Origin of the sequence: Microvirga aerophila (assembly GCF_003332305.1) — a bacterium.
GTDB classification, from domain to species: Bacteria; Pseudomonadota; Alphaproteobacteria; order Rhizobiales; family Beijerinckiaceae; genus Microvirga; species Microvirga aerophila.
Genome location: NZ_QOIO01000030.1, coordinates 1 through 57,671 on the forward strand (window position 1 = coordinate 1; position 57,671 = coordinate 57,671).

General features: G+C 60.1%; 48 protein-coding genes and 10 pseudogenes (1 of these 58 running past the window's edge). 43 read left to right on the forward strand and 15 right to left on the reverse strand.

The genetic code is table 11. The features are described from left to right. Positions 1 to 1,459: 1,459 nt before the first annotated feature. Both DRB19_RS16900 and DRB19_RS16905 read left to right on the forward strand, forming a co-directional pair. Positions 1,460 to 1,888 carry a DUF2267 domain-containing protein gene (locus DRB19_RS16900; RefSeq protein ID WP_245439588.1) on the forward strand — a complete coding sequence of 143 codons (429 nt, stop codon included), beginning with the start codon at positions 1,460 to 1,462 and terminating at the stop codon, positions 1,886 to 1,888. A 74-nt stretch (positions 1,889 to 1,962) separates the two neighbouring features. Next, on the forward strand, positions 1,963 to 2,850 hold the full coding sequence (locus DRB19_RS16905) for a recombinase family protein (protein WP_245439589.1): 888 nt from the start codon (positions 1,963 to 1,965) through the stop codon (positions 2,848 to 2,850). A gap of 518 nt (positions 2,851 to 3,368) precedes the next feature. Here the strand turns inward: DRB19_RS16905 and DRB19_RS16915 are convergent. Next, a pseudogene (locus tag DRB19_RS16915) lies at positions 3,369 to 4,182 on the reverse strand (aminoglycoside phosphotransferase family protein). A 204-nt stretch (positions 4,183 to 4,386) separates the two neighbouring features. Next, complete coding sequence (locus DRB19_RS16920; RefSeq protein WP_245439592.1) at positions 4,387 to 4,884, reverse strand: DUF1993 domain-containing protein; 498 nt, start codon at positions 4,882 to 4,884, stop codon at positions 4,387 to 4,389. Between the two features lie 177 nt (positions 4,885 to 5,061). Between DRB19_RS16920 and DRB19_RS16925 the strand changes: the two are divergent. The 5 genes and pseudogenes from DRB19_RS16925 to DRB19_RS16950 all read left to right on the forward strand — a co-directional run. Next, positions 5,062 to 5,253, forward strand: a pseudogene (locus tag DRB19_RS16925) (hypothetical protein); the annotation flags it as partial. A 225-nt stretch (positions 5,254 to 5,478) separates the two neighbouring features. Next, entirely contained in the window at positions 5,479 to 5,679 is a 201-nt protein-coding gene (locus DRB19_RS16930; protein ID WP_114187211.1) for a uracil-DNA glycosylase family protein, read from the forward strand. Between the two features lie 790 nt (positions 5,680 to 6,469). Next, a complete protein-coding gene (gene repA, locus DRB19_RS16940) occupies positions 6,470 to 7,678 on the forward strand; it encodes a plasmid partitioning protein RepA (protein ID WP_114187213.1) in 1,209 nt (402 codons plus the stop codon). Then, entirely contained in the window at positions 7,678 to 8,811 is a 1,134-nt protein-coding gene (gene repB / locus DRB19_RS16945; protein ID WP_114187214.1) for a plasmid partitioning protein RepB, read from the forward strand. Before repA ends, repB begins: the two co-directional genes overlap by 1 nt. A 783-nt stretch (positions 8,812 to 9,594) precedes the next feature. Then, positions 9,595 to 10,575 carry an aldo/keto reductase gene (locus tag DRB19_RS16950; protein ID WP_114187215.1) on the forward strand — a complete coding sequence of 327 codons (981 nt, stop codon included), beginning with the start codon at positions 9,595 to 9,597 and terminating at the stop codon, positions 10,573 to 10,575. Between the two features lie 97 nt (positions 10,576 to 10,672). Here DRB19_RS16950 and DRB19_RS16955 read toward each other — a convergent pair whose 3' ends face one another. After that, positions 10,673 to 11,431, reverse strand: coding sequence for a gamma-glutamylcyclotransferase (locus DRB19_RS16955; protein ID WP_162815724.1), 759 nt, complete (start codon positions 11,429 to 11,431; stop codon positions 10,673 to 10,675). Between the two features lie 698 nt (positions 11,432 to 12,129). Here DRB19_RS16955 and treF point away from each other — a divergent pair. Both treF and amrB read left to right on the forward strand, forming a co-directional pair. Beyond that, positions 12,130 to 13,794, forward strand: a complete 1,665-nt coding sequence (gene treF / locus DRB19_RS16960) for an alpha,alpha-trehalase TreF (RefSeq protein WP_114187217.1) — start codon at positions 12,130 to 12,132, stop codon at positions 13,792 to 13,794. Between the two features lie 345 nt (positions 13,795 to 14,139). Then, positions 14,140 to 14,654, forward strand: a pseudogene (gene amrB / locus DRB19_RS16965) (AmmeMemoRadiSam system protein B). On the opposite strand, the gene DRB19_RS16970 reads toward amrB, so the two are convergent. Beyond that, the gene (locus DRB19_RS16970) at positions 14,612 to 15,430 is read right to left on the reverse strand and encodes an IclR family transcriptional regulator (RefSeq protein ID WP_114187218.1); all 819 of its coding nucleotides are present in this window, start codon (positions 15,428 to 15,430) and stop codon (positions 14,612 to 14,614) included. The pseudogene amrB and the gene DRB19_RS16970 overlap by 43 nt on opposite strands. A 252-nt stretch (positions 15,431 to 15,682) precedes the next feature. Here DRB19_RS16970 and DRB19_RS16975 point away from each other — a divergent pair, with 252 nt between their 5' ends. The 8 genes from DRB19_RS16975 (at position 15,683) to DRB19_RS17010 (ending at position 23,559) form a co-directional block, all read left to right on the forward strand. Continuing rightward, positions 15,683 to 16,510 carry a sugar phosphate isomerase/epimerase family protein gene (locus DRB19_RS16975; RefSeq protein ID WP_114187219.1) on the forward strand — a complete coding sequence of 276 codons (828 nt, stop codon included), beginning with the start codon at positions 15,683 to 15,685 and terminating at the stop codon, positions 16,508 to 16,510. Positions 16,511 to 16,512: 2 nt separating this feature from the next. Next, positions 16,513 to 17,187: a hypothetical protein gene (locus DRB19_RS16980; RefSeq protein ID WP_114187220.1), complete on the forward strand. Its 675-nt coding sequence runs from the start codon at positions 16,513 to 16,515 to the stop codon at positions 17,185 to 17,187. Between the two features lie 36 nt (positions 17,188 to 17,223). Next, positions 17,224 to 18,129: an NAD-dependent epimerase/dehydratase family protein gene (locus DRB19_RS16985; protein ID WP_114187221.1), complete on the forward strand. Its 906-nt coding sequence runs from the start codon at positions 17,224 to 17,226 to the stop codon at positions 18,127 to 18,129. 37 nt (positions 18,130 to 18,166) lie between these two features. Then, entirely contained in the window at positions 18,167 to 19,180 is a 1,014-nt protein-coding gene (locus DRB19_RS16990) for a TRAP transporter substrate-binding protein (protein ID WP_114187222.1), read from the forward strand. Between the two features lie 289 nt (positions 19,181 to 19,469). Then, the gene (locus DRB19_RS16995) at positions 19,470 to 20,072 is read left to right on the forward strand and encodes a TRAP transporter small permease (protein WP_114187223.1); all 603 of its coding nucleotides are present in this window, start codon (positions 19,470 to 19,472) and stop codon (positions 20,070 to 20,072) included. Next, on the forward strand, positions 20,069 to 21,349 hold the full coding sequence (locus DRB19_RS17000; RefSeq protein ID WP_114187224.1) for a TRAP transporter large permease: 1,281 nt from the start codon (positions 20,069 to 20,071) through the stop codon (positions 21,347 to 21,349). The genes DRB19_RS16995 and DRB19_RS17000 overlap by 4 nt, the downstream gene beginning before the upstream one ends. Before the next feature lie 184 nt (positions 21,350 to 21,533). After that, a complete protein-coding gene (locus DRB19_RS17005) occupies positions 21,534 to 21,872 on the forward strand; it encodes a DUF3024 domain-containing protein (RefSeq protein ID WP_245439594.1) in 339 nt (112 codons plus the stop codon). A 781-nt stretch (positions 21,873 to 22,653) separates the two neighbouring features. Further along, the gene (locus tag DRB19_RS17010; RefSeq protein ID WP_114187226.1) at positions 22,654 to 23,559 is read left to right on the forward strand and encodes an NAD-dependent epimerase/dehydratase family protein; all 906 of its coding nucleotides are present in this window, start codon (positions 22,654 to 22,656) and stop codon (positions 23,557 to 23,559) included. A 301-nt stretch (positions 23,560 to 23,860) separates the two neighbouring features. Here the strand turns inward: DRB19_RS17010 and DRB19_RS17015 are convergent, their stop codons facing one another. Continuing rightward, positions 23,861 to 24,922 carry a LacI family DNA-binding transcriptional regulator gene (locus tag DRB19_RS17015; protein WP_114187227.1) on the reverse strand — a complete coding sequence of 354 codons (1,062 nt, stop codon included), beginning with the start codon at positions 24,920 to 24,922 and terminating at the stop codon, positions 23,861 to 23,863. A 461-nt stretch (positions 24,923 to 25,383) separates the two neighbouring features. Between DRB19_RS17015 and DRB19_RS17020 the strand changes: the two genes are divergently transcribed. The 5 genes from DRB19_RS17020 (at position 25,384) to DRB19_RS31880 (ending at position 28,672) form a co-directional block, all read left to right on the forward strand. Beyond that, on the forward strand, positions 25,384 to 26,412 hold the full coding sequence (locus DRB19_RS17020; protein ID WP_114187228.1) for a TRAP transporter substrate-binding protein: 1,029 nt from the start codon (positions 25,384 to 25,386) through the stop codon (positions 26,410 to 26,412). 173 nt (positions 26,413 to 26,585) lie between these two features. Further along, positions 26,586 to 27,401, forward strand: coding sequence for a sugar phosphate isomerase/epimerase family protein (locus DRB19_RS17025; protein ID WP_114187229.1), 816 nt, complete (start codon positions 26,586 to 26,588; stop codon positions 27,399 to 27,401). A 59-nt stretch (positions 27,402 to 27,460) separates the two neighbouring features. Further along, positions 27,461 to 28,114, forward strand: coding sequence for a DUF4286 family protein (locus DRB19_RS17030; protein WP_114187230.1), 654 nt, complete (start codon positions 27,461 to 27,463; stop codon positions 28,112 to 28,114). Between the two features lie 16 nt (positions 28,115 to 28,130). Further along, positions 28,131 to 28,262: a hypothetical protein gene (locus tag DRB19_RS31515; protein WP_276330616.1), complete on the forward strand. Its 132-nt coding sequence runs from the start codon at positions 28,131 to 28,133 to the stop codon at positions 28,260 to 28,262. Then, positions 28,208 to 28,672: a DNA-binding domain-containing protein gene (locus DRB19_RS31880; protein WP_114187231.1), complete on the forward strand. Its 465-nt coding sequence runs from the start codon at positions 28,208 to 28,210 to the stop codon at positions 28,670 to 28,672. Before DRB19_RS31515 ends, DRB19_RS31880 begins: the two co-directional genes overlap by 55 nt. Here the strand turns inward: DRB19_RS31880 and DRB19_RS31885 are convergent. Beyond that, positions 28,666 to 28,932, reverse strand: a pseudogene (locus tag DRB19_RS31885) (hypothetical protein); the annotation flags it as partial. The gene DRB19_RS31880 and the pseudogene DRB19_RS31885 sit on opposite strands and share 7 nt — an antisense overlap. 100 nt (positions 28,933 to 29,032) lie before the next feature. On the opposite strand from DRB19_RS31885, the pseudogene DRB19_RS17045 reads away from it, so the two are divergent. After that, positions 29,033 to 30,056 (forward strand): annotated as a pseudogene (locus tag DRB19_RS17045) (IS110 family RNA-guided transposase). Between the two features lie 213 nt (positions 30,057 to 30,269). Next, a pseudogene (locus DRB19_RS17050) lies at positions 30,270 to 30,686 on the forward strand (transposase); the annotation flags it as partial. Positions 30,687 to 30,702: 16 nt separating this feature from the next. Here DRB19_RS17050 and DRB19_RS17055 read toward each other — a convergent pair. Further along, positions 30,703 to 31,677, reverse strand: a complete 975-nt coding sequence (locus DRB19_RS17055) for an SMP-30/gluconolactonase/LRE family protein (protein WP_114187233.1) — start codon at positions 31,675 to 31,677, stop codon at positions 30,703 to 30,705. 16 nt (positions 31,678 to 31,693) lie between these two features. Beyond that, positions 31,694 to 33,379 carry a GMC family oxidoreductase gene (locus tag DRB19_RS17060; RefSeq protein WP_114187234.1) on the reverse strand — a complete coding sequence of 562 codons (1,686 nt, stop codon included), beginning with the start codon at positions 33,377 to 33,379 and terminating at the stop codon, positions 31,694 to 31,696. Positions 33,380 to 33,534: 155 nt separating this feature from the next. Between DRB19_RS17060 and DRB19_RS17065 the strand changes: the two genes are divergently transcribed. Beyond that, positions 33,535 to 34,491 carry a LysR family transcriptional regulator gene (locus tag DRB19_RS17065; protein WP_114187235.1) on the forward strand — a complete coding sequence of 319 codons (957 nt, stop codon included), beginning with the start codon at positions 33,535 to 33,537 and terminating at the stop codon, positions 34,489 to 34,491. Between the two features lie 185 nt (positions 34,492 to 34,676). Here the strand turns inward: DRB19_RS17065 and DRB19_RS17070 are convergent, their stop codons facing one another. From DRB19_RS17070 to DRB19_RS17090, 5 genes are all read right to left on the reverse strand, one after another. After that, positions 34,677 to 36,293 carry a GMC family oxidoreductase gene (locus DRB19_RS17070; RefSeq protein ID WP_245439595.1) on the reverse strand — a complete coding sequence of 539 codons (1,617 nt, stop codon included), beginning with the start codon at positions 36,291 to 36,293 and terminating at the stop codon, positions 34,677 to 34,679. A 151-nt stretch (positions 36,294 to 36,444) separates the two neighbouring features. Beyond that, positions 36,445 to 37,278: a carbohydrate ABC transporter permease gene (locus DRB19_RS17075; RefSeq protein WP_114187237.1), complete on the reverse strand. Its 834-nt coding sequence runs from the start codon at positions 37,276 to 37,278 to the stop codon at positions 36,445 to 36,447. Further along, entirely contained in the window at positions 37,278 to 38,162 is an 885-nt protein-coding gene (locus DRB19_RS17080) for a carbohydrate ABC transporter permease (protein WP_114187238.1), read from the reverse strand. The genes DRB19_RS17075 and DRB19_RS17080 overlap by 1 nt, the downstream gene beginning before the upstream one ends. Before the next feature lie 9 nt (positions 38,163 to 38,171). Beyond that, on the reverse strand, positions 38,172 to 39,542 hold the full coding sequence (locus tag DRB19_RS17085; protein WP_114187239.1) for an ABC transporter substrate-binding protein: 1,371 nt from the start codon (positions 39,540 to 39,542) through the stop codon (positions 38,172 to 38,174). A 410-nt stretch (positions 39,543 to 39,952) separates the two neighbouring features. Then, positions 39,953 to 40,651: an RraA family protein gene (locus DRB19_RS17090; RefSeq protein ID WP_114187240.1), complete on the reverse strand. Its 699-nt coding sequence runs from the start codon at positions 40,649 to 40,651 to the stop codon at positions 39,953 to 39,955. A gap of 470 nt (positions 40,652 to 41,121) precedes the next feature. Here DRB19_RS17090 and DRB19_RS17095 point away from each other — a divergent pair, with 470 nt between their 5' ends. From DRB19_RS17095 to DRB19_RS17150, 11 genes and pseudogenes are all read left to right on the forward strand, one after another. Then, a complete protein-coding gene (locus DRB19_RS17095; protein WP_162815727.1) occupies positions 41,122 to 42,036 on the forward strand; it encodes a cyclase family protein in 915 nt (304 codons plus the stop codon). Positions 42,037 to 42,061: 25 nt separating this feature from the next. Further along, positions 42,062 to 43,108 (forward strand): Gfo/Idh/MocA family protein, encoded by a 1,047-nt coding sequence (locus DRB19_RS17100; protein ID WP_114187242.1) that lies wholly within the window; start codon positions 42,062 to 42,064, stop codon positions 43,106 to 43,108. Between the two features lie 57 nt (positions 43,109 to 43,165). Next, a complete protein-coding gene (locus DRB19_RS17105; RefSeq protein WP_114187243.1) occupies positions 43,166 to 44,047 on the forward strand; it encodes an NAD(P)-dependent oxidoreductase in 882 nt (293 codons plus the stop codon). Beyond that, complete coding sequence (locus tag DRB19_RS17110) at positions 44,044 to 45,453, forward strand: flavin-containing monooxygenase (RefSeq protein ID WP_147021882.1); 1,410 nt, start codon at positions 44,044 to 44,046, stop codon at positions 45,451 to 45,453. The genes DRB19_RS17105 and DRB19_RS17110 overlap by 4 nt, the downstream gene beginning before the upstream one ends. 67 nt (positions 45,454 to 45,520) lie before the next feature. Further along, complete coding sequence (locus tag DRB19_RS17115) at positions 45,521 to 46,582, forward strand: ABC transporter ATP-binding protein (RefSeq protein WP_114187245.1); 1,062 nt, start codon at positions 45,521 to 45,523, stop codon at positions 46,580 to 46,582. A 272-nt stretch (positions 46,583 to 46,854) separates the two neighbouring features. After that, positions 46,855 to 47,385: pseudogene (locus DRB19_RS17125) on the forward strand (IS1595 family transposase); the annotation flags it as partial. Positions 47,386 to 47,488: 103 nt separating this feature from the next. After that, a pseudogene (locus DRB19_RS31165) lies at positions 47,489 to 47,893 on the forward strand (winged helix-turn-helix domain-containing protein); the annotation flags it as partial. A gap of 17 nt (positions 47,894 to 47,910) precedes the next feature. Continuing rightward, on the forward strand, positions 47,911 to 48,477 hold the full coding sequence (locus DRB19_RS30600) for an IS630 family transposase (RefSeq protein ID WP_245439603.1): 567 nt from the start codon (positions 47,911 to 47,913) through the stop codon (positions 48,475 to 48,477). Positions 48,478 to 48,979: 502 nt separating this feature from the next. Further along, positions 48,980 to 49,177, forward strand: a complete 198-nt coding sequence (locus DRB19_RS17140; RefSeq protein WP_147021883.1) for a hypothetical protein — start codon at positions 48,980 to 48,982, stop codon at positions 49,175 to 49,177. 30 nt (positions 49,178 to 49,207) lie between these two features. After that, positions 49,208 to 49,906: an IS6 family transposase gene (locus DRB19_RS17145; RefSeq protein ID WP_114187250.1), complete on the forward strand. Its 699-nt coding sequence runs from the start codon at positions 49,208 to 49,210 to the stop codon at positions 49,904 to 49,906. A gap of 53 nt (positions 49,907 to 49,959) precedes the next feature. After that, positions 49,960 to 50,145: pseudogene (locus DRB19_RS17150) on the forward strand (polyhydroxyalkanoate depolymerase); the annotation flags it as partial. Positions 50,146 to 50,412: 267 nt separating this feature from the next. Here DRB19_RS17150 and DRB19_RS31890 read toward each other — a convergent pair. Together DRB19_RS31890 and DRB19_RS17160 are read right to left on the reverse strand one after the other, a co-directional pair. Further along, a complete protein-coding gene (locus DRB19_RS31890; protein ID WP_114187251.1) occupies positions 50,413 to 50,775 on the reverse strand; it encodes an amidase family protein in 363 nt (120 codons plus the stop codon). Positions 50,776 to 50,864: 89 nt separating this feature from the next. Next, entirely contained in the window at positions 50,865 to 51,818 is a 954-nt protein-coding gene (locus DRB19_RS17160; protein WP_114187269.1) for a tyrosine recombinase, read from the reverse strand. A gap of 274 nt (positions 51,819 to 52,092) precedes the next feature. On the opposite strand from DRB19_RS17160, the pseudogene DRB19_RS31170 reads away from it, so the two are divergent. The 7 genes and pseudogenes from DRB19_RS31170 to DRB19_RS17195 form a co-directional block, all read left to right on the forward strand. Then, positions 52,093 to 52,283, forward strand: a pseudogene (locus tag DRB19_RS31170) (DUF763 domain-containing protein); the annotation flags it as partial. Positions 52,284 to 52,419: 136 nt separating this feature from the next. Beyond that, a complete protein-coding gene (locus DRB19_RS31520) occupies positions 52,420 to 52,917 on the forward strand; it encodes a LacI family DNA-binding transcriptional regulator (protein WP_276330617.1) in 498 nt (165 codons plus the stop codon). Continuing rightward, the gene (locus DRB19_RS31525) at positions 52,905 to 53,396 is read left to right on the forward strand and encodes a substrate-binding domain-containing protein (RefSeq protein WP_114187254.1); all 492 of its coding nucleotides are present in this window, start codon (positions 52,905 to 52,907) and stop codon (positions 53,394 to 53,396) included. Before DRB19_RS31520 ends, DRB19_RS31525 begins: the two co-directional genes overlap by 13 nt. A gap of 143 nt (positions 53,397 to 53,539) precedes the next feature. Further along, positions 53,540 to 54,214, forward strand: a complete 675-nt coding sequence (locus DRB19_RS17180; RefSeq protein WP_162815729.1) for a DUF1028 domain-containing protein — start codon at positions 53,540 to 53,542, stop codon at positions 54,212 to 54,214. Between the two features lie 157 nt (positions 54,215 to 54,371). Further along, positions 54,372 to 55,472, forward strand: a complete 1,101-nt coding sequence (locus tag DRB19_RS17185) for an ABC transporter ATP-binding protein (RefSeq protein ID WP_245439597.1) — start codon at positions 54,372 to 54,374, stop codon at positions 55,470 to 55,472. Continuing rightward, the gene (locus DRB19_RS17190; RefSeq protein ID WP_245439599.1) at positions 55,469 to 57,535 is read left to right on the forward strand and encodes a hydantoinase/oxoprolinase family protein; all 2,067 of its coding nucleotides are present in this window, start codon (positions 55,469 to 55,471) and stop codon (positions 57,533 to 57,535) included. Before DRB19_RS17185 ends, DRB19_RS17190 begins: the two co-directional genes overlap by 4 nt. Then, positions 57,532 to 57,671 carry the start of a hydantoinase B/oxoprolinase family protein gene (locus DRB19_RS17195; RefSeq protein ID WP_114187256.1) on the forward strand. The gene runs 1,864 nt beyond the window's last position, so the window shows 140 of its 2,004 coding nt (coding positions 1–140); the start codon lies at positions 57,532 to 57,534; its stop codon lies off the right edge, out of view. Before DRB19_RS17190 ends, DRB19_RS17195 begins: the two co-directional genes overlap by 4 nt.

Here is a 57,671-nt window from a genome sequence, read left to right on the forward strand (position 1 = left end):
ACTTGTTCGAGCCTCAGGAGTGCTGGAACTACCTCAAGGCAGCCGGATATGCGTCTGTTTAACCGTCCGATGCTTTAGACAGAATTTGATTCCAGCCGTGCTCGATCTGCCCCAATGAATGACCGCTCAGGGTCGATGCTGTTGAAAAACTCGCTCACGAGACTCGCGGCATCTATAGGTCGTATAGGGTTGTTTGAGCGACTACAGCATCGGGTATGCTATCGCTGGCGAAAATGAGGCTTTGAGAGTTTTTCAACAGCATCGGGTCAACCTCGGTCGTTAAGCGCGGCCGTGACAAGGTCCGCTCCTAACCTCCGACCTGCCCTACCCTCTCCGGCTGCAGCAATGCCCGTCAGGCAGCCAACAGTCTTTTGCCCAGGCTCTCTCCTTGAGGGGGTATGGATCATCGACCGCAGTTGGCTGGGAGATTCCAGGACCAAACCTTGCCTTTCCCGGATCGCTATTCATTTTGCACCGCACAAATTCGTCGCGGCCTTCCTGGGGCGAACGCGGCACCAGATGCGTTAACTTTGCGTCAACAGCCACAGTCGCTGGAGGAAGGAAGAGCTAAATGGGCCAGAGCTTCTGTCCGCAGTGCTCCTGCGATGCAGCATCTGTCCTAAGCTTTGCCACGAATGAGGGGATGCTTCGCCGCCGCTGTCCAGTGCCACGTCTGCGGATTTGAGAAGCCCACCGATCAAGGTTTCGAGGACGAGCAGACTGCCCGCGAAGCCGCAACCCAGGCTTGGTTGGATGGGATGGAGCCCCTCCCCTCAACCCCTCATGTCTTGCGGTCGTGACGAGGTCCGTTCCTCACCTCGTGCCCTCTCCGCCCCTGCTCCAGTTATGACAACAGAGGCAGCATGGGGATCTCTGTGGGCGAGACTCCTATCCGTCGAGGTTTTTGATCCTCACATCCTCAAAGGCTACGCTTCGGGCTAAATGCTAAGTTATTGCTTCGAAATAGGATTACGTCGGTAAAGGAAGCCAAACAGCAACTGGCTATGGTTTGACAGACGGGTGCGTCCTATCCTGCCAAGCTGCATCTTAAGCCACTTTATCTGAGGTCCACTCACGGATGCTCATGTGGAGCCTTATAGTGTTGAAAGGGCCCCAGAAGTCCTTGTTTTAAGCCATTTTAGTGGGCCCGAGGGAAGCCCTGCCCTCTTTGAGTGGTAAACGAAATCCCTCACCGATCGTCTTCAAACGATCGGTTGCTCATAACTACAGGAATGGCTCAATTAAGCCGTTTTCAGACTGTTGAGCACGTGCCTTCAACCGGCTGCGAGGAGGCGTTCCCGAGTACTTTAGCGCTGCTGTTTTCCAGCAAATATCTGCTGCCCGAACCATAGGATCGTTTCCGCAATGTTATAGCTCAGAGGAGCTGTAACCACGACCCCAACTGGCCAGTTGCGGCTATCTACAGACATTGTACAAAGGGTTAGCTTTAGGGGGCAAGATGGCCGTGGCGATACCGATGGAGTTCCAGCACGCGTCGGAGGACTTCGAAGCCTTCTTACGAGATGCTCGTGACATCTCCGGCCTGTCCACGCGCAACCAGACCTACACGATGGCGCAGGCGGTCCTCGTCACTTTCCGGCGCCGGCTCTCCGTTATCGATGACATCCGCTTCGCTAACGCCTTGCCACCGGTCCTGAGGGTGCTTTTCGTTACCGACTGGGACCCAGAGGAGCCGCAAAGGGAATTCAGGGATCCAGCAGATTTGGTCCATGAGGTTCTGAGCCTCCGCTGTTATCCCAACTTCTCGCCCCAGACTGCCATACGGGATGTCGCAACCGCTCTACGCCGCCACGTCGAAGAGACGGCTCTGGATGATCTCCTGGGGCGCATTCCTCCAGGTGCGGCTCAATTCTGGGCAGTGACTTAACATTTCCGGTCTTTCCATCGCCACCCTGTCAGAGGCCAATTGCAGCCGTGCCCCCCTCCCCTCTCAAAAGCAACTTGATCGGATACGCCCGCGTCTCAACCGAGGACCAAGCCACCGATCCTCAGACTGACGAGCTTCGCGCTGCCGGCTGTCTTGTGATCCATCAGGAGTTCGCCTCCGGCGCCTCGCGGAGCCGCCCGGTCCTGGCAAGCCTTTTGCGCAGCATCCAGCCCGGAGAGACACTTGTCGTCGTCCGTCTTGATCGACTAGCGCGATCGGTGAAGCACCTCCTTGAGGTCATCGAGCAGCTGGAGGCCCGCGGCGCGCATTTCCGTTCCCTGCGCGACCCGATCGACACCACAACCCCACAGGGCATGTTCTCCCTACAGGTTCTGGGGGCTGTTGCCCAATTGGAGCGGTCCTTGATCGCCGAGCGCACCAAGGCAGGTATCAAGGCTGCGGCCCGACGCGGCAAGCTGCCGGGCAACCCCGGCTTGAGAGCCCGCGATCCGATTGCAATTCGCAAGGCGGCGGCCGGCTGGTCTCGCGCTCATCTCGAAGAGGTTCTAGAAACGCTCGACACTTGGCTGCCCACTGTCCGTCGACTGCGCCCTCAACACACCTGGGATGACGTAGCACGTATCCTCAATGCCTCAGGCCAATCATGGACAGCGGAGCGACTACGCCGGACCACCAAACGTCTAGTGAAGGAGGGCCTGGCCGAAAAGGCGCTCTTATCGAAGTCCCCTCCCCGGCTCCCGAGCGAACGCCTTCTGACCCTCGTCGCTGGCATTGCTATAGCAGCGCCTGAGCTCACCCTACGTGACATCGCAGCCCAGTTGGAAAGGATGCGAGAGCGGGCTCCTCGTGGAGGCAGCAGATGGTCTGCTTCATCTGTGAAATCGCTCCTCGACCGGGCCAACAGGCTCGGGTTAATTGCCAAGGGCGAAGCCGCAAGCTAGGCTTATATTCAAATCCTCACCAATCCGCATCTGACTCGTCGAAACCTGACAGTTCGGCCGCGATCTCCTGCAGCGCCCGATCCAATGCGCTTCGCCGCCCGCCGGTTCTAGTGGAGCGACCAGCCCCCTGCCCTACCCGTACCAATCGTCGCTTGACGGTCCTAACCCCTCTCACGATCAGGTGGGCAAGCTCATTGTCGCCCAGCTCGTTAACCATATCTTCGATCTCGTGCCTGCTAGCCCGCTTCGCCAAAGAACTGAGCGACACGGCCTCTATAGGTTGCTCCTCCTGAGTTTTCCTCTGGATGGCAGGGGTTGGACGCTTAGCTCCAGTCGGCTTGGGTGGGGATACTCCGAATAGGTCCCCTTGCATCTCGTCCCATAACTGTCGCCGCCTCGTCGGGCTTCGTCCCAAAGGTTGGCCTCCCCTGCCGTGCTGGATGGTAAGACGGTCAACCCACTCCCGAATCCGTGATCACCCCGCCCTCCTGGTCTATATTGTCACCGCACGGGGCAGATCATCGGTCCAGCTCCGCAGCGGCTAACGCCGCGACCTGTAGGTCAATGGCGGCCAACGGATCACCGTCGCCCAAGAACCACGCAGCCGATAGCCCAGTCCAGGCTAGGATCCAGCGTAGTAGCCGTCGCCGCTCCAGCCCCGCGGCGGCAGTCACGATATCCAGACGCCGCGCAAAGCGGCCGGGCATAGTTGCACCCGGGTTTGTGGGATTGGCCAGATCGGGGTTCGTAAAGATGTTGGCGAAGTCGAAGCCGCGCTCCCCAACCAAGCGCTTTGGATCGATGGCGAGCCAGCCGCGTGACCCGAAGTCGAGAATGTTTCCGTGGTGCAAGTCACCGTGCAGAACCCCAACCTCTCGAGGCTCAGCCAGCAGCGTACGGGCCGCCTCAGCGCATTGGACCAGGATGCCCCCATGCGCGGCGGCTGCTGGCTCCAGGTCACGAAACCAGTGCATCAGTGGGATCAGGTCAGGATACGGTTTCGGCCTGGGGGGCATGCAGCCGGGCTGCAGTAGCACTCAGAATGCGGCAGGCTTCGTCATCGCGCCCTGATCGGGCCATTTCGGCGAGAGAGGCAGAGCCCGTAGCACGCTCCAACAATAGGGCTTCATTATCTCGAGCCAGAACTCGCGCCGCGCCTTCTCCGTCCCACCATTCCATTAGCACGGCGCCGAAGCGCTCATCCTCCTCATGGGATATCTTGAGCATGGCCGGCTCGCCACCCTGTGTTACCGGCAACAACCGAGCGGCTGGGGTGGTGATAGGATCACCATCGGGAAGCAAGTTCCAAAGGATCAGGTAGCGCTCAAACATCGTTCAGACATAGCACAGCGTATAACCGCTTTGGAGACGCAGGTCACAATGAATGATGGGTACCGGGCGCCATGTCTTATGCACGAGGAATGGAGGTGGGTCATTGATCAGTTGTCCGCGGACAACTAGGTCTTGAACTCCTAAAAGGCGGGTGGTCGCGGTGTTCGAGTGGCAACGGTCCTTTTTCTGAGACCAAATTTCGGCTCAGAATGAACTGGTGCGCAGCCGACCCTCGTAGTCACGTTTACCGAGCGGCACGCCTCGCGAGCGCAGGATGTTGTATGCGGTGACGGCGTGGAAATGGAAGTTTGGCAGAGAGAAAGAGAGAATGAAGGTCTCCGGCGTGAAAGCCAGCCGTCTCGGGCCGATCTGGAGGTCCAGGTGCTTGCCCGCGCAGTCATTGATCTCTTCGGGGACGAACGCCTCCAGCGCCGCTTCTGCCTTGGTGATCATCGCCTGTAGGTCAGTGAAGGGAACAGCTCCGACCAAGGCGGGAGGGGTGAACGCGCCGGTCTTGAGAGCCTCGACCCCCCACACGGAATGATGCCATGCCGCTTCGATCTGAAAATGAAATGGTGCCATGTCGTCGAAGAGGCGGGTGTTGACGAAGCTATCGGGATCGACATCGGTGTTTGAAAAGTGGGTGGCCGCACGGTCGAGAAAGCCTCCGACGGATCTTACGGTTTGCAGGAAGGTCGGCACGCTCAGGTCCTAGAGTGATGTCCGCATTGCCTTCCTCTCTCGAGCAATTTGAACCATAGTGAGTATGTGGCGTGATGGCCACAACGGCAAGGCAAACGCGGTCATAGGCTGGCGGTCATGCCCATTGGGTGGAACCCTGATTCAGCATTGGCATGAGCCGATACGATCTGATCGACTTTGATCGAGCGCTTTTTCTCGAAGCTGAAGCACTTCCGCCGCGTCGCTACCCGCTACGACAAGCTCACCGCCAACTTCCTCGCCATGGTCCAACTCGCCTCGATGCGGATGTGGCTCCGAGCTTATGAGTCTAAGGCCCAGGCGCTGGACGTCAGGTTCGTCCCGCTGCAACCAGTGCGCACGAGATTTTAAATTCGAGAGTTGTCCGCGGACAACCCATGCCTCCGACCCGTTCCACACTGGGTCCGCCCTTTGAGAAACGGCGGCCTCCACACGGCTCCTTTCAGTCGGTTGTCCGCGGACAACCGATCTCTGGGACGAAGGTGGCCAAGTTACAGCACGACCGATCCTACAAAGGGCAAGATCATTCCGTTAGCTTAACTCCCGTTTTGGGACAGCGATAGAAAAGGGTAGGGGATGTCCCACGGCACCTTGATTAATGAGTTGTCCGCGGACAACTACACTATCCCGCAGATCTCACTCCAGGCCGGACGGATGACCGAAAAGCTCCCAGAGGTTCTCCTTCCGAACCTCAAGATCGTATTCTGCGGGACGGCTGCCGGTAACCGCTCTGCCGCGTCCGGTGCCTACTACGCGCAACCCGGCAATCGCTTTTGATCGACCCTCGCTCGGGTAGGGCTGACATCTAGAGTGCTCCAGCCCCTCGAATTATTGGGATTGCCCAAGTTCGGCATTGGCCTCACTGATCTCGTAAAGAAGGCGTTCGGAACCGTCATCAGTCTCGCGGATAGCGACTACGACATTGGGTCTTTCGCAGAGCCTATGGTCCAGTTCGCACCCAAGATCATTGCGTTTGACGGGAAGGGGCCGCGGCCAGGTCCCTCGAGCGCCGAACTGGGAAGATCCCTACTTGATTCAGATCAATGGCTGGGGGGCGCGGACCTTCGTCCTTCCGTCCACGTCAGGGCTGGCATCCCGTAACTGGCAGATTGAGCCATGGCGTGAGCTGGCACAGGCGGCCTCCATGCTATGCTACCTGAAGGAAACGGCCCCGTTAACCATATATGTGCACTCTCCCTAAGCCACTCCGCTATGGCGCAAACACACAGTTGCTCGCACCGAGAGTAGAGCTGCACTGGGCGGCCCAGGATGGGTGGTCCGCGGACAACCGGCGGCTGGTGCCCAACCGGCGTCTCCGATGAGAATGGCTCCAGCGGCTTGGCCGTCGCCTTTCTGAGAGGGGCCCGTGTCCGACAAGTAGGGGAGGGGGCGGTCGCCGCTGCCTCCAATTCTTCGGTTCAGTCGAAAGTATTTCGCCCTATTCGGCTCACTTGAGCAAATTTCGGGCGTGCTATTAACCGGTTCTTAACATCCAAAGGGCGTACTGAGGTCAGCGCAGATTTACCGATCTAGGGCCAATTCCGCGCGGAAACGCAAGGAACCGTACATGACAGCAGTTCAGCAGCCTTCATCCATTCCTGTAATCCCACCGGCTCTCGACACCGCTTCCAATAAGCAGCAGATCGTCCTAGACGCCGACATCCTCGCAAAAAAGCTACAGGAACACACCCAGAGGATCTTTCCCCCGGTTGCGAAGAAGGCCATTCGCCGCTTTACCTCAAGCGAAGCCTCGAAATTCCTAGGCATTCATGAGGGCTATCTCCGGCAACTTGCGGCTGAGGGCAAAGCTCCCCTCCCAGAGATGCAGCCAAATGGCCGGCGGACTTTCTCGATTGAGGAAGTGAACGCAGTCCGAGAGTTCCTCGAAGGGACCAAGTCCAACCGCCGTTATATCCCTCATCGAGTTGAGGGCGAGAAGCTCCAAGTCATTTCGGTCATCAATTTCAAGGGCGGAAGTGCGAAGACGACAACGACGGCCCACTTAGCTCAGTATCTTGCTCTTCGCGGTTATCGCGTGCTCTCTATCGACCTAGACCCGCAAGCCAGCCTTTCGACACTCTTCGGAAACCAGCCGGAACTCGACGTGCGGGACAACGAAACGCTGTATGGGGCAATCCGGTTCGACGAGCATCGTACCCGGATTGAGAACATCATCCGGTCGACTTACCTCCCGGGCCTCCATTTCATCCCGGGCAATCTCGAGCTCATGGAATTTGAGACAACTGCGCCTGCGGGAAGGAACTCCAAGATCTTCTTCATGCAGATTCTGGAGGCCCTGGAGTCGGTGGACCAGCACTACGACGTTGTCGTCATGGATTGCCCACCGAACCTCGGTTACCTGACCATGGCGGCTCTATGTGCTGCAACATCGCTTCTTGTGACAGTTCATCCGCAGATGCTTGATGTGCTGTCCATGGCTCAATTCCTCAGGATGGTTGGCGAAGTCACGACTACTCTTGGAAGGCACCGCGACGACTACGACTGGCTGCGCTACCTTGTCACTCGATACGAGCCAAGTGATGGCCCTCAGAACCAGATGGTTGGATTCATGCGGTCACTGTTCGGACATCGCGTGCTGCAGAACAGCATGCTGAAGAGCACCGCGGTTGCGGATTCCGGGATCACAAAGCAAACCTTGTACGAAGTCGATCGGACGAAATTCAACAAGGGTACTTACGACAGAGCTTTAGAGGCCTTGGACCTCGTTAACGGCGAAATCGAAGATCAAATCCGTAACGCGTGGGGGAGGCAGTAATGGCGCGCAAGAATCTTATTTCCTTTGGGAACAATGATGCTGATGGCTCCCCCAGCGAGAACCTTGGGACTGCTGGAGCACCCGCTCCCAACCCTGTAGGGGAACTCCAGGCCGAGGCCGCTGCTGCAATCACCAGTGATCGTCCTCTCGCCGACCGGCCACTAGCCCCTCGTCCTCTTGCAGATCGTCCACTCGCAAGCAACGTTGCTAGCGAGCGGATCGCCATGCTCCCAACCCAGCTTCCATCTCTCAAGACCTCGCCTCTTCGGGCAATGAAGGAAGCTGTCGATTCTGTTGGTCGCGTTGAGGAACTCGAGGAACAGCTTAGAGCTGGTCACACGATTGTCGATCTCGATCCTTCAGAGATTGATGCGTCGTTTGTTCCTGATCGAATGGCCTACTCAGACGAAGCGCATAAAGAGCTCGTCGCAGCCATCAAGTCTGAAGGGCAGCAAGTTCCGATCCTGGTACGGCCACACCCGGAGCTCTCTGGGCGGTACCAGGTAGCCTACGGCCACCGTCGACTTCGAGCGATCAAGGAACTCGGCATAAAGATCAGAGCCGTCGTTCGAGAACTCACCGATGAGCAACTCGTCGTTGCTCAAGGCCAAGAGAACAATGCCCGCACAAACCTGAGCTTCATTGAGAAGGCTCGTTTCGCATCACGCCTGGAAGAGCGCGGCTTCCGGCGGGAAGTGATAATGCAGGCACTTTGCGTCGACAAATCTATGCTTTCAAAGATGCTCTCAGTCGCAAACGCAGTTCCCGGTCACATCATTGATGCAATCGGCCCTGCACCGAAGATTGGCAGAAGGAAATGGGAGGACCTTTCCGGATTGATCAAGCCACGCACCATTGACAATGTTCGCAGTGCGATCGAGCGGGCCGAGAAGGCGGGCCGCGACAGCGATGCCATTTTCGAAGCTGCGTATAGGGCACTTATTACGAGGGAACCTGGCTCAAAACCTGAAGCCTGGAATGCTCCCGATGGGCTCCGTCTCGCGAAGATTTTAGTTACGGAAGACAGGTTCTCTCTTGTCATTGATCGGAAGGTGTCCCCAGAATTTGGGGACTTTCTCAAATCGCGACTAGAAGATCTCTACAACGAGTTCCAAGGCGCCAAGCAAGATTGATCTGTGCGTTCTGGAGGGCAGTTGCGTTCAATTGCCCTCGCTCATGAACGGGCAATTATTGACCGCACTCCTAGACAGATTGGAGCAATCAGAAAGTGGGCTCGTGGTATAACGACCAAGGCGGTAGCAGGGGAGGGTGCCGAACTTGGAGGGCTTGCTATCCACAAACGAGCCTTTGTATACACTCCAAAGTTGGGTGCAATGGACCGTTTGAAGACGTCTTTTAAGCCAGTCTGTTAACCAGCCGGGGAGGGCAGGGCTTTCCCGCATCCAGCAAAAATGCTTTGAAAACAACGGCCTTAGTGGCCTGGCTGGCAACGACTGGCCTACATAGGTGCCCCTGTTTCGATCTCAGATGAAGCAGTTCACGATGCAGCCAAACAAGATGCCATTCTCTCGGTCATCAGACCGTAACCATCTCAAAAATAGCTTCGCCTGACGCGCCTATTCCCTCGTGCTTCAATGACTTAGCACCAAGCCGAAGCGTGACTTTGAGGGGCTGGTGACCTTAAGTGAGTGAGCCCTTTCCGGAAGCCATGCTGCTTCCATTGAGATGATCAGGGGAGGGTACGAGGCGATGCACCGCCCAAAGAGCATTCACCACAGCAAGAGAGGAGAGGGGAGGGGAGCTGACAGCCGATCACCTGCTGGTCAATCGACGAATGAGCCATATAATCCTTCCCTCGGCTCAAAACTTCGCCCGTGGCCTCACCTTTATCTTCAGTTCGCACATGGCGAGGACGGGGCTGGCGCAAACAGAACGGATGCGGGGAGAAAACGGTCATGGATTACGTGAGGCTTGGCCGCTCCGGCCTTGAGGTGTCCCGCCTCTGTCTCGGCTGCATGACGTACGGGGTTCCTGATCGCGGGAACCATCCCTGGACGCTCGACGAGGACCAGAGCCGCCCCTTCATCAAGCGGGCCCTGGAGCTCGGCATCACGTTCTTCGATACGGCCAACGTCTATTCCGACGGCACGAGCGAAGAGATCGTTGGTCGCGCACTCAAGGATTTCGCACGGCGCGACGAGGTGGTGATCGCCACGAAGGTGCATGGGCGCATGCGCCCGGGACCCAATGGCGCCGGCCTGTCACGCCTTGCGATCATGACCGAGATCGACAACAGCCTGCGCCGGCTCGGCACCGACTATATCGATCTCTACCAGATCCATCGCTGGGACTACGCGACACCCATCGAGGAAACGCTCGAAGCCCTGCATGACGTCGTCAAAGCCGGCAAGGCGCGGTATATCGGGGCATCGTCCATGTATGCCTGGCAATTCGCCAAGGCTCTCTACACGGCCGACCTGAATGGCTGGACGCGCTTCGTGTCGATGCAGAACTACTACAATCTCCTTTACCGCGAGGAAGAGCGGGAGATGCTGCGGCTGTGCCAGGCAGAAGGGATCGGGGTCATTCCCTGGAGCCCGCTCGCCCGCGGCCGCCTGACCCGTGACTGGGATGAGACCAGCGCCCGCTCGGAAACGGACGAGTTCGGCAAGTCGCTGTACGCCAGGACAGCGGAGGCCGATCGCCGGGTGGTGGAACGGGTGGCTGAGATCGCAGCCCGCCGCGGCGTTCCCCGGGCGCAGGTTGCGCTGGCGTGGCTGCTGCACAAGCCGGTCGTGACCGCACCCATCGTCGGCGCCTCGAAACCGCAGCACCTGGAGGATGCGGTGGCTGCCATGTCCCTCACGCTGTCACCGGAGGAGATAGCGGCACTGGAAGAGCCCTATGTGCCGCACGCACTAGCTGGTTTTGTTTAAGTGGGAGGTGGTCAAGCACGGCCGCGAAGCTGATCTCCCTCGGAGTTGTCTCAACTGTACCTGTGTGCGCTCTGCCTTGAGTTGGGCTGCCGATTGCTCAGTCCCGGTACTCTCGTACCAAGCGCGCGATCCGGTTGAGGTGGTGGTCGTGGATCTCGAATCCTTTTAGACCGTGGATCGTGTCGAAGAGATAATCCCGGCAGGAGCCGAGTACCCCACAGGCCGTCGCAATTGTCTGGGCCGTTGCGGCCTCCGAGACAGGACGCACATAGTTCGGCGCTGCGCGGTTGATGGTGAAGGCGATGCCAGACATACCGTGAGGGAGATCGGGGCCGTGCAGCCGGACCCAACGCGGTACATAGGCTCCTGTGACCATCTCGCGCCGCCAGACCAACTCGAGCTCAGCCTCTGCCTCGGAACGAGCGATGCGAAGGGCTACGCCCCGGCAGGAGCCGCCGCGATCCAGCCCAAGAACCAGACCGGGGTGTTGCGGCGTTCCGCGTCCAATCGGGGTGGCTAAGCAGAACTGCCGGTGCCAGCCTCGGATCAACACGGGTTGCCGTTCGACATAGTGGAAGGCCGGGTTCCAGATCAGCGAGCCATAGGCAAACAGCCAGACATCGCCCGGAACAGGTTGAGCCGCGAGCGTTGCTTCCAAGGATTGGTGCCGATCCTCGTCACTCAGCACCCGAAGGTTGGTGCCCGAGCGAGCGATCATCTCGTTGACAAAGCCGTTCTGCAGAGCCTCCCGGGTCATCGGGTGGAGTTGCTTGTTCCCGAACGATCCTTCCATTCCATCCTCCGCCTGATACTCAGCAAGACGCTGGGTGATATATAGCCCCTGAAGCAGCGGCATGTTCATGCCCCTGACGCATGGCAGTGCCACGCAGCGCGTCAGAAGTTTGCTTGCAGCAGGCACACCGGACACTCCGACAGGGCCGTGGATCTCGGACGCTGCCCCGACCCGGACCTTACATATTGGCAAGGCACCGCCATATCGGGCGGTCGCTCATGTGCTGGGGCAGGGATCCTCCTGCGCTCTACCTCTATCCTGCTGGAACAATCCGAGGAACAGCGGGCTCTGTTCAGGCGTTGGCGCGACTCCAGCGGAGCCTAGGTTCGGAAACCTTAAGTGGGTGAAGCCTTGCTGGAATCCATGCTGCTTCTGCTGCGATGATTAGGGGAGGGCGGGAGGCAGTGAGCTGCCCGCTAGGCATTCACGGTAACCTGAGAGGGAAGGGCAGGTCAGGAGCGAAAGCGAACGCTCCCAGGGTCAAGCTGAGGGGCCGCCCGCGATCTGACGCGGATACGGTCCTGGCGGTGGGCGCCAATCTCACCGGGGCTGGATGGCGACCGTTGCGGCGCACGGAGTCCCTGTCCGGCAAACATTGCAAGGGCTCGGGCCGACCGTGTAACGTCAGATATCGTATAGCTTGCTGAAGTCTCTCGAGGTTGAAGTCAGGGCGAGGAGCGCGCCGCAACCTACTTCGTCACCCTGCAGGGAATGTGAGATCGTGGCCTGCGCTGTACCCTAGGCTTCAAGGAGTGGCGCTCATGAAAGTTAAGGTCATCGGCTTGATGATCGCCTTCTGCATCGCCACACCGGCGGTCGCCGAGGTCGATACCCCATCGCACCTGTTCGGTCAGTTGTTCGTGGATGTGCAGATGCAGGGAGTCTTCCCTGACGGCAAGACCTTCGTCGACGCGCTGCCGAACGATACACCGGCCGCTATCGTGCAACGCTATGAGGAGGAGCGGGGCAAGCCTGGCTTCGACCTCTCCGCTTTCGTTCACCGAAACTTCACTGTCCCGTCTACAAAGCGCAGCGCCTATCGCAGCGATCCCAGCGAGGACGTGTGCCGCCACATCGACGATCTGTGGCAGGTTCTCGAACGCAGGCCCGACAGCGTGCCGCTCGGTCCTTACTCGTCGCTCCTGCCGCTGCCACGGCCGTATGTCGTGCCGGGTGGACGCTTCGACGAGGTCTATTATTGGGATTCCTATTTCACCATGCTGGGGCTTGAGGAAAGCGGTCGCCACGATCTCGCGGTCAGCATGGTCGAGAACTTCGTCAGCCTCGTCGACCGGTACGGGCATATTCCCAATGGCAACCGGAGCTACTTCCTGAGCCGCTCGCAGCCTCCCTTCTTCGCATCCATGGTGGAACTCATCGCCGCCAGAAGTCGCAATCCTGCCACGATATATGCAGCTTTCCTACCGGCTTTGAGCAAAGAATATGACTTCTGGATGGAAGGCGCCGACACGCTCGAGCCCGGCAACGCGCATCGTCGTGTCGTGCGCCTCGACGATGGCACGCTCCTGAACCGCTATTGGGATGACCGCGACAGCCCACGCGAGGAGTCCTATCGGGAGGATGTCGAGACGGCTCGCGCGTCGAACCGGCCGGCGGCGGACGTATACCGCGATCTCCGGGCTGCCGCTGAGAGCGGATGGGACTTCAGCTCGCGCTGGCTCGGCGATGGCAAGTCGCTCGCAACCATCAACACCACCGCTCTGGTACCGGTCGATCTCAACAGCCTATTGTTCCACCTTGAGACTGTCCTCGCCAAATCCTATGCAGCATCCCGCAAGCCGGAAAAGGCCGTTGAGTTCAGGGCACGCGCACAGCTGCGCAAAGCGGCGGTTCGGCGTTATCTCTGGGACGACCGCGAAGGCGTTTTCACGGATTATCTCTGGCGCGAGGGCAAGCTGACCGGGAAGGTGACTGCTGCCGGCTTGTCCCCGCTGTTCTTCGGACTTGCCACTCAGGCTCAGGCGGATCGTATGGCTAAGGTGGTGCAATCCTATCTCCTGAAGCCCGGCGGCCTTGTGACCACCACGGTTCAGTCGGGTCAGCAATGGGATGCGCCGAATGGCTGGGCGCCCCTGCAGTGGATCGCGATCGGGGGTCTGAGTGCCTACGGCAAGCGAGCCCTTGCCCAAACGATCGCGCGGCGCTGGATCGGCAGGGTCGTCACCGCCTATCGCAACACCGGCAAGCTCATGGAAAAATACAATGTGGTGAACCCTTCGCTCGCGGCCGGTGGCGGGGAATATCCGGGCCAGGACGGTTTTGGCTGGACGAATGGCGTGGCGCGAAAATTACTTGTGATCGAAGATGGTTTAGCGGCGGGCACTCGCTGCGTGAGCCGGGCCGCAAACGACGATCTGCCCTCGGGCCTGCCCCGACCCGGCAGAAGCCTGAAGGCCGCCCCCTAACTTTGCTACCAGTACAGCTTCCTGACGAGCCGCGTCGTTGCATACTGGACGATCACAGCGCAGGCGAGCGGCTGGGCCGCTAGCCCTCGAAAAGAAAGAGCCGCGGGCGCGGATGCACCAGGATATGGCGGCGTGCGAGATCTGGTTTGATTGGGGCATCTGAAAATATGGGGTGGCTTGTGCCGTTGCCCGATGGAACAAGGTTCGTGTTAGAACGGACGGCAATGAGCGGTCGTAGCCTGCTTCCTGCAGAGCGCAGCCGGCGGAGCGGCCGCCCCTTGAAATCTCATGCTCTCCTATCTCTGGTGATGGAGAGTTTGGTCCTTGCCTGTGGAGCTGCCTCTCATGGCATCCGGACGAGATCACGGTCAGGTCAGGCCAGCAGCGGTGGCGGGCCAGTTCTACCCTCGCAGCCCGCACCAGCTTCGCACGACTGTCGAGGCGCTTTTGACTGGAGCAAGGATTGCCCCCGTGGCGGCTCCGAAAGCCATCATAGTCCCTCATGCCGGATACTCTATTCCGGCGCGGTTGCTGCCACCGCCTTCACCGCGCTGCAGCCCCATGCTGGTACGCTCACGCGGGTGGTGCTGATCGGGCCAGCGCATTACGTGCCGTTCCGCGGCCTTGCTGTGCCGACAGTGGATGCCTTCGAGACGCCGCTCGGGATTGTGCCCCTCGTACGGGAAGGCTCTGTTGCATTAACCGCGGAAGGCACAATTAGCAGCGTGCTTTCCCGGTGCAACTATCACCATATGCTGTGGCTTGACAGGTTAATGCAACAGAGCCAACCATACTCCTCATTAATTGTGCACAAGCGTCACCCGGCCTGCGCGACGCGTTCATGGCGGCGGGCGGGATGAGCCGCGCTGAACAAGGGCGATCCGCTTGAGGTAAACGAAAGCTCCGTTGCACTAGCCCGAAGCAAGGGAGCGATCTCGTCCATGCGAGCCTCGGTCATTCGTACGCTCGGTCCGGCAATGCTGATCGTTCCGATCGGTTCGTTGGTGCGAGGAGAGCATATTGCGGCGGCAACCGCCGATGTCCCGGCCTCGTACGCATCGACCACCGTCGCGTAGCCGCGCTCCCGGGTACGATGCACCCGCTGCAGCAGATCCTGAACCGTCCTCGGCGCATTCGGCCCGAAGCCGTCCCGGCCAAAGCCCTGCTTGGCAACTAATTCAAGGGCTTTCTCGTCGCTGAGGCAGGACATCCAGGCGTGGCCATTGGCGGCGGCAGCGAGATAGACCTCCGCCCCGTCATCCGGATCGTACCGCAGACCCCTCTGGGCGCCTTGGGCCTTGGCGACCCAGGTTAGCCGATCACCATCGATGATGGCGAGGCGGACCAGCTCCCCGGTTCGATGAGCGAGATTGTCGAGGATTGGCTGCGCGACATCGGTCACTCCGTTCTTCGATAGGAAAGCAAAGCCGAGCGCCACGATCTTGGCCGTCAGCCGATAAGGCCCTCCCTCCCGATCCTGGCGGACATATCCGCCCCCCTTCAGGTCGGCAAGAACGCGGTGGGTCGCCCCGCGAGGTATATCGAGCCGGTCGGAGATCTCGATCAACAGGAGATCCGAAGAGGACTGCGCTAGCAGCTCAAGGATGGCGAGAGCGCGATCGCGGATGCCGGTCATACGTGTCCCCTTTGATGCCAGCTATCCTAGCCTTTGTGAAATCGAATTCCAATATCTACTAAGACCAAAGTAGAATAATTTATATATTGGAAAAAGTTTCCAAATACCGTAATCGGGTGTTGGAAATATGAAGGACTCGATCTCCAGCTACTGGGCAGAACGTCTTTGCAGACTCCGGTCCAGCTAAGCCAGATCGTCATCCAACAATTATGACCCGGCACGAGCATTCCCGCCTTCGGCCGGACGGGAGCGATGAAGATGGGACTCCGGAAGCTAGGCGCGCATACATTCGGATTTGTCTGGGAACAGACCGCCGAGGCGACCATCCAGGCTCTGGCGGCAGAGGGCTTTCGCTCGTTCCAACTGCTCGCAAGCCCACCCCACATCGATCCCTTCAACGCTTCCAACGACGAGTTGAACGCCATCCGGTCAGCGGTCGCGGCCTGCGGGGGCAGGATCGTCTCGGTTGACCTGCCGGCCAGCGAGTTCAATCTGGCCAGCCCGATCAAGGATGCTGCCCGCTTCTCCGTTGAAATGTATAAGCGGACCGTCGAATTCGCCGCCGCCATCGGCAGCGAATACATCACCGTCACCTCTGGTCGGAGGCACGCCCTCCTTCCAGCTCCGCAGGGGCACCTGGAAGCGATCTTCACGGATTCGTTCGACCAGATCGTCGAAGCCGCTGAGCGGGCCGGGATCCGCGTCCTTCTTGAGAACCATCCCCACGGTGTCCTGCCGGATGCGGAGTCCATGGTCCGATTCCTTAGCGACGCGAGGTACGACTCTGTCGACGTGCTGTATGACGCCGCCAACGCCGCTGCCATCAATGAGGACCCCGTTGAAGGGCTCCGGAAGGTCCTGCCCAAGACAGGCGTCGTCCATTTGTCCGATGCCCCCAACGGCAGCTGGCGGCACGATCCGATCGGAGCCGGAGACATCGAGTTCGGTCCGATCATGGAACTCCTCAAATCGGCCGGCTATGCCCGGCACGTCGTGGCGGAGATCATATCCGACGCTCCCCTGCGAGACCTTATCGAGGCGAGGGAGTACTTCTCGCCGATCCTGAACGTGAGGAATTGATCATGTCGCTTTCCGGCCGGGCATTCCTGGGCATCTGGCATGACCTAAACGACGGCTACGAACACGAGTTCGACCGCTGGCACACCAACGAGCACATGCCCGAGCGGCTTGGCATTCCAGGGTTTCGCCGCGGCCGGCGGTACATGAACCGGAACATCACGAACCACCTGTGCTTCACCCTCTACGAGGGTGCCCATTTGGAGACGTTCCGGTCCCCAGGTTACCTTGCGCGTCTGAACGCGCCAACCACTTGGTCGACGCGCGTCCAGCCCGGGATCACGAACTTCCTGCGCGGAGCATTTGAGGTCGCGGCGTCGCTGGGCGAGGGGGTCGGCGGAGGACTTTCAACCTTCCGCATCGAACTTGAACCCGAAATGAGGCTTGCGACCCTGCGCACGCTCCGGCACCTCTGCCTCGACATCAAGGAACTCGACACGGTCGTGGGATCACATCTGGGATCCGCAAGACCAGAAGTCACCGGCATCCGCACGCAGGAGATGGAGCTGCGGCAGTCCACGAGCGCCGAGAACTCGCTCGACGCGGTTCTTCTCGTCGAAACCATTGGGCTTGCCGAAGCGCAATCGATTGTGCCGAAGGTCACGGCCCTTCTCCAGGTCGACGGGGTCCGCAACGTAGCGTCTGCCTCGTATTACCTCGCATACCTGCTGGACCACTAACGACCTGCGTAACGTTCACTGTGACGGGAATTGGACATGAGGACTCTATTAACGGGAGGCGGTGGCTTTCTCGGCGCTTGGATCATCAGGCGGCTTTTGGGATCCGGAACCGATGTCTGCGTCTTCGATGCGAGTGACAACCGGCAACACGCGGCCGCTCTCATCGGTGATCTTGTCCACGGTCTCGACTGGCGCGTGGGCGACATTGCCGATACCGCGCAAGTCGTGGCCGCTGCCGAAGGCTGCGACGCCGTCATCCACCTGGCCGGCGTCTTGACGCCTTTTTGCAGACGCGATCCGCTGGCCGGGGCCCGCATCAACGTTTTCGGCACGTTGAACGTCTTCGAGGCTGCCAAACATCATGGCATTCACCAAGTTATCTATACCAGCAGCGGCGGCGTCTTTGGGCTCGATGATGATGTCGTCCCGTTTCCGATCACGCATTACGGTGCCTTCAAGTTGGCGAACGAGGGCAGCGCACGGGCTTATTGGCACGATGACGGTATCGCGAGTATCGGCTTCCGACCCTTCGTTGTCTACGGCCCCGGACGCGAAAGCGGGCTCAGCGCCGGCCCTACGCTCGCATGCCGTGCTGCGGCGTTGGGTCAACCATACGTGATTCCACTCACCGGAGCCGCGGCGCTCGTCTATGTCGACGATGTGGCGGCGGCCTATGAGGCTGCCGTGAAATCCCGTCTTTCCGGTGCCCACACCATCAATCTTCCCGGCACCGTCGCGACGATGGAGCAGGTTGTCGGGATGATCCGAAAATTCGTGCCCGATGCGGCTCTGAGCTGCGAAGGCGCCCCTCTTCCCAGCATCGCTACAGCCCTGAACGAGTACTCCTCGGATCTGCTCGGGCTGCCATCCGAAACGACGCTGGAAGAAGGTTTGCGTCGGACGGTCGAGTACTACCAGTCCGCGCACAACCTCCAAGGCTAGATCCGTGGCAAAGCCATTATCAGGGAAGGAACCAGACATGAAATACGCCTCAGTGCTTGTCGCGGCCGTCGCGGCCGTTACGTCGCTAGTCTCCACAGCGTTGGCAAACGCCCAGGACATCCAGGAGCGGACGATCCGCTGGGGACACCTCAACGACCCCGGCAACCCCATCAGCCAAGGCGTCGCCAAGTTTGCCGAGATCGTGGCGGCAAAGAGCGGCGACAAGCTCAAGATCCGCGAGTTCCCGTCATCGCAGCTCGGCAACGAAATGCAGCAGCAGGCAGCCCTTCGAGGCGGCACGCAGGAGATGTTCACCGGAGCGCCGACATCCCTCGTCGGTACGGTCAAAGACTTCGGGTTGCTGGACCTGCCGTTCACCTTCAGCTCCGGAGAGCAAGCGAGAGCACTTGTCGACGGCCCCTTCGGAAAACTGCTGTTTTCGAAGCTTCCCGAGAAGGGTCTGGTCGGTCTTGCATACTGGGATCTCGGGTTCCGCAACGTGACGAACAGCAAGCACCCCATCGCGAAGGTTGATGACTTTGGCGGCCTGAAGCTGCGCGTCATCGCGAATCCAGTTTACATCGATACCTTCAAGGCACTTGGCGCAAACCCGGTTCCGATGAACTTCGCTGAGGTCTACACGGCCCTTGAGCAAAAAGCCGTCGATGGACAGGAAAATCCCTTTGCCATCGTTCTGTCAGCCAAGCTCTTTGAAGTCCAGAAGTACCTCAGCATCACGAACCATACCTATACGACCAACATCGTCCTGATGAGCAAGAAGTTCTGGGACAAGCTGTCTCCGACCGAGCAAAAGATCCTCCAGCAAGCGGCTGCGGAATCGCTGGAGTATCAGAGGCAGTTCAGCCGCTCGTACTCCGAGAAGGCACTCGAGCAGCTCAAGACGAATGGCATGCAGGTCAACGAGGTGTCGCAACCTGAGCGGGAGCGCATGCAGAAAGAAACCAGGTCGGTGACGGAGAAGATTCTCGCTCAGTACGATCCAGAGTTGGTCAAGAGTTTCCAAAACGAACTTGAGCAGTTCGGGAAGTAAGCGGGCCGTACCTTTCTACCCTGCATAGATCGTCATGCCGACGTCCCCGACACCCGGATGTGTGCTTGGGGACGTCCCGATTGTGGTTTCATGAGCCGCAAGCGTTCGGCCAGCCATCCGGAACAACTTGCTGCTAGTTGCTGCCGACGTGACCTTTTGGTTCGATGTGCAGCCTCCCTTGGATGTGAGGCACGTCCCACATCCTTCGCTGCCAAGACAGTTCCAGGTGACGATGCTTTCCGCAGGGAGAGCATCGCCCTCCGAAGGTAGCACCCGAGAGGAAACGCCAATGCACACGATAGTAGAAGGCTACTTTAAGCTGCTGAAGGTCCTGATTGCCCTCTTCCTGGCCATCATGGTCGTTCTCGTCTTCGGCAATGTTGTCCTGCGTTACGGCTTCAATTCCGGCATCACCGTGTCCGAGGAAGTCTCACGCTGGCTCTTCGTCTGGCTCACCTTCCTCGGCGCCATCATCGCCCTGCGCGAGCACGGGCATCTGGGCGTCGACATGCTCGTGAGGCGCCTGCCGAATGTCGGCAAGCGCGCCTGCCTGATCGTCAGCCAGCTTCTCATGCTCTACGCCACCTGGCTTCTCCTGCAGGGCAGCTGGCAGCAGACCCTGATCAACTGGGACGTGGCCGCCCCTGCGTCCGGATTGTCCACCGGCTGGTTCTACGGCGTCGGAATCGTGTTCGGGATCTCCTCCGGCCTGATCCTGCTGGCCGATCTTTACCGCGCCGTCACCGGCAAGCTCTCCGACGAGGAACTCGTCATGGTCAAGGAGTCGGAGGAGCAGGAGGAGCTTGAGGCACTGCAGCATGAGCTCGCCGAGCGCGACCGCCGCGAAGCGCGCCTCGCCTCTTCGGCAACGCATGGGGAGACCCGTCCATGACCATCATCATTTTCGTCGGCTCTCTTCTCTGCACCATGGCGATCGGCATGCCGATCGCCTACGCGCTACTGATCAGCGGCATTGCCCTGATGGTGTACATGGATATGTTCGACGCTCAGATCGTGGCCCAGAACATCATCAACGGCGCCGACAGCTTTCCTCTGCTGGCCGTGCCGTTCTTCATGCTGGCCGGCGAGATCATGAACACCGGCGGCCTGTCCAAGCGCATCGTGGACGTCGCGCTCGCGCTCGTTGGGCACGTCAAAGGCGGTCTCGGCTACGTGGCGATCTTGGCCGCGTGCATCCTGTCGGCCCTGTCGGGCTCGGCGGTGGCCGATGCGGCGGCCTTGTCTGCCCTTCTCGTCCCGATGATGGTCCAGGCCGGGCACAGCAAGCCGCTCTCCGGCGGGTTGATCGCGGCTTCCGGGGTGATTGGGCCGGTGATTCCGCCCAGCATCGGCTTCGTGATCTTCGGCGTCGTGGGCGGGGTGTCGATCACCAAGCTGTTCCTGGCGGGACTGGTACCCGGCATCTTGATCGGGCTAGGCCTGGCGTTTGCCTGGTGGTGGGAGGTGCGTAAGGAGACCATCGTCAGCCCACCCAAGAAGTCTGGCCGGGAGGTTCTCCGCGCGCTGCGCGAGGGCGTCTGGGCCTTGGTCCTGCCCTTCATCATCATCTTCGGCCTGAAGTTCGGCGTGTTCACCCCGACTGAGGCAGCCGTGGTGGCGGCAGTGTACTCGCTTTTCGTCGCTCTGTTTGTCTATCGCGAGCTCAAGCTCTCGGAGCTGTTCGCGGTCTTCGTGACCTCGGCCAAGACCACCGCGGTGGTCATGCTGCTGGTGGCGGCGGCGCTGGTGTCGGCTTGGCTCATCACAGTGTCGGAGATCGCCACCGCGGTGGTCGACCTGCTGGAGCCGCTCCACGACAGCCCGACGATGCTGCTGATCGCCATCATGGTGCTGGTGGTGATCGTCGGCACGGCGATGGACATGACGCCGACGATCCTGATCCTGACGCCGATCCTGATGCCGGTGGTCAAGGCCGCCGGCATCGACCCTGTGTATTTCGGCGTGCTGTTCATCGTGAACAACTCGATCGGATTGATCACGCCGCCGGTGGGCACGGTGCTGAACGTGGTGGCCGGGGTGTCGAAGATCAGCATGGAAGACCTGATGAAGGGCGTTTGGCCCTTCCTGCTGGCCCAGCTCGTGGTGCTGTTCCTGATGGTCATGTTCCCGCAACTCGTTATGTGGCCAGCTAAATGGCTGGGCGGTTAGCTGTAAAAAAGGAGTTAGTACATCGAGTCCGAACTGCTGATCAGGCTTTTGCCGGATTACTTGGTGCTTGGGCGACCCCGAGGTAACTTTGAGCCAGGATCATAGTCGCGGAGCCGTTATGGGTGGGAGATAATGGGTCCGGGTTCGTTCCCAGGTGGGGCAGAAGCCACCGGAGCCGGAGAAGGTGGCAATTACGACCGCCTGCGAACGTCTTCTGGCCGAGGTTCTGCGTCCGCGATTCCTGCCCGCAATCCGGCCCACCTCTTTCAGCTACCCGGTCGCCATCACGGGCAAATGGCATAGCAACAAATACCGCTTCCTGCAGCGCTTCCGCTCTGACGATCCGGACGCGCTCGAGCCCAAGTTCGATGCACCCTTCGCAAGTCTGGGGTATGTCGACCGCGACTGCTTTGATGTGTCATGGCATCGGCATACGGAGGAATGGTTTTGCCTCTACCGCTCTGTTTCTCTCACAGAGGCCTTGCGCCTGATCGAGAGCGACCGCTATCCGCATCCGGTGTGACGAGCCGTTGACGCCCGATTGGCTTGGATCAAGGAAGCTTGAAGGCTCATGCGACTTTGTCAGTTCTGCCTCTCACAGAAGCAGACCGCTCTCGACTGAGCGCGCTCGCCCACACGCGCACCGCTCCCCGCCTAGCTCGTATTTACTCGGTTCTACCAGCCTCTTAGGTCTTTAAAACGCAATAGGTTATGGAAGCGCTTCCAAAAAGGACTTGACGGGCCGAAACCAAGCGTTCTACCTATGGAAGCGCTTCCAAATAGCATCGATGTTGCCGATGAAGGCCCCCGAGTGCGTGCAGTCGAGAGGAAACCATGCATTATGACCCATACAGCGCGGCGTCACCGCATCCTGCGTCAGCCATCCCGCTCCGAGCCCAACTGGGCCTGAGCACCGGCGCGTTCGTCGACAACGACGCCGACCTGCTAAAGCCTGGGAATACCAAACGACGTGTCGCTGGGATCGGCTGCGGCTCGGGGTCCGGCTTTGAATCCACCACATATCGATACGCCAAAACATGATGTCGCCCTACGGCAATGTTCGCGGTGCTTGCATTTCTCAGATCGTCCGGCATGGCGGAAGAAACTTTGGATGACTTGGAGATCACGCTGGCTTAACTCGGTCGGAAGCCAGTCTCAAACTGCCGCTGTGCAGTCCTGATCAGCCGGTGGAAAGTCACCGGGCTCGGCCTCCACCCGAACGAACCCTGAAGCTACCTACGGACGGATGGGTTCTTGCAGCTCGGCCCCAAGTTAGAAAGTTGGTTCACACAGGAGTTATATTCGTGAAAATCCTGATTACCGGTGGCGCCGGATTCCTCGGCGCATGGATTGCCAAACGGCTTTTGGCAGGAGGGCATGATGTATGCATTTTCGACCGTAACGATGATCGAAGACTGCTCCGTCTGATCGTCGGGCCTGAGGCCGAAGCGGTGGAATGGCGCATAGGCGACGTGACCCGAGCTGAGGAGGTGGTAGCAGCAAGTGACGGTTGCGATCGGATCGCCCACCTTGCAGGCCTCCTGACGCCAGCGTGCCGCGCCGATCCGATCCGCGGTGCAAACGTCAATCTCATCGGAACGATCAACGTCTTCGAGGCTGCCCGGCAGCACGGCATTCAGAGTATTGCATATGCTAGCAGCGCTGGGGTGTTCGGCCCATCCGACGGCGTCGTACCATTTCCGATGACATTGTACGGGACCTTCAAGCTCGCCTGTGAGGGTGTTGCCCGGGCTTATGCTGCCGATTACGAAATTGCGAGCGTGGGGTTTCGTCCGCTCACGGTCTATGGACCTGGACGTGAGCTGGGATCGTCGGCCGGACCTTCGATCGCCTGCCGCAAAGTCGCCGAAGGTGAAGCTTACGTCATTCCCTTCACGGGTGACACCGACATAATCTTCGTCGATGATGTAGCAGCCGCCTTTGAAGCCGCCTTGCTGCGGCCTGTTTCTGGCGCGCATGTCTTCAATCTCCGAGGCGACCTGGTGAGCATTGACGCGATCGTCGCCGAGATCCGACGGGTCGTGCCAAATGCCAAGCTGTCCGCAGAAGGCGATCAGCCGCCAATCGCGGCAGACCTCGAGGCCCATGACGTCGAGGCAACCTTGGGCACATTACAGAGGACATCGCTCGCCGACGGCCTCAAGCGAACCATTGCGTTCTATGAGAACCAAGTCGCTGCAGTCGCTTAGGGGAGCGTTGAAGGAACGGGGAGGCGGTCGAGCGGCCTGCTGGGATTCCCAGGCTCTTCCGTCTTCCCATCACGATACCCTGGCAACTTCGAAACAGCTACGAGAGCTTCTCCGGCGAAGAAAGGTATCGGTGCTCTTTACCAGTGTTTCGAACGCCACACCATCAAGGAGACCGCGGCGGCCGGCAAACAGGTAGCGGAATGCCCTGGCCCCAGAGCAACCCTTCCGCGAAGAAGCCTATGATCATCCTGTTCGGAAAGCCGTCCTGCTTGATGATGGCGGGCGACAGATGAGAGCAATCTCACCCGGTTGACCGATTGCGTCGTTTCTCTCCCTTGGTAAAGGTACTGTTGCGTTCCTTGATCTCGAACCCAACGTCAATCTCGTGGGACAGCAGCGACTCGCCCTCGACTCGGCGCAGCAACACCTCGGCAATCTTTCGCCCCATCTCGACGCGATCAACATGAATGGTTGTTAGCGATGGGACGACGGCAGAGGCGATCGGCAGATCATCGAAGCCTGCAATACCCAACCGGGTGGGGACCTCAATCCCACGTCTCTGGCACTCAAGAATAGCTCCGACCGCCATTAGATCAGTTGCACAGAACAACGCATCGATCCGTTGATCGAATTTAAGCGCTAGAGCAATTGCCTCGGCTCCACCTTCGAAGCTGTTCTCGCATTCGATCACAATGGGCTGTTGCGCGCGCGGAAACTCGGAACACGCAGCTTTATAGCCATTCAAGCGATCGGTGATCCGATCATTTGGTTCATACTTGGTCGTCACATGAGCAATATGTCGATGACCACGCAGTGCCAACAATCGGGTAAGCTCTCGCCCTGCGGCAAAATTTGAGTACCCCACCACCATGTCGATCGGGGTCTCAGTCAGGTTGCTGCCTTCGATCACGGGAAGTCCACTTGCCTTGAGCAGCTCGCGAGTCACATCGGTGTGCCAAGTGCCCGTGAGATAGAACGCATCGGGACGCCGTGCGAGGAACGCGCCGACGATTTTCTCTTCCATCTCCGGCGAATGCCCGGATGCGCCAATCATCAGGTTCGTTCCACGTTCGTGAAGAACTTCGGTCAATCCCTGAATGACCTGGGCGTGCTGGGTGTATCCTATGACCGGAATGATTGCTGCAATGATGCCTGTGCGGTTTGCGGCAAGGCTGCGGGCTACGAGATTGGGCACATAGCCCAGTTCGCGCACCGCTGCCAGGACACGTTTGCGAGTCTCAGGGGCAACACTTTGGGAACCGTTGATTACGCGCGAGACCGTTCCCGCCCCGACATTGGCATGTCGTGCGACATCCGAGATGCGAACCGCGGCTTTGCCATCTCTTATCGTCGTGTCTCCCAAGGCTCACCCTTCGATTGCCGCAAATCCCTTGGCCCCGAACCCAGCCAACGTACGACGCCAGCACCAACTCTACAGCATCGCACGCTAAGCGACAATGGAAGCGCTTCCAAGAAAACCTTGACGAACCAAAACTAAGCGTTTTAAGTATGGAAGCGCTTCCAAACAGAGCCCGCAACGGCCGCCGGGCGCAGCCAGTCGGGAGAAACAAATGCACTGTGACCGTTGCAGCGCAGCGTCGCCACACCCATCGCCAACGATTCCCATTCCGGGCCCGATCGGGCCGGACCACCGGCACGTCAGCCGCGCACACCAACCTGCCAAAGCGCGTGCGTCGATGCTTCGAAATCTGCTTCAGACGCTTGACGCCAGAGCGCACGGGCCACTCGCCCGCCAACCCACCAACATGGCGGCAAAAAGCCAGATTGAATTTCGAAACCTATTTTTCACATAGGAGGAAACACGTGAGAAAGTCCAAGATAAAATTGATTGCTGGGTTCTGCGCAGTTGCTGTTACGGCCTTGCTGTCCGCAGGAAACGACGGCCACGCCCAAGACATCAAAAATCGTACCTTGAAGTTCTCCTTCGGCCAGGCAAAAGAGCACCCGATGGGTATGGGGGCTCAACGGTTCTCCGATCTCGTCAGTGAGAAGAGCGGGGGAAAGATCAAGGTCAACCTCTTTCCCAACGCGACCCTCGGAGGCGACAATCAGAACCTGTCCGGTGCGCGGGGCGGAACAGTCGAACTGACAACTATGGTAACGGGAGCTCTTGTTCCTCTCGTCAAGGAGTTCATGGTTTTCGACTTTCCCTTCTTGTTCAACAATGCTCAAGAAGCTCACGCGCTTGCAGATGGTCCAATCGGCAAGACGTTGATGGACAAGCTTCCCGAGCACGGACTTGTCGGCCTTGGAATCTGGGACCTGGGATTCAGGAACCTCACCAACAGCAAGCGTCCGATCAATAAACTGGAGGATATCCAGGGCCTGAAGCTCCGCACGCTTCAGATTCCGATCTACATTGAAGTCTTTAATAAGCTCGGTGCGAACGCGGTACCACTGGCATTCCCTGAACTGTACACCGCGCTCGAGCAGAAGGCAGTCGATGGGCAGGAGAACCCGGTTGCTCTCATTGAGGCTACCAAATTCAACGAGGTCCAAAAATATCTCACTCTGACGAGGCATACGTACAGCGGAATGCCTATCCTGATGAGCAAGAAGGTTTGGGACACGTTCTCTGCTGACGAACGCAGGATCCTCGAAGAGGCAGCGTTCGAGGCGAAGGCCGAGCAACGAAAGAGCTCCTTGGCAAAGGACACGGAGTCTCTCGAGACACTGAAGAAGACCATGCAAATCAACGAATTGTCCGCGGATGAAGTCGCGAAGCTCCGGCAGATAGTCCAGCCCGTAGTCGAGAAGTATACAACGCAGGTTGGCGACAGCTTCGTCAATGAAGTGCGCTCCGAGCTCAACAAGATACGCGAACGCAAGTAGGAAAGGCCTCGCCTTATAGGAGAAGCTGTTCCTGGCAGCGAAGTGCTGGAGTGACCTCGCTGCCGGGGACGACGGATCTGGATGTTGCGGACCGACCGACTTTACCCACGTTCAAGCCGGCGTGCGAAACCTCACATTTGGCGCACGACCTTTATCCATAAGGAAAGCGGCCATTGTCTCACCCCATTTCACTTGCTCACCTTACGGCTCAGCGGCTTACGCCCCCGGAGCTGGTCGACGTCGCGGCTCGCGCCGGCTATGACTATGTCGGGGTGCGGTTGCTGTCCCCGGCAGCAGGTGTCATCGCGTATCCACTCATGGAAAATCCGGGGATGCTGCGCGAAACGCTTGCACGGCTGAAGGACACGGGCGTCGCCGTGCTCGATATCGAGATCGCGCGCCTCAATGAAGATTTCGACGCACAAGCGTTTCTGCCATTCTTTGATATAGGGGCGCAACTCGGTGCCTGCGCGATCCTAGTGGCTGGAGACGACCCCAATCCCACACGTCTGGCCCAGTCCTTTGCTGCCTTTTGCGAGACCGCAAAGCCATTCGGTCTAAGGCCGAACATCGAGTACATGCCATGGACCGCCGTTCCTGATGTGAGCACTGCTGTTCGGCTCGTGACCGAAGCTGGAAGTCCCGAGAATGCCGGAGTGTTGGTGGATGCGATCCATTACGAACGCTCGGGAGGAACATTGGACGAGATTGCCGCGCTGCCTCGCTCATTGTTGTACTATGCACAACTGTCCGACGCGCCGGCTGGGATACCGGACAGTATGGAGGAAATCCTTCGGCAGGCGCGCTACGAACGTTTACTGCCCGGGCACGGGGGGATCGATCTCCATGGCATATTGTCAGTTCTGCCGGACGACTTGCCGATTTCGATCGAGGTTTGGGACGAGGTTCGGACTCCGGCCATTGGCATGGCAGAGTGGGCCCGGATGGCACTGGAGGCTGCGCGTAAGACAATCGATCCCGTTCAATGAACGCCGGGCCTGTTAACGGGCCTCAATGATAGATTCACCGATGGTTAGGAGAGTAATGGATGTCAGGTTTTCTCGCGATCTGGAGCGACATCGACGATCGCAACGAGACCGATTACCTGCACTGGCTTACACGTGAGCACTTGCAGGAGCGGGTAGGGACGAAAGGTTTCCTGTCAGGGCGGGTGTTCCGAGCCCTCCAGCCAGACGTGCGGCGTTATTTCATCCTGTACGAACTTGCCTCGCCCGATGTCGTGGGATCCGAGGATTACCTGACTCGCTTGAACAATCCGACTCCGTGGTCGCAGAAGATCATGCCTCTTCTTGGCAACTTTGCACGGGGTGGCGGTAGGGTCGTCGCTGAAGCCGGACCGGGTTGGGGCGGAGTTGTCGCCGCATTGCCAGTTCCGGATGCTGACGCCTTCGGGCGGGATGACGCAAGTGCGCAGCGCCTTATCGAGAAACTGACTTCTCACGACCGCATCGTTTCTGCCCGTGTGCTTGAGGTCAATGCGCCAGCTACGACCATTCCCACCCGCGAAAAGAGCATTCGATCTGGTGACACCTCGTTCCAGTCACTGCTTGTTGTTGAAGGCCTCGATTCAACTTCAGTGGAGGGTGCCCTCGCTTCCTTGGTAGATCTTCGTGGGCTGCCGGAAAATGGAATCGCGCTCTACACGGCTGTGTGCGCACTACATGGGATGTCAAACGGGTAGAAGGTAACAGGAGACGTTGTCAAAGCCGCACGAACAACTCGGCATTCCCCGGTCAACGCCGTTCCACCTCGTGGCCTTCTTTCGTCAGACCAAGTGTGCCACAAGCCTGCTGCCCCAGCCGACCGGCATTCCCGTGGGCGCCAATTGAATGAACCAGAAGTCGAGAAGCTGATTGCAGAGCAGATTGAGTGTTTCTGGCTCAGACGGGAGCGCCCGACCCTGAAAGCTTTGATCGAGCGGGTGCATGATGCATGTCGCGTCGCGGGCTTGCGGCCACCAAACCGTCGGACAATCCAGCGCCGAGTCAATGAACTTGACCTGCAGAAGACCGCGCGCAGGCGAGGGGAGGGGGATGCTCTCGCGAAGGTCACTCCCAGCCCAGGCTCCTACACTGCTGACGGTTCGAATGAGGTCTGGCAGATCGATCACATCGTAGTTGGGGCTTGTCACGTTATAGAGACGGCTTGGGTGCAGTTGAAACACCGGCGGCAATGGATAGGCTCGGAAAGCCTAGTCAGGCTCAGGGACAGTTCAAGATCACCCAAGCCGTCTCAATAATTGCCGTTGGACGCAATGAGCCCTGGCTGGCGGCATAACTGGTTAAGCGGCAATGCCACCGCGGTTTTCCATTTTGCCGTGGCATTGAGACGATGCAGATGGGTGGCAAGAGCGGAGCGGCGAGAGCGCGGTGGTATGAAGGGGTTCTGGACGGCGGAGAATACCGCGGTGAACCTTTGTAAGCCTGCTGGAGATCGAAAGCCCTGCATCGCAGGCTCTCGTCGGCGCAAGGGCAGGTGAAAGTTCTCAGATGAGGTATTCGGCCTGCCGCAGCCCCTGCGAGGTCGCCATGAGATGCAGCGTTCCAGGCTGATGGTACAACGAGGTCGCGGCCTCGAGCCTCAGTGGGAGAAACGCAACATGAAGCACTATGCGGGTTTGAAAATCGGGGTCAAAGAAACCTCCGTGTGCATCCTGGCCGAGACTGGGAAGATCTGCCGTGAGGTCAAGGTCGCCACCCATCCGGAGGATCTTTTGCGGATCCGGCAGGATCCAGCCTGGCACCTGGAGCGGATTGGGCTGGAGGCGTGCCAGCTCTCGCAGTGGCTCTTCGACGGACTGGCAGAGGCCGGCCTGCCAGTCGTGTGCATCGAGACGCGCCACGCCGAAGCCTTCTCGAAAGCTCAGATCAACAAGAGCGACCGCGATGATGCCCGCGGCATCGCTCAGATGATGCGGGTCAATCTCTTTCGCCCGGTGCACGTCAAGACGCTCACCAGCCAGAAGCGGCGGGCGCTGCTGACCGCCCGCAAGCTCCTGCAGGAGAAAGCCATCGCGATCGAGAACGACGTCCGTGGCCTGTTGCTGAACTTCGATCGCACGGTTGGCAATGGTGGGAGCGGTCAAGTTCGAGCAGCGCATTCACGAACTCGTTGCAGGCCTGCCGGACCTGGCCGAGATTGTCGAGCGGCTGCTTGATTCCCGTCGCAAGCTGCGCGAGCACTTCGCCGCTCTGCACCACAGGCTTCTGGACCTCGCCCGAGGCGATGAGGTGTCCGGCGTCTGATGAACATCCCTAAGGTGGGTCCTGTGGTGTCACTGGCCTTTGTGGCGCCCATCGACATTCCGGCCCAGTTCTGGAACTCGAAAACGGTCAGACCTGTCCTGGGGCTGACACCCGTCCGAAATCAGTACGGCAAGAGTGATCGGGTTGGCCGGATCTCGCTCTGTGGGGATGGCATGAGGCGAACGCTGCTGTTTGAGGCGGCTCAGACGATGCTGCGGCAGTCCACCCGGTGGTCGTGGCTGAAGGCTTGGGCCATGAAGGTGGCCCAGCGGCGCGGCAGCGGAATGGCCGTTGTCGCCCTGGCGAGGCGTGTGGCCGTGATCATGCATCGCATGTGGCGACGGCATGGAGTTCCGGTGGCGCGGGAGGTTCAGGTGACCTGGGCAGACCTAGCTGATCACGAGTATTCAGATCAAGGCGAACCACGAGCTTCCGCACCAGAGCGGGAGGCTGTCCCCTGCGGAATGATGAATGAAGTGAGTTCGAAACCGAGCACGCTCCTCGCACATCTGAGTGCAGAAGGACGCTGCTCAGATAATTCCACTTCATTTTTCGGCCCCAATGATGGAAGGGCCGTTGTGCCGAATCCGAAGAGATGTGGCGGTGAAACGGCAACGGACAAACCAGGATTTTGCCGAGCAGATGCGGGCGCTCGTGGATAAGCACTATCCCGCAGCTCCCGTGATTGCGGTGGTGCTCGACAATCTGAGTACCCACCCCCCCCCGGCCGCTCTGTACCAGACCTTCCCACCCGCTGACGCGCGGCGTCTAGAGCAACGGCTGGAGTTCCACTACACGCCCAAGCACGGGAGTTGGCTCAACATGGCCGAACTGGAGTTTGCGGTGCTCAGCCGCCAATGCCTGAACCGCCGTCTTCCGGAGCCGGCGATCTTACGAAAGGAAATCGCCGCATGGGAGATTGGACGGAACAAGGCGAGAGCCACGGCGCATTGGCGCTTTACCATTGCGCGGGCCCTAAACAAACTGCACCGCCTCTATCCTGCATGATCCTTGTGGCCTTGGACTAGAACCGCCAATGCGGCGGCTCGCTACCGCGCACCTCTACCCGAAATCTAGAAATTCTCGTTCCTTTCGACGAGCCAAGATAAATCGTCCTCAGGTCTGGGTCCGCAAAGGCGAGGCTTGAGATCCCATGCATGCCGGGCTCGTGGCCAGGGAAAATGCCGGCGGCGAACTTGGCCTCAATCCTGCCCACGAGATCGAGATCGGCGTCCTCGAACATCAAGTGCTGGGCCCTCGCCTCCGGCAGAATGCGGAATAGCCGATTGCTCACGACGCTGGTGATCCACACGCCGCCATCCACGTCGAAAGCCAGGCCATCGGGATAGGTGCCGACACCGAACTCGGCGACAATCTCGCGCGGGCCAAGCGTTGAATCGGACCCAAGGGCGAAGCGGCTGAGCGTGCGCCCCACGGTCTCATTCACGTACAGCCAGCGGCCGGAAGGGTCGACCTTCACCTCATTGGTATAAGCAAACCCCCCGGCGACGATACGGGCACTGCTACCATCGACGAGGATGATGACGCCATCGCGGGCGCCGGCCTGATGATAGGCATCCCAGCGCGGCGAGACAAAGGTGCTGACCGAGATCCAAACCCGGCCGGCGCTGTCGACGGAGACGAAATTGGTCGGCGGCAAACGGCGGCCCTCGACCTCCATTAGCCATGGCGCCAGCTCGCCATCCGGCGACAGCCTCCAGACACCGCCATCGGCTCCCAGATTGGCGATGAGCAGTGACCGATCGGCAAGCAATGCGATGCCGTTGGGCAGGAAATCGCTCGGTCGATCCCGTCCGGTGACAAGGCGTGTCTCGCCCGACGGCAGGATGTGAGTCACCCCGCCCCGGTCGTCGGATACGAAAAGCTCGCCCGATTGCAGGGCGAGGATACATTCCGGCCGCGAGACGTTGAGGCTCAAATGTTCAAGCTCAGTGTTACGCAAGAGCTGGGCTGAGGCTGGGATCATGTTGCTGTTCATCGCTATGTGTCCGCTCTCATGCCGAAAGGCGTGCCAGAACGTGGTCGGAGATCTTCTCGGCCAGCATCACCGTCGGGATGTTAATGTTGGAGCGTGGGATTTCCGGAATGATCGAGGCATCCGCGACCCACAATCCGTCCAGTTCGCGCACGCGCCCCAAGGGATCGACCACGGCCGCGGGATCGGCTGCATCTCCCATGCGGCAGGTGCCGCAGGCGTGCCAGCCGACGCTGACATTCTCGCGCACGTAAGCCTCAAGCTCACGATCGGAAGCGACCAACCCGTTCAGCGTCTTGCCGCCTGTGATGAACTTGAGGATGAATTGCCGACGCACCGCATCCGGCCCATCGAGCATCAAAGCCCCCACTTTCGTGATCGCGGCGTTGACTAGCGTGAGTTGAGCGATGGCTTGGGCGGAGGGCGAGTAGGCGGATGGGAAGGGATCCAAGGCAATCGAGCGCAGGGGCTCTTGACCGACCAGCTGATGGATCAGGCGCATGCCGTGCATCAGACGATCGCAGTCGCGTTGGTCCGACAGGAAGTTGAGCTGCGCAATGACGCCAGCGTCTTCTCCCGGTCCTGCGAGTTCGAGATGGCCACGCGAAAACGGCTTGCCGATGAAGACCTGGAAGGTGGCAAGACGTGCCCCCAGCGGATGCCAGGCCGAGCGCGACACCGGGTTGAGCACCATGTCCGCCGGTGGGCAGCCCGGGATGCCGGACGAGTAGCGCAGGTTCAGGTAGGCGTGGCGGCGGATGCGCTCGTTGAAGCGAGCATCGCGCTGCAGGTAGGCGGAGACGGAAATCGCCGCGTGGTCCTGGAGATTGGCTCCGACGCCGGAAAGATCGGCCTTTGTCTCGATGCCAAGCGCGCGCAGACTTCTTGCCGGGCCGATACCGGATTGCAGGAGAAGCCGCGGCGAATTCATGACGCCACCCGAGACGATGATTTCACGCCCGCTCAGTGTTTCGTGGACGCCGTCCTTCTCCACCTCAAGCGAGACCGCCCGGCAGCCGTCCAGATTAATGCGCCGCACGCGCGCGTGGGTCATGATCCGCAGGTTCGGTCGATGGCGCACCGCACTCGGCAGGTAGGCCGTGGCACAGGAGACGCGGCGTCCATAGGCGTTCGAAATCGGAAGCGAGCCGAAGCCCTCCCGATAGCCGTCGTTGAGGTCCGGCAACTGCTCGTAGCCCATAGCATGCAGGGCTTGGGACGTGGCGGCCGCCAAGCCGTCCCATTGATTCGGAAAGATGCGCCGGATCGGGATGGGGCCCGCGGCCCCATGATCTTCGCCCTCGAAGTCGAAGTCGCGCTCCAGTCGCTTGAAATAATGCTTCACATCTTCCCAACTCCAACCGCTCGCACCCAGCGCGCTCCACGCGTCGTAGTCCTCCGGTGCGCCGCGCAGCGCGACCTGCCCGTTGATGCTTGAGCCGCCGCCCATGATGCAGGCCTGCTCGTAATTGCGCGCCGGCCCTCCCTGCGGGCGCTTCTGGGCCTTGATGTCGTTCCAGCGATAGCGTTCGTTTAGGTAGGCGCGGCCGGCATAGCTGTCAGCAATATCGTCCGGCTCGTCGTTGGGCGCGATATCCATGCCCGCTTCGATGAGCAAGACCTGCAATCCGCTACGCGCGGACAGCCGCCCGGCCAGCACGCAGCCCGCCGTTCCAGCACCGACAACAATGACATCGTAAATCATTCATAGACCCTTCTGCCGACCGTGCAACCGTCACCTTCGCGGGATCGGAATTCCGGAAAATGGCCAATAAGCGTGACTGGAAATGCCCTGTCATGTATGTATGGTCCGGAAAAGATCGGTAGGAATGTTCTAGCCTCGACAAAAATGCGAAGCCAATGCAGAAATTCGATGAAAGCATAACGTCGCTTAATCGCTCAGTGGAGTTGTCCTGGCTGCAGGACTTCTGCGTGCTCACTGAAACCCGCAACTTTTCCCGGTCGGCCGAACAACGTAATATGACGCAACCGGCCTTCAGCCGCCGCATCCGCAGCCTGGAGGAGTGGCTCGGCGTCGACCTTTTCGATCGCAGCGCGCAGCCCATCTCCCTGACACCAGCAGGGCGCGTCTTCCTGCCCATTGCAGAGGAAACCCTTCGCCATCTCGCGGCTGGCCGGGCGGCGGCACGCGCCGCCAAGAACGCCGAGGCAGCCACCCTGAGTTTCGCCACCACCCAAGTCCTGTCACTGACTTTCTTTCCTGACTGGCTGCGCCGCGTGGAGGCGCGAGTCGAGCTCGGCCCCATCCAGCAAAGCATCAATACACGCCTCGCCTGCGAGGAGATGATCCAGCAAGGCCAGGTGCAGATTCTCGTCTGTCACGCCAATCCGGGCGTGATCACGAGGCTGAGCTCGACGAATTTTGAGGAACTTGTGATAGGACGCGATCGCCTGATCCCAGTCTCGTCTCAAGGGCCGGACAAGGAGGCCCGGTATTCACTTTTCGACAGGTCGGCGAAAGAACTGCCCTTTCTCACCTACAGCGCCGCCTCCGGCTTCGGCCGGATGATCCGCGCCCGGCTGGAAGAACTGGCTCCGCCTGTTCCGATGCGGGTCGTCTTCACCTCGCAGGCCGTGGTGCTGAAAAGGCTGGTGCTGGAAGGCCGAGGCATCGCCTGGCTGCCCGAGATTATCATCCGCCCCGAACTGGCAGCTGGCGCGCTGGTCCATGCCGGACCACCGGAGGCACAGATTCCGGTCGACATCGTTGCGATCCGCCGCATCGGCCCCGATACGGCGGCGAGCGAAGCATTCTGGGACGAGATCCGCGCCATGGCCAAGGAAAAATACACCTAGTCTTATAGAGACGGCTTGGGTGATCTTGAACTGTGCCGGAGCCTGGCTGGGCTATTCGATCCTATTCATGACTGCCGGTGTTTCAACTGCACCCAAGCCGGATCAATAATGCTGGCGCCGGTGTCTCTGTTTTCCTCAGGCCGCAATTTTGACGGTGAGCCGAATCCACCTCGCCGAAAAATACTCTAGGCGGACGCGTTTGCATCCTCCAGGATCATCGCGGCGCCCTTTTCGGCGATCATGATGACCGGCATGTTGATGTTGCCGCAGACCATCGTCGGCATGATCGACGCATCCACGATGCGGAGGCTGTGCACGTCACGCACGCGCAAGCGTTGATCGACGACGGCGTTTGGGCCGACGCCCATCTTGCAGCTGCCCGCGGCATGATGGGTCGACCGGCCATAGGTGCGGCAGAACTCCAGCAGGTCGTCATCGGACCGGATGACCGCACCGGGCAGCACTTCCTCCGACACGTAGTCCCGCATCGGCTCCGCTGCGACGATACGCCGAGCAATCCGAATGACACCGAGCAGGGTCGCGTGATCTCTGGGCGACTGGAAGAAGTTGAACCGGATTTCGGGTGCGACAGAAACGTCCGCCGACCTGATCCGAACGCTGCCACGGCTCTCCGGCTGAAGAATGGATGTCGTCAGCGAGAAGGCTGGATAGTCGACTAGCCCGAACCCGGAATCACTGCGGCCGTTCCCGGCACGCGCCCAGCCAACCAGGGAAATGTGCCCGTCCGGAACAGGCCGCGCAGGATCAGAGCGTACATAGCCGGTGCAATAGGTGCCGTGAGTGGCGATCGATCCCTGGCGCAACGCCAGGTATTGGAGGCCCATCGCCATGCGGCGCAAGGGGTTCCGCACCTGGTCGGTGATGGTGATCGCCCGCGTGCAGCGAAACACCATATTGACGCCGAAATGATCCTCCAGGTCCGCCCCGACCCCAGGCAGGTCTGCGATCACCTGGATGCCGTTGTCCTTCAGCAGCTGGGCCGGTCCCAGGCCTGATACCTGAAGCAGTTGCGGCGTGTTGAATGCCCCCGTGCAGACGATCACTTCCTTGCGGGCAGAGACGGTCGCCCGTCGCCCGCCGGCCTGATACTCGATGCCAGTGGCAACGCCGCCCTTGATGATGAGGCGGGTCGCCAGCGCGTTCAGGATCACGCGCAGGTTCGGCCGCTTGCGGGCGGGTCGCAGATAGGCGGTGGCGCTGCTGCTTCTGCGCCCCTTGCGGATGGTCATCTGGGGAACGCCGAACCCGTCATGCCGGGTACTGGCATGGTCGGCAGTGCGTGCGAACCCGCAGGCCTCCGCCGCTTCGATGAAGGCAGTGCCCAGTTCGTGGTGCGGGCCATCCACCACGGCGATGGGGCCGCCCGCTCCGTGAAAAGGGCCCTCCCCGCGGATATTGTCCTCGCTTCGCTTGAAATACGGCAATACGTCGTCGTAGCCCCACCCGACATTGCCGCGCTCTCGCCAGCCGTCGTAATCCTCGCGCCGGCCTCGCATATAGACCATGCCGTTGATTGACCCGGTCCCGCCGAGCAGCTTGCCTCGCGGCTGGTAGCTGCGAGTCCCGCCAAGACCAGACTCCGGCTCACTCTCGTAAGCCCAGTTCAGCAAGGGGCTGTTATAGAGCTTGCCGAATCCGAGCGGCGCCTCGACCCAGAACTGACCGTCCTCGCCACCCGCCTCGAGCAGTGCAACACTGTACTTGCCGCTTTCGCTGAGCCGTGCTGCAACGACACATCCCGCCGAACCTGCGCCGACCACGACGTAATCAAATTCCTGCACTATCGGACCTTCAGAGTAGAGTGTATTGGCGCCGTTCCAGGTCGGGGGAGCTCCCCTTGCCGGCGGCCTGTGACTGACCGGCCAAAGCATCGGAGAGTTGCCCCAAGGAGCACGGGGCGATCTGTGCCAGGCTCGATTGAAGGGCTGGCGCTCAGCCCTTCAGCGCACCGACCGACAAGCCGGACACAAGCGGCTTCAGCATGAAGAACACGAAGAGGACGGCCGGGATCAGGGAGAGCGATGCCATCGAAAAGGCAAGGCCCCAGAACGCACCTTCCTGCTTGACGAGTTGCCCCATGATGATTGGAAGCGTCTTCAGATCGTCCCGCGTGATCAGCATGTTGGCCAACGTGTACTCGTTCCAGGAGATGATGAACGAGTACACGGCAACGGCGGCAATCCCGGGCATGGCGATGGGCCAGATGACGTGGCGAATGACCTGGAGCCGGTTTGCGCCATCGATGATGGCCGCCTCGTCCATCTCGACCGGGATCTGCCGGAAGTAGGCCCACAGCATCCAGATGCCGAAAGGCACGGTTACGGCCGACTGCCCCAGCGCCAGCGAGAAATAGCTGTCCAGCAAGCCGACGCGGGAAAAGACGATGTAGAAGCCAATGCCGAGGATCACGTCCGGCAGTGCGTAACAGAACAGCAGGAACTTGCTGGCGAACTCGAGCCCGAGCAGCTTTGCCCGCGTGAGCATATAGGCCGTATAGCTGGCGCACAGCACGGTGATCGCCGTGACCAGCAAGGCCGTGATGATGCTGTTCTTGGCGCCCGTCACCAGTTCTGTGACCTCGAAGAGCTGCCGGTAATTATCCAGGTTCCAATAACCGGGTAGCAGGGTCGGCGTCTGGCTCAGGATCTCGACTTCGGGCTTGAACGACGAGAATACCAGATAAGCCACGGGCCCGGCCGTGAATAAAACGGCCAGGATCAGCGACCCGGCCAGCATCAACCGGTGCCCAAGGTTATTTTTGGTCATCAGCTCTGCTTTCCTGAACGTTCATAAAGCTTGAAGTGGATGAAAATCAGTCCACAGATCATCGCCAGCATCAGCGTGCCTGCAGCGCTGGCGGTGCCGAGATTAAAGTTCTCGAAGGCTTGCTTATAGATGTAGACTGCAACGTTCTCGGTCTTGCCGACCGGGCCGCCCGCTGTGACCAGCCAAGGCAGATCGAATTTGTTGAACATGAAGATCATGCGCAGGACGATAGCGACGAACAGCGCATCACGCATGCTCGGGAGAGTGACGTGGATGAATCGCTGGAAGACGTTCGCCCCGTCGATCTTGGCCGCTTCATACAGCTCGGCCGGAATGCTTTGCAGCCCGGCCAGCAGGATCAGCATGGAGAACGGCGCATAGTGCCACACCGCGCTCATGGTCAGCAACAACGAGGCGTAGTCGCTGCCGTACCAGTAGATATTGAACCCCATGGAGCGCAGCCAAACGGCGAACAGGCCGAAGGTGCTGCCGAACAGGAGTAGGAATAATAGGGCCGTGACCGGCCCCATCAGGAGATATGGAATGAAGATGACCGCTCGGGCGACGCTTCGCCCTAGGAACACTTCATTCAGCAGAAGCGCCAGCGCGAACCCGACGATGGTCTGCAGGATCACAGTTTCGAAGGCCCAGAGCAGGCCGAAGCGCACGCTGCTCCAGAACCGCGGTGAACGGAGGATTTCGATATAGTTCGCGAACCCTGCCGAGCCAACCGATTGGAAGAGCTCTTTGGTCTGGAAGCTGTTGGTGATCATGTACAGGCACGTTATCCCGAACAGGATCAGCAACGGGGCTAGCATGACGATGGGCAGCACATGGTCCCCAATACGGACGGCACGCTTTCCCGGTGATGTGGCATCGACCATGATCTAGGCTCAGCTCTTTACGAAACGCGCCAGCTTTTCGTTCAGTGTGTTGATCACCTGATCGATCGGCTGCTTCTCAAGGACGTAGGCCAGAACGGCGTCATCCACCGCGAGGCTGCCCAGCGCGACGCTGGATTCAGGGATGACCACTCCGTTTGCATGCACATCCATCTTGCGGTTGACGATCTTGCTGCGACCGAAGCCTTTTGCCGCCTCCTTCAGGCTCGGTACGTACTGGGGCACCCGCTTATAGGACACGTGATCCCAGTAAGTGTCATCGTCGACCACCGAGGAGAGAACCGGCAGCTCCATCAGCGGCACCGTCTGGAGCATGCTGATGTAGCGGCTGCGATCCTGCAGAAGCCAAGCGACAAATTTGGCAGCTTCCTTCTTGTTGGGCGAGTTCTTGAGGATCGTGAAGCCTTCGAGTGAGCCACGCGCGATCGCCTGTTCGGGCCATTCGGCGGCGGAGCGCGAAGGCAGCAGCTGCCATCCGGATACATCGAGCAGCTGCGGGAAGCCGGAGCCGTAGCCGCCAAAGGGCTGACCTAGGATTTCCGTCATGGTGCGCGGCTCGTAGATATGCAGACCGACCTTGCCGCTCTTGTAGCCGGTGCGAACGCCTGCATATTCCCACTCCACGGCGTCGGGCGGCGAGTACTCGCAAAGACGCCGCACGATCTCGAGCGTCTCCCTGAATACCGGCGTGTCGGCCGCCGGAGTGCGGTCCGGATTGTAAAGGTGACCGCCCAGGCCATAGAGGATAGAGACGAAGTCGTCGCCGATTTTGCCGGCGCGCTTAAGTCCCATCGCGATGCCCCAGCGGCCCTTGGAAGGCTCGGTCAGCGCCTTGGCGGCCGCGATGATGTCGTCCCAGCTCTTGAATGGCGCGGTAATGCCTTTCTCGGCCAGCCAATCCTGTCGATAGAACAGCCCCAGCACCTCAATCCAGGTCGGGACCAGGTAATCGTTGCCGTCTTGCAGGATGACACGGGCATTCGGGAACATGTCCTTGTCCCAGCCTATTTCCTTGATGACGTCCGTCATGGGCTCCAAAAGATTGGAGGACATGAGCGCCCCATAGGCGAAAGGATCGCCATGAATCAGGTCCGGCGGCGAACCCGACTGAATTCCGGCCTGGACCTTGGGATAGGCATCGGTCCATGGAATGAACTCGGCGACAATTTCAACGCCCTTGTTCGTTTGGTTATATTGCTGGATGGCATCGATATACCATTTGCGCATCGGTGGATCACCGGCCTGGGTGTGCATGAGCCGAACCTTGCGTACGTCCTGCGCGCCGGCCGAGGAGATGGGAGCAGCCGCCGCGACGGCCAATCCGCCCGTCATCTTCAGAAATGATCGCCTAGTGCTTGACATGTGTTACCTCCCGATTTGCGTCTTTGATTATACTGACTACCGCCGAACCCCTGTCTTCAGTGCCAGCGGCGTGACGATGGTGCTGTTTGCATCAAGTCCAGTCTTCGCTTCCGTGAGAGCGATACGTCAGGGTTTCCGGTGCATCCTTCCCGGTCGAGAACCATACTCATGGGATTTTCCGAAGGATAATGCCGTTTTGTGATCGGGCCATGCAGAATATGGTAGTGCTTCTATGCCATCTACTCCTCGGTCCCGCGTCTGGATCCATGGCCGGCGATACGCCAAGAAGCGGGCCAGACTCCTAGAGCCTCGGACCCAAACGTTGAATCGATTTTTAGGATAATCCGATGCTCTATCGTCTTTTCCTTACGCATTGATCGTTGCGCTATGTCACAGGTCGCAACCGGACCTTATAGGCGCGCGGAGCAAGAATCGTCGATGATCTCGCACCCCATCGCCTCCAGCGCTTCCGGGGTGTAAAGCGAGCGATCCCACGTTCCGGCAACGATCGCCTCTCTCGTGGCGATCTCCTTCTTCAGCTTTGCTCTTGCCCGATCAAGCACTTGTTCGGCATCGGCAGGCGAGATCACGATGACGCCGTCTGCGTCCCCGACAATGATGTCACCCGGATGCACGATCTGGCGGCCGCAGGAAACCGGCACGTTGATCTCGCCGGGGCCATTCTTGTAGGGGCCGTTCGGCTGAATGTGGCGCGCATAGCAGGGAAAGGTCATTTCGCGGATTGAGCCGAGATCGCGAACTGCGCCGTCGACGATCAGACCAGCGATGCCGCGGCGCTCTGCCCACATGATCATGTTCTCGCCGATCAAGGCGTTCGTGCTCTCGCCGCCGGCATCGACGACGATGATGTCACCCGCCTCCGCCATGTCAATGGCACGGTTGAGTACGAGATTGTCGCCGGCCCGAGCGCGAACCGTAAACGCAGTACCCAGCATCGGCGCGTGGTTAAGCGGACGGATGCCTGCGTCCATGCACGCAAACCGGTTCATCTCGTCGCCTATATTGGCAACGGGCAGTCCTTCGAATTGGGCCACGAGTGCCTTGTCCGGACGGTTGATCTTGTTGAATATTCTAAAACCCACTGACATGAAATTCTCTCATATGGCGCAGATATGGCGGGTCCGCTGCTCACGTACCCGGTCAACTCACTCATAAAAGTCGCAACAATCCGACGCCAATGTTTGTTCAGAATAGAACTATGCGCCAACGTCATCCAGGCGCGACTCCTTGGCACATCGTGTGGAAAAGTGGCTCCGGTTTTCCGCAGAGAACGATGCGCCCTCCCGGAGCATCGTGCGGAAACTTTCCCGGTTTTCCGCCAGAAGCGGATCTCACTTTCGGGTCCGGGGCTCACGGGGCGAGTCTACAACAAAAGCGGCACTTGGGCGATAAGCAAATCACATCGGACAATCCGCATTTGGCATTGGCCCCCGGGCGGAGCGCGATGTACTACGCCTCCCATCAACCCAGCGGTTTTTCCGCCCAACAATACATGCGGCAGTGTTAGGTGATGGGATCATTTCCAAAATTCAATGAGCTTCCTCGGGACGAGAAGGGCTTGCCCTTCGCCCGCGGTGTCTGGGGTGAGAATGATCAGATCGGGATGCTGAACAACATCAGCCCCAAAGCCACTGCGCGGGCGGCAGAGCTGGTGCGAAGCGGACGGCGCTTTAACCTGAACCTGCCCCTGCACCTTCCGCTTGGCACGCTGGGCTGCGGCGCACACCGGCGCCGGAAGGCGCCCAACCAGACGCTGATCAAGGATGACCATTCCGGCCTTCTCATCCGCGACGAGAAAATCGACGATTTCTACACGCAGGGTTCAACCCAATGGGACGGGCTGACCCATGTGGGCGATCCCGGATACGGCTTTTACAATGGCGTATCCGACGCCGAAGTAACCCAGCGCGAGGGCACCAAGAACGGAATTGAGCACTACGTACGCTTCGGGATCGCAACCCGCGGCGTGATCGTCGATCTGCCGGTGCTCTTCGCCCAGCAGGGTCGCGAGTGGTCGCCGCTCGGACGCTACGAGGTCAGCGCTGCGGAGCTGGCGCAATGCCTTGCCCATGCAGGGATCACGCTCGTTCCCGGTGACATTCTCCTGGTTCGGACAGGCTGGCTCGAGCTGTTTCTGAACCAATCGCAGGAGGGCCGCGAGCGCGTGTTCCGCGGCCGCGAGCATTCCGGCTTGTCCGGCGACCTGTCGATGTGGCAGTTCCTGTGGGACAACAGAGTCGCTGCGGTCGCCTGCGACAATCCCTCCGTCGAGATCCTGCCGTTCCAGGAAGGGCGGCCCAGCCTCCACCTCAGCATCGCCCGGCTCGGGCTTGTACTCGGCGAGTTGTTCGACCTGGACGAGTTGGCGGCGGAGAGCGCCGAGACCGGCCGGCTGACCTGCATGTTCGCTTCCATGCCGCTCAACCTGAGGGGCGGCGTCGGCTCTCCGGCGAATGCAATGGCCCTGAAGTGAGCGGTCCGCAACGAGGCTACGTCACATGACCATTCCACAGAAAGAGCAAAGCCGGACGGCCGAAAAAGTTCTGCGCGTCGGAATGGCGGGCTGCGGCTGGGTAAGCGAGCATCACCTGCGTGCCTGGAGCAATTTGGCCGGCCGGGCCAAGGTGATGTGTCTGGCCGATCCTGTGAAGGAGAAGGCGGCCGCCCGAGCGGCGCAATTCAATGTGCCGCGCTGTTTCGGGTCGCTCGAGGAGATGCTGGATAGCGGCGAGATCGATGTGCTCGATGTCGCCACCCCACGGGAAACTCATGCGGCGGCAGTGCGGGCAGCGGCCGTCCGAGGCATCCCCGTCCTGTGTCAAAAACCTTTCGCACCAAACCTTGCCGAGGCCGAGGCGGTCCTGGAAGAAATCCGCGGCCGCACGCGTCTCATGATCCATGAGAATTGGCGTTTTCGGCCATACATCCGCCAGATGCGGGCCTGGATCGATCAGGGCCTGGTCGGCCAGGTTACCCAGTGCCAGTTCAACCTGCTGAATTCCGGTTTCGTCCCAGATGCCGAGGGCAAGTTGCCTGCCGTCTTGCGGCAGCCCTTCTTCGCCGACGTCCCCCGCATGCTAATGATGGAAATCCTGATCCATCACGTCGACGCGCTACGCTACCTGTTCGGCCCGCTCGAGCTCCTGGGTGCGTGGCTTGGGAAGTCAACCGCCGGGATCAGGGGCGATGATTCCGCTGCGGTCCTGATGCGTACGCAAAGCGACGCCCAGGCCGCCATCGTCATGCAGGCGACCATGACGGCCGTTGGCCTGCCGACGCGCTCACCGGATCACTTCCAAATCTTCGGCACCGCCGGCACCATCGTTTTCAAAGATGGCCTGCTGCGTCTGCTGGGGCCGCACTCAAGGGAAATCACGTTCGATCTCGATGAGGCGTATCGCTCGTCCTATCGCGACGCTATCGCCCACTTCGTAGATCGTCTGGCTGACGGGAAGGAGTTCGAGACCAACGCCGAGGATAACCTTGAGACGCTGCGGCTGGTCGAGGGCATCTATGCGAACGGCTTGTGCGAGTTCCAATCTTGACGGCGTCCGTCCTTAATCACGCGCCGATATAGAAATCCTGCAGAAGGAAGAAAATTCATGAAGATCGCAATCATCGGCTTTGGGGAGGCCGGCCAGAGCATATCACGTGGACTGGCGCCGAGCGCGAGCCAGGTCACCGCCTACGACTTGCGCTTCCAAGGAGCTGACCGGGCTAAGCTGCTTCAGCAAGCCCAGGATGACGGCGTCCTCACCCAGGACCGCCTGGTAGACGCGGTGGCCGGTGCCGACGTCATTCTCTCCACCGTGGTGGCCAACGTTGCCCTAAAGGTTGGAACGGATGTCGCCGACGTGCTTTCACCTGGTCAGGCCTTCGTGGATCTCAACTCGGTTTCACCTCGCACCAAGCAGGCCATCTCCCAGAAGATCGCGAACAGCGGTGCGGATTTTGTGGAAGGCGCCGTCATGGCCCGAGTCGGCGCCGACGGGCACAAGACACCCATCCTTCTTGCGGGCCCGAAGGCTACCAGCCTGGCAGGCAGGCTGAACGGCATCGGCATGAACACCGAGGCGGTCGGCGAGACGATCGGACAGGCGTCAGCCAGCAAAATGCTGCGCAGCATCATGGCAAAGGGCATCTCCGCCCTGCTGCTGGAATGCCTGATCGCCGCCCACCGTTACAACATCGTGGACCGAATCCTGGACTCGATCGGCACCTCGTTCCCCGGTATCGATTGGGACAAAACCTCGACCTACTATCTTGGCCGTATCGCGCTGCATGGCACGCGCATGGGCGCCGAGATGAAGGAGGTCGCCGATACGCTCTCCGACGTGGATATCGACCCCATCCTCGCCCTCGCCATCGGTGAACGCATCGCTTGGGGCGGCAAGCATCTCGCTGGGATTGACTGGCCGGACGACAAGCCAGGCGACCGTGAAGAGATCCTTGCCGCCCTCGAGCGCCGGTTGCGGGCGCATTGACCTTCAACGGTTCTGTCTTCGAAAGAAAAGCTCCGGTTATGAAATCAAAAAGCGCCCCGAAGCCCCAACTTTCCCCAGAGCTGCGCAAACGCCGCTATGCCGTCATAGGGGCGGGTGTTGCCGGGCTGTGTGCAGCGAAGTACCTCATCGAGGCCGGATTCGACGACGTGACGATCTTCGAGATCGGCACGCAGATCGGTGGCATCTGGTGCTACGAGAACGACAACGGCATGTCGTCGGCGTATCAGACGTTACACATTAATTCCGCCAAGAACATAACGCACTTCCACGATTTTCCATTCCGCCCCGACGTCCAGTTGTTCCCAAGCCACAAGGACATGCACGAATACCTTGTGTCCTACGCGGAACACTTCGATCTTGTCCGGCGCATTCGGTTTGAATCCCGGGTGGTCGCGCTCGAGCCAACCGACCGCTATACCAGCAAGCAGCCCGAATGGAAGTTGAGGACGCAGGCGGGAGAAACGTTCACCTTTGATCACGTCATCGTGGCGAGCGGGCACCTGTCGGTCCCCCTCGACGACCCCAAGTTGAAGGCCGAGTTCGGCGGCGATTACCTGCACACGCATTATTACCGCCAACCGAAGCCTTTTGTCGGCAAGCGGGTCTGCATTGTGGGCGCTGGCAACAGTGCTTGCGACATTGCCAGCGACATCTGCATGACGGCGGATCGGACGGTGCTGGTGGCACGCTCGGGTGTGCAGATCGCGCCGAAGCTGATCTTTGGGCGTCCTTTCACCGATTTCACGATACTGTTCGACCGTGAGTGGTTCCCGGATCGGTTGCGGCGGTGGATCATCAACTTCTTCATCAGGCTGTTCCACGGCCGTATGACAGATCTCGGCTTCAAGCCGCTGTCCCATCGCGCCCACGCGCTCAGCAACGCGGTCCTGGTGCAGCACATCGCCTACCGGCGTATAAATGTGAAGCAGGGCATCAAGCGGGTTGATGACCGGACCATCGAGTTCGTGGACGGCACGCGTGAGGAGTTCGATACCCTTATCGGTGGCACGGGATATCGGTACGAAATTCCCTTCCTGTCTCAAGACATCGTGCCCACGGCGGACAACAAGATCGAGCTCTACAAGCGTATCGTGCCGCCCGATTGGCGTGGCCTTTACATGGTCGGCTTTCTGAACACGACAACGTCGCTGCCTAACGCCTTCGAACACCAGATGCGCTGGCTCATTCCGCTGGAGACCGGGCAGGCCGTGTTGCCGAGCCCCGACGAGATGCGCCAGGACATAGCGGCCAAGCACGCTTTCATTGCCAAGCACTACTACGCTTCGGCACGGCACACGATCGAGGAGCCGCATATGATCTACCTGCCTGAGTTGCGTAAATCCCGCCGTGAGCTGATGAAGCGCGCAGCTCGCGTCCGGTCGTGATTGCGCTCGCTGTCCCGAACCAACCATCACCCAAGACTCAGCGACTGCTGCGCATAGAGGAATAAACATGGCCTCCGTCGAAATTCGTAACGTTCGCAAAGCATTCGGCGCTGTCGAGATTCTGCACGGCGTCTCAATCTCCATCAGCGATGGCGAATTCGTTATCCTGGTCGGCCCTTCCGGCTGCGGAAAATCAACTCTGCTTCGCATGATCGCGGGCCTGGAAGGCATCAGCTCGGGCGAGATTCGTATCGGCAATCGTGTGGTCAACGACCTTGCACCGAAAGAGCGCGACATTGCCATGGTGTTCCAGAACTATGCGCTCTACCCACATATGACGGTCGCCAACAACATGGCGTTCTCCATGAAGCTGCAGCGTGCCCCCAAGGCGGAGATCGAGGCTCGCGTCGCCAAAGCTGCCGAGATCCTGGGACTCGCCAAGCTGCTGGATCGCTATCCGCGTCAGCTCTCGGGCGGGCAGCGCCAGCGCGTCGCCATGGGCCGCGCCATCGTGCGCGACCCACAAGTCTTCCTGTTCGATGAGCCCCTGTCGAATCTCGATGCCAAGCTGCGAGTATCGATGCGGGCCGAGATCAAGGCGCTGCACCAGCGTCTGAGGACCACCACCGTGTATGTCACGCACGACCAGATCGAGGCCATGACCATGGCCGACAAGATCGTGGTCATGCATGACGGCGTGGTCGAGCAAGTCGGCGCTCCATTGGAACTCTATGACAGGCCGCGCAACATGTTCGTAGCGGGCTTCATCGGATCGCCGGCCATGAACTTCATCGAGGGAAAGGTCAAGACCAACGGCGTTGCGACTCTCGAGACACCCGGCGGCATCAGCCTGCCGCTGATCTCAGCGCCCGTGGCGAGCGATGGACGTCCGACAGTCTACGGCATCCGTCCGGAACACCTAGAGCTCGGCGACGACGGCTTTGACGCCGAAGTGGCGGTGGTCGAACCGACAGGTTCAGAGACGCAGCTGATCGCCAAGGTCGCCGGCCAGCCGGTGGTCGCGATATTCCGTGAGCGTCACAACCTTGCGCCCGGCCAGAGGATCAAGTTGCGTGCCCGGCGGGATGCTGCCCACCTGTTCGACAAGCAAACCGGCCAGCGTCTCTAGTGCGGTTTTCCGGTGAGGAGGATCCAGCTCACCGTCAAAAAATGCGGCATTTCCTTCGATGCTCGAGCGGATTTCGATTCCATCGAAATGTAAACCGCTCTAGCGCATTGGGTGATGTCACATAAACCTGGGAAGATAGCAATAAGGGGCCAGCACAAGATCCGTTCCTGGTTGAGCGCCGGCATTATCAACCAAACGCAGCTTTTCCTTGGAAACGCAGGCTTTGCGTGAGACTCTGATTGCAAATTCAGCAGTGGGAGCGGGAGGTCGCAATGGAAGTGTCTGTGCGCGAGGTGCTGTCGGGTATCACCACGATGCGAGACATGGTCAAAGCCTTCCAGAATGAAGCTCATTGTCGGCGTCTAGTTCAGGCCATGGTCTGGCCCAAGGGACGGATTTGCCCGGCTTGTGGCTATCGCCGCTCCATCGCCCTAACCGGCCGCGAGAATGGGAAGCGAGCCCGATCTGGGCTCTACCAATGCTCAAGCGGCACCTGCCGGTTCCAATTCACCGTTACCACCCGCACACCTTTGCACGCGACGAAACTGCCTTTGCGGACTTGGCTCTCTGGCCTGTGGCTGATGCTGCAGTCGGACAAGGGGATCTCGTCCATCCGTCTGGCCGAGGCACTTGGCGTCAGTCAGCCGACGGCCTGGCGCATGGGTCATGCTCTCCGCCTGATGGTCGGACGCGAGCGGGCCCTCGATGGAGTGGTTGAAATCGACGGCCTCTATCTAGGCGGTAAGCCGCGGCGGGAGGTGGATTATTCTCCACCAGGGCGTGGACGCAAAGGCCAACCTAATGATCTTCACGAAGGTGGTGTAACATAGGGTGATGTCGATCATCGTGAGGAGGTGCGCGATGGAGGACAACGTTTGGCGTCCGGCGCATCTGACGCCGGAGCAGATGGAGGAGCGCCGTCTGGCGGCCGCGAGACTGTTGCGGCAGGGGCGGCTCTCCCAGGCCGACATCGCCCGGCGGCTGGGCGTCAGTCGCGCCAGTATCTCCCGTTGGGCCGCCACCCTGGCTCAGCAGGGGCGGCGCGGATTGGCCACCCGCGTCCGAACAGGACGAGAGCCGCGCCTCGATGAGAAGGCCTGGGCTCGTCTGGGCCGGCTCCTGGATCGGGGCGCCATAGGGGCGGGCTTTGCCACCGAGCGCTGGACCCTCCAGCGTATCGCCGTCCTGGTCGAGCGCGAGTTTGGGGTTCACTACCATCCGCGCTATCTGGAGCGGCCGCTGAAGGCCCATGGTTTCAGCGTGCAGCGTCCGGCCACAAGGGCCAAGGAGCGCGACGAGCTCGTGATCGCGGTCTGGCCCAAGCGCGACTGGATTGTTTTAAAAAGAAGGCCCAGCGGGAGCGCCGCACGCTTCTCCTCTGGGACGAGACCGGCCACAGCTTCCGCGCCCGGCCAGGCACCACCTGGGCGCGGCGCGGGATCACCCCGGTCCTCCAGCGGGTGAGTAAGCGGCGCGAGGTGTCGAGCCTCGTGGCGATCACGCCTGACGGGCGGCTGTATGCCCGCCACTTCCGCACCAGCGTCACGAGCCCGACCGTGATCTCGGCCTTGCGGTATTTCCGGCGCCAAATCGGCACGCCGCTGCTGGTGGTCTGGGATCGGCTCAACGCCCATCAATCACAGCTCACCACCGCCTTCATCGCGGCCCATGCGCAGGACTTGGCCGTGGCCTACCTGCCGGCTTATGCGCCCGAACTCAATCCGGAGGAGCAGTGCAATGCGTTCGTCAAGCGAGCTATGGAGAATGCGCTACCCGGATCCGTCGACGACCTGCACCGTCTGGTGCGTCTTGAGTTCGCCCGCCTGCAGCGACGACCCAAGATGATCGTCGGCTTCTTTCGACACGCAGGCCTCTCCGTCACAGGACATTCGTGAAGATCATTAAATGGCTCGAGGCGGATCTTATCGGGATTTCTGCATCAGCGGCATGAGCAGACATTCATTGAGGTCACTCTACGTTACACTTTGACCTGTTCCGGATCGTCAGTGGCGCGCACTCCCACCCAGAGTGATTTCCCGTGCGACTTCGACGTTCCCTAATTCCCGCCCCTGAAATCTGCCGCCTCCTATCAGGATTGGTGAAGTTTCCTTAAAGCAATCGACATGCCCGCTGCATCACGATCACCTCACCTCCTCACGAGGATCGACGCCACTCTATGTTCCACCCGTACGTGAGGATCAATAGACGATATTCGGTGCGTGCAGCAGGGACTCTGTGCATTTCGGCTCTCCGTCGAATGGGAGATCTAGCGGAAGCCGGGCATTTCCTTATGACTGAGGAATCTCATAATGAAATTTAGTCCAAGGGTTTGACTATCGCTCAGTGAGCACATTCTTGTTAACGGTGACACTGGCTTTAATAGGGGAATTGTACACGGTGAGCAGCAATCAAAGGGCGCTTATAGATCTCGACAATTCGCGCTCCTGGCCTCTCGATCTGATCGCGTTCCTTGAAAGTCGTCATGATCTGTTTGCGGATTGGGAAGTCGGGAAAAAACGATTCAGCGCCCGCGAATACGATATCGCAGTCTATGGGTTGATCGATGGCACCGTTGCATTAACCTCGGCCGTATAGCGAGGAGCGGTTCATCAAGGATCCGCTCCCGTGTCTCTGTTCAAGCGCCGTCGCTTCCCAGTCGAGATCATCCTGCTGTGCGTGCGCTGGTACTGCAAGTACGGCATCAGCTATCGCGATCTCGCCGAGATGATGTCCGAACGCGGTGTCGCTGTTGACCCATCCACGATCTTCCGTTGGGTTCAGCGCTATGCTCCGGAGATGGAGAAACGGATCCGGCCCTACCAGGGACCTCGCTCAGGCTCCTGGAGGGTGGACGAGACCTACGTCCGTGTCGGAGGCAGGTGGAAATACCTGTTTCGCGCGGTCGACAAGCACGGTCGGTTGATCGCCTCCATGCTGTCTAATCGCCGCAATACCAACGCCGCTTATCGTTTCTTGCGTAGGGCCATCAAGGCGATGAGCACCTATCCGCCATCCTCGATCACAACCGACAGACTGGCGTCGTATCCCAGGGCAATCCTGCGCCTGCAAAACGAAGGGCTGCTGTCGAAGGATGTCGAACACCGCACCTCGAAATATCTGAATAACATCCTTGAGGCGGATCATGGCGCGCTCAAGCGCGTGATCCGTCCGACGCGCGGCTTTCAGACGCTGAAAACCGCCGTCGCGACCCTGAAGGGTTTTGAAATCATGCGTATGATCCGCCGCGGTCATTGCATCCAGCGGAAACGTCAGGCGACTGGCGAAGTCCGTCTCGTCAATCAGCTCTTCGGACTTGCTGCCTGAGCGGCCCGTTCGACGGGGTTCGTTGAGCGCTTTTCAAGTTACTGCAACAGTGCCAGCGCGATGACATCTGCTCGGTGGGCCAGACGGTTGCAGCCCACGATCTCTGCTCGCAGCTGCCCCCATTCAGGAAACGCCACCACCTGCAGACCGGCGTCGGCCACTACGGCGTGTTCTCGGGCAGGAAGTGGGAAACCCAAGTCTATCCGGTCGTGCGGAACTTCATAGTGTCGAACAACTGACAAGGCGCATGTCCGCCCTACGACCGGCGGCTTGTCAGGGACGACGAGCGTCGGTTCGCAACCAATGACATCCTGCGCCATCTCGGCATCGGGCACATCCTGCTGGGCCATCTCACCCGGAGAGTAAGATGGTTCCTCACCAATCTCTAAATGCCTGCATCCGGTGCTCCAGCTCGTTTAAGCGTCGGCGCATCCTAAAAGGAATGCCAAGCATCCTGCGGCACCACGTCTCAATCACGCAACTGCAGGTTCGGGTCGATGCACTCGCTAATGCACTGGCGGGCGGGAGACAGCGATCCCTGCGGCCTCCAGTGCATAAGCGGCACGAAGGCAAAGATCCTCCCGCCATGGAGGCCCGATCAGCTGGACGCCGATTGGAAGTGTGTTTGAAAAGATCGGAACGGAGACCACCGGAACGCCCACACAGGAGATAGGTTGGGTGAAGAGCCCGAGATTAGGTCGGATTGGCACCTGCTCACCGCGCACTCCCATCATAGCCTGCCCGATCCGTGGTGCGGAACAGGGCGTTGCGGGCGCTATAATGAGATCCGTCTTGCGGAACACTCCCATCATGGAGTCATGAAACCAACGCTGGACGCGCTGGGCTTGGATCACCCAAGCGCGGATCATCACTCGCCTCCCTGGATCAGCTCTCTAGAGCACTAATCTAACGCGACATCGCCAAAGTTGAACCGACGCTGCCGTATACACGAACAGGGTCAGGTACGCTCCTCCAGCTCCTCATTGAGCGGGTGGAGGTCGCGGACCATCTGGTGGAGGCGGGAGGTATCGAGGTGGGTGTAGATCTGGGTGGTCTCGATGCCGGCGTGCCCCAGCAGCTCCTGCAGCACCCGCAGGTCAGTACCACCTGAATGCATATGGGTGGCAAAGGCATGGCGCAGCACGTGCGGCGAGACCCGGTCGGGGTTGGACAGTCCCGCGGCCACGGCCGCTTCCTTGATCTCGAGCAGCGCCGCCTGGCGCGTCAGTGCTTTCGTGCCGTTGCGGACCGAATGAAACAGCCAGGGGGAGGGCGGTCCTCGAGAGTAGGCGGCAGCAAGGCTCTGCCACTGGGCGATCGCCGCAATCGCCCGGTTGTGGAGGGGCACGAGCCGCTGCTTGTCGCCCTTGCCGCGGACCAAGAGCATGCGGGTGCCGGGACGGGCAGCATCGGAGGGCAGCGACAGGGCCTCGCTGATGCGCATGCCCGAAGCATAGAGGGTCTCGAACAGCGCCGCCCGCCGGGCATAGCCGGCCTGGCGGTAGAGGCCCACCGAGGGGTCAGCCGCAAGCGCATGGGCGGTCTCCAGGAGGGCTTCGGTTTCGTCGACTGACAGCACGAAGGGCAGCTTCCTGGGTCGCTTCATGGTGGTCATGGTGGCGGTCGGATCGCGGGAGCCCAGCTCCTCTGCGATCAGGAAGCGGTGCAGCCCCCGGACCACAGTGATGCGGCGGGCGATCGTTGATCCGGCATAGCCGCGCTGATCAAGGTGCGCGATGTAGTCCCGCACCCGCTCCAAGGTGACCTCGTCGAAGCCGAGTTGCTGATCCTCCAGCCAGCCGAGATAGCAGGTGAGGTCGTCGGTGTAAGTGGCGATGGTGCCGGCCGCGGCTCCGAGTTCAGTTGCAAGCGCATCGAGCCAGAGCTGGGCGAGGCGTCGGTTGGCACGCATGAAATCCTCCTGATTGGAGGAACCTGCCATGGCACCGGTTACCGAGTTCTTGTCAAAGCTCCGCAGACCGCTCATCGGCTCCGGTCTGAATACCTATACGGTCTGTCGCGAACACATTTCTGAAAGAGGAGATGTGGACTGGGCTGAGACACCAAATCAGGAGTTGTTATTATGTATGGGGGTTAAGCTTTGGTATCATAGCGACCGTAACCTCATCGCGATTTACGATATGTCGCGTTAATCATCTATCGTTTGCACCGACGGATCCTTCTGAATGGCCCGCAGGACTGGAAGTGCCGATCTGCCGCTACACAGTGGTCATATTCTAGAATGGCCTGCTGATCGCATGACCTGCCTACGCGCCGTCATCGAAATGGATTGGCATTCGTATGGCATCACAACCAGTGTTATTGGCGCCCTCAAGCGCAGCCTTACTCACTCTCTGGAGAGTTTAGCATTCATGTTTAATGTCTGGAGCGCATCTTCGATACCGGGATCCTCATCCGACGGGTCATTGATCGCACTGTCCCATAGTGACTGGGTTTCCCCTCGCACGGCATGAACCTAAACCAGTCAGATGGACCATCGCACGCCAGCCAAAATGTCGGACGTCGCGCGCCGAGCGGGCGTATCGTTGATGACCGTTTCCAACGCGTTCCAGCAACCAGGAAAAGTGCGGCCCGAAACCAGGGCGCGGGTCTTAGCCGCAGCGACCGAGCTTGGCTATATCCCCAATCTCATCGCGGGGAATCTGGCATCTGGCCGCAGCAGGGTCATTGCGGCCATCGTGCCGTCTCTGCGCAATTCCAACTTCGCCCGCATGATACAAGGAATGACCGACCAGCTCGAGAAGCACGGCTACGAGCTTTTGCTCGCGACTGCCGATACGCCGGAGCGTGAGGTCAAGGCGATCACGACCTTTCTCGGATTGCGGGTCGATGGTCTTGTGCTCACCGGCACCGGACACAGCCGGGATGTCAGGTCATTGCTCGAGGCGGCGCGACTGCCGGTCGTCGAGACCTGGAATCTCGATGGCCCTTACATCGACATGGCGGTAGGCTTCCCAATTATCAGGCCGCCCGACAAATGGGCGAGTTAATGATAGGGCGCGGCTATCGCTATATCGGCTTTGCCGGATACGAACCGCGGGATCTGCGGTTCCGGGAGCGGCAACGTGGTTTCCAGGACGTTCTGGAGGCAGCCGGCCTGCGCACCGACCTTCTGTTTTTTGGCCCGGAATCGCTCGGCTTCTCAGGCGGACGGGCGGCGCTTGATCACCTTCTCGGCATCGAACCCAATCTTCAGGCCATCTTCTGCGTCACTGACATCTTTGCCGTGGGGGCGATGTACGAGTGTATGCGAAGGGGTTGGCCGGTGCCGGAACGGCTGGCCGTGACAGGATACGGTGATTATGAAATCGCCGCTGAGGTCCCGCCTGGCCTTACAACCATCAGCACCCGGGGCTACACCATCGGGACTGTCGCCGCGAAGCTTTTATTAGCAAAGGCAGACCGCCGCACCATTGAGGAACCAGTCCAAGATGTGGGTTTTGAGATGGTTCTGCGGGGAAGCATCTGATCGCCTTCCAGCTGTCGAAGCAAGTCCTCTTCTTTTTCTCCCTGCATCGTTGCTGGGCAGATCGCTGCTGCGTTTTCGCGCTTGACCTCACTGCAGAACCATAAATTATAGCGCTACAACTCATGGTAGCCCTTGGAGGGACTGTGACCTTTTCCCTTGCCGCCCTCGATCGCGAAACTGGCATGTTTGGCATCGGCGTCGCCAGTTCCAGCATCGCGGTCGGCAACCGCTGCCCCTGGGCGCGGGCCGGCACCGGCGCCATTCTAACCCAGCATCGCACAGACATCCGCGGCGGGCCGCTCGGCCTCGATCTGCTGGCGAGAGGCTACGGGGCTCGCGAGGTCGTTGACATCCTCGTGGTGGGCAGCGAGTACCCGGCGCAGCGTCAGTTCGCTGCCGTCGATCGGGAGGGGCGGACGGCTTATTATAACGGTCCAGGCATTGAATCAATCAATGGAGCGGCGGAAGGCGATGCTTGCGTCTCGGTCGGAAACTTTCTCTCCAGCATCGATGTGCCGAATGCCATGGTGGCAGCCTACGAGGGTGCATCTGGGCATTTCGCGGAGCGCCTTTTGGCGGCGGTGGACGCTGGTGTGACCGCCGGCGGCGAGACACAGTCAGCGATGGCGGCAGCGCTCCTAGTGGTCGATCGCCATGCCTGGCCGCTCGTTGATCTGCGTGTGGATTTTGAACCCGAGCCGCAGGTTGCCCTGCGCCGGCTCTGGCGCAGCTATGAGCCGTTGCTGGACCGCTTCGTTACACAGGTGCTCCGCCCCTTTGAATTGAAGCCCCTCATCAATTCGGCACTGACGATATGAACGAAACCGCTTTCATCCCTGATGCTTTACCCTCCTGCGTAGGGGTCGCGGCACCGATCGGCAGATCGCTCCAGCCTCGAGCCCCCCACTCTGAAAGCTCGGGAGGAGAGGCAGCTCGGGCGGGATACGGGTCTCGTTGGGGGGAAGGGATCTCGTGGTGACTCAGACTTCCCGCAAGCCTGCCGAACTCCGCCTGGAGGGTTTGGAAAAGCGCTTTGGCAACGCGGTCGCCGTCAGCAGCGTCAGCGTGACTGTCGAACCGGCGACGCTCGTCGCACTGCTCGGCCCCTCCGGCTGCGGCAAGACCACAACCTTGCGCATGATCGCGGGCTTTGAGCGCCCTGACAGCGGCCGCATTCTCGTCGGCGGCACCGACATCACCAGCCTGCCACCGCACCGGCGGGCGCTGGGCATGGTCTTTCAAAACTACAGCCTGTTCCCGCACAAAACCGTCGGCGAGAACGTCGCATTTGGCCTGCGGATGGCCGGAATGGCTCGAGCCGAGCGCGACGAGGCCGTGGGACGCATGCTCGACCTCGTACAACTGAGCGCGCTTGTCGATCGCTATCCGTCACAGCTATCGGGCGGTCAACAGCAACGCGTCGCGCTCGCGCGTTCGCTCGTACCCAACCCGCGCGTGCTCCTACTCGACGAACCCTTAGGCGCTCTTGACAAGAATCTGCGTGAAAGCATGCAGTTCGAGCTGCGCAGCATGCAACAACGCTTCGGCATCACCACGGTCCTGGTTACACATGATCAGGAGGAGGCATTGTCGATGAGTGATCAGATCGCCGTCATGAGCCGAGGGCGGATCCTGCAGATTGGCGGTGCGACCGAGATCTATGATCGTCCAGCGAGCCGCTTTGTTGCCGAATTCCTTGGCACCTCCAACATCTTCACCGGCACAGTCCGGTCGAACGGCGTGATGATCGTTGCGGGCGGCACAACCGGATGTACCTTGCAGCTCCCGCCAGGAGCGCCAACGAGTGGGCCGGTGCTTCTATCGGTGCGCCCCGAGCGGCTGGTGATTGGTGACGCAGCAGCAGAACTGCCGAACCGGCTCGACGCCTACATCCAGTCACGGGCGTTTCGTGGCACCTACGCGGCTTATCAACTGGACGTGCCGGCGCTCGGACGTGAGATCTACGTGTACCGGCAGGCCGGTGGGCCATTAGGCACACTGACCTTTCCGGTGGGTACCACGGTGAGCGTGGGTTGGAACCTTGAAGATAGTGTGGTCGTGGAGGACGACGAGTGATCGAAAATTCCAAGGGGCGCCATGTCCGGGTTGGAATCGACGTCGGCGGTACGTTTACCGACTTCGTCCTCACCGATGCGGCGAATGGCGACCTTGCCTATTTCAAGGAGCCCAGCACACCGGACGAACCGTCGCGCGCAGTCGTTCAGGGCCTCGCGAATATCGTCGAGAAGGCTGGCCTTTCTCCTGCTGACGTAGAACTCATCCTGCATGGCACAACAATCGGTCTCAACGCGATCATCCAGCGCGCCGGCGCGCGCATCGGCCTTGTCGTAACCTCGGGCTTCCGCGACATTCTGGAAATTGCGCGCAGCCGCATGCCATCCTCGTTCGACTTCCGCGCCCGCAAAGAAGAACCGCTCGTCCCGCGCGACCGGATCTTTGAGATTGACGCCCGCTTCGATCCGCACGGCCACCTCGTCCGCCAACCCGGCAAAGTTGCCCTTGCCGAGTTGGCAGGAGAGATTTCCGCCGCGGGGCTTGACGCCGTAGCTCTCATCACAATGAATGGCTATGCGAATCCGCAGCAGGAAGAGCGGATCGCGCGAGCGTTGCAGGACCATCTTCCGAACACAGCTGTCACGTCAGCAGCGCACATTTGGCCTGAGATCCGTGAGTATGAACGCACGCTCGTCGCCTGCCTGAACGCCTATATCCAGCCTTTGATGCAGAGCTACTTTGCACGGCTGGAAAACGGGTTACGTGAGCTAGGTACCGATGCGCAGATCTTCGTGACCGCCTCCAATGGCGGCTCGATGAGCCTTGGCTCCGCCGCCGCCCGACCTGTCGATACGATTCTGTCCGGGCCCGCCGCTGGTGTTATGGCGGCGACGCGTCTTGCCGCTGCTGCGAAGGTTCCACGTATCATAACCTTTGATATGGGTGGAACAAGTAGTGATATCGCGATCTCCTCGGGCGCTGAGCCGGAATTCGCCACCCGCACGGAGATCGGCGGCCTTCCACTCGTCCTTCCGGTAGTCGCGGTGAGCGCAATTGGTGCGGGTGGCGGCTCGATCATTTGGGTCGACGATCATGTCCTGAAGGTAGGGCCCCGCAGCGCCGGGGCTGATCCAGGCCCGGTCTCCTATGGTCGTGGCGGACAGAGTCCGACCGTCACGGATGCCTATCTCGTGACTGGCCTCATTGACCCGAACCGCTTCCTCGGTGGGCGCATGGCGCTCGACCGTGCCGCGGCCAAGGACGCTCTCACGTCAGTTGCGGAGCGGATTGGCTTGGGGGACGCGGTCCTGGCTGCGGCCGGGGCTCTCGATGTCGCGACTGCGGGCATGGCGACCGAACTGTTCAAGACGTTGGCGCAGCGTGGGCTTGATCCGAGCGATTTCGCCCTAATGCCATTCGGCGGCGCTGGCCCCACCCATGCCAATCTGCTGGCTCATGAGGCAGGCATTGGGCGTGTTGTGATCCCACCCGCTGCGGGCACCTTCTGCGCCTTGGGCGCCGTTACTGCCGATCTGCGGCGTGACTTCGTCCGCAGCCTCCGTATCGAACTCGACGAGGAAAGCGAACAGCGTCTCTCTGAAACTCTAACGATGCTTGCCGAAGAGGGCGAGGCCTGGCTCAATGCTGAGGGCGATCTCGCGACCTCCGCGGAGGTCTCACGGGCGGTCGACATGCGCTATGCAGGTCAGGCGTATGAGTTGCGGGTGAATCTCGACCATCTATCGGACACCCCTGCACACACTGCTGTGGCAGAGGCCTTCCACCAAGAGCATGAGCGAGTCTACGGCTTCCGAGATCCGGTGGCACCGGTCCAGATAACGACAGTCCGCCTTGCCGTGATTGGCCGAACTCCGCCGGTGCGCCTGCCCATTTTACCCACGTCGAGTGAGCCGCCGGTTGCCCGGAGCCACAGGCCGGTCTTCCTTGCCGGCGCCTGGCATGATGCAGCGATCTATGATCGGCACGTCCTGCGCGCCGGGCAGTCGGTCAACGGCCCCGCAGTCATTGAGCAGGAGGACACAACGGTCGTGGTTCTACCAAACTGGAATGCTAACCTCGACACCTCTGGCAACCTTCATCTCATCCCGAGCCAACAGCCATGAGACTCGATCCCGTCACACTAGAGATCCTCGGTAACAAGGTCGCGGCCGCGACCGAGGAAATGTGCTTTACCCTCCAGCGCACGGGACGGACACTCTACGTGAAGGAGACGGCGGATTTTGCTTGCGCTCTGGCAGG

What these genes read in the sequence shown, in the direction of transcription:
- DRB19_RS16950 (WP_114187215.1), top strand. Translation starts at nt 9,595, where the DNA reads ATGGATTACGTGAGGCTTGGCCGCTCCGGCCTTGAGGTGTCCCGCCTC.
- DRB19_RS17060 (WP_114187234.1), bottom strand. Translation starts at nt 33,379, where the DNA reads ATGATTTACGATGTCATTGTTGTCGGTGCTGGAACGGCGGGCTGCGTG.
- DRB19_RS17160 (WP_114187269.1), bottom strand. Translation starts at nt 51,818, where the DNA reads ATGCGTGCCAACCGACGCCTCGCCCAGCTCTGGCTCGATGCGCTTGCA.
- DRB19_RS17105 (WP_114187243.1), top strand. Translation starts at nt 43,166, where the DNA reads ATGAAGATCGCAATCATCGGCTTTGGGGAGGCCGGCCAGAGCATATCA.
- DRB19_RS17065 (WP_114187235.1), top strand. Translation starts at nt 33,535, where the DNA reads ATGCAGAAATTCGATGAAAGCATAACGTCGCTTAATCGCTCAGTGGAG.
- DRB19_RS16955 (WP_162815724.1), bottom strand. Translation starts at nt 11,431, where the DNA reads ATGCCGCTGCTTCAGGGGCTATATATCACCCAGCGTCTTGCTGAGTAT.
- DRB19_RS31525 (WP_114187254.1), top strand. Translation starts at nt 52,905, where the DNA reads ATGGGCGAGTTAATGATAGGGCGCGGCTATCGCTATATCGGCTTTGCC.
- DRB19_RS31520 (WP_276330617.1), top strand. Translation starts at nt 52,420, where the DNA reads ATGTCGGACGTCGCGCGCCGAGCGGGCGTATCGTTGATGACCGTTTCC.
- DRB19_RS17000 (WP_114187224.1), top strand. Translation starts at nt 20,069, where the DNA reads ATGACCATCATCATTTTCGTCGGCTCTCTTCTCTGCACCATGGCGATC.
- DRB19_RS16980 (WP_114187220.1), top strand. Translation starts at nt 16,513, where the DNA reads ATGTCGCTTTCCGGCCGGGCATTCCTGGGCATCTGGCATGACCTAAAC.
- DRB19_RS17100 (WP_114187242.1), top strand. Translation starts at nt 42,062, where the DNA reads ATGACCATTCCACAGAAAGAGCAAAGCCGGACGGCCGAAAAAGTTCTG.
- DRB19_RS16970 (WP_114187218.1), bottom strand. Translation starts at nt 15,430, where the DNA reads ATGACCGGCATCCGCGATCGCGCTCTCGCCATCCTTGAGCTGCTAGCG.
- treF (WP_114187217.1), top strand. Translation starts at nt 12,130, where the DNA reads ATGAAAGTTAAGGTCATCGGCTTGATGATCGCCTTCTGCATCGCCACA.
- DRB19_RS16900 (WP_245439588.1), top strand. Translation starts at nt 1,460, where the DNA reads ATGGCCGTGGCGATACCGATGGAGTTCCAGCACGCGTCGGAGGACTTC.
- DRB19_RS16930 (WP_114187211.1), top strand. Translation starts at nt 5,479, where the DNA reads ATGTCCCACGGCACCTTGATTAATGAGTTGTCCGCGGACAACTACACT.
- DRB19_RS17080 (WP_114187238.1), bottom strand. Translation starts at nt 38,162, where the DNA reads ATGGTCGATGCCACATCACCGGGAAAGCGTGCCGTCCGTATTGGGGAC.
- repA (WP_114187213.1), top strand. Translation starts at nt 6,470, where the DNA reads ATGACAGCAGTTCAGCAGCCTTCATCCATTCCTGTAATCCCACCGGCT.
- DRB19_RS17115 (WP_114187245.1), top strand. Translation starts at nt 45,521, where the DNA reads ATGGCCTCCGTCGAAATTCGTAACGTTCGCAAAGCATTCGGCGCTGTC.
- DRB19_RS17085 (WP_114187239.1), bottom strand. Translation starts at nt 39,542, where the DNA reads ATGTCAAGCACTAGGCGATCATTTCTGAAGATGACGGGCGGATTGGCC.
- DRB19_RS17055 (WP_114187233.1), bottom strand. Translation starts at nt 31,677, where the DNA reads ATGAACAGCAACATGATCCCAGCCTCAGCCCAGCTCTTGCGTAACACT.
- DRB19_RS17090 (WP_114187240.1), bottom strand. Translation starts at nt 40,651, where the DNA reads ATGTCAGTGGGTTTTAGAATATTCAACAAGATCAACCGTCCGGACAAG.
- DRB19_RS17030 (WP_114187230.1), top strand. Translation starts at nt 27,461, where the DNA reads ATGTCAGGTTTTCTCGCGATCTGGAGCGACATCGACGATCGCAACGAG.
- DRB19_RS16995 (WP_114187223.1), top strand. Translation starts at nt 19,470, where the DNA reads ATGCACACGATAGTAGAAGGCTACTTTAAGCTGCTGAAGGTCCTGATT.
- DRB19_RS31890 (WP_114187251.1), bottom strand. Translation starts at nt 50,775, where the DNA reads ATGATCCGCGCTTGGGTGATCCAAGCCCAGCGCGTCCAGCGTTGGTTT.
- DRB19_RS16990 (WP_114187222.1), top strand. Translation starts at nt 18,167, where the DNA reads ATGAAATACGCCTCAGTGCTTGTCGCGGCCGTCGCGGCCGTTACGTCG.
- repB (WP_114187214.1), top strand. Translation starts at nt 7,678, where the DNA reads ATGGCGCGCAAGAATCTTATTTCCTTTGGGAACAATGATGCTGATGGC.
- DRB19_RS16985 (WP_114187221.1), top strand. Translation starts at nt 17,224, where the DNA reads ATGAGGACTCTATTAACGGGAGGCGGTGGCTTTCTCGGCGCTTGGATC.
- DRB19_RS16975 (WP_114187219.1), top strand. Translation starts at nt 15,683, where the DNA reads ATGAAGATGGGACTCCGGAAGCTAGGCGCGCATACATTCGGATTTGTC.
- DRB19_RS17075 (WP_114187237.1), bottom strand. Translation starts at nt 37,278, where the DNA reads ATGACCAAAAATAACCTTGGGCACCGGTTGATGCTGGCCGGGTCGCTG.